Source organism: Solirubrobacter soli DSM 22325 (assembly GCF_000423665.1).
Taxonomy (GTDB): Bacteria; Actinomycetota; Thermoleophilia; order Solirubrobacterales; family Solirubrobacteraceae; genus Solirubrobacter; species Solirubrobacter soli.
Map to the genome: position 1 here is coordinate 396744 of NZ_AUIK01000008.1, position 55855 is coordinate 452598.

55 protein-coding genes, 1 tRNA gene and 1 pseudogene (2 of these 57 only partly in view) are annotated in these 55855 nt (G+C 70.6%); 27 read left to right on the top strand and 30 right to left on the bottom strand.

The genetic code is table 11. The features are described 5' to 3' along the window. The 5 genes from G569_RS45985 to egtD form a co-directional block, all read left to right on the top strand. On the top strand, positions 1 to 1716 hold the 3' portion of the coding sequence (locus tag G569_RS45985; RefSeq protein ID WP_064750267.1) for an alkaline phosphatase family protein. It extends 138 nt beyond the left edge of the window; only the last 1716 of its 1854 coding nucleotides appear in the window; the start codon falls outside the window, past its left edge; the stop codon is at positions 1714 to 1716. Beyond that, a complete protein-coding gene (locus tag G569_RS64460) occupies positions 1716 to 2660 on the top strand; it encodes an EfeM/EfeO family lipoprotein (RefSeq protein WP_028062756.1) in 945 nt (314 codons plus the stop codon). Before G569_RS45985 ends, G569_RS64460 begins: the two co-directional genes overlap by 1 nt. Beyond that, positions 2657 to 3820 (top strand): Dyp-type peroxidase, encoded by a 1164-nt coding sequence (locus G569_RS0106075; RefSeq protein WP_028062757.1) that lies wholly within the window; start codon positions 2657 to 2659, stop codon positions 3818 to 3820. Before G569_RS64460 ends, G569_RS0106075 begins: the two co-directional genes overlap by 4 nt. 72 nt (positions 3821 to 3892) lie before the next feature. Then, positions 3893 to 4951, top strand: a complete 1059-nt coding sequence (locus G569_RS0106080) for an SUMF1/EgtB/PvdO family nonheme iron enzyme (protein WP_211232918.1) — start codon at positions 3893 to 3895, stop codon at positions 4949 to 4951. Continuing rightward, positions 4948 to 5937, top strand: a complete 990-nt coding sequence (egtD, locus tag G569_RS0106085; RefSeq protein ID WP_053225931.1) for an L-histidine N(alpha)-methyltransferase — start codon at positions 4948 to 4950, stop codon at positions 5935 to 5937. Before G569_RS0106080 ends, egtD begins: the two co-directional genes overlap by 4 nt. On the opposite strand, the gene G569_RS0106090 is transcribed toward egtD, so the two are convergent. Beyond that, a complete protein-coding gene (locus G569_RS0106090) occupies positions 5912 to 6271 on the bottom strand; it encodes a hypothetical protein (RefSeq protein ID WP_157591848.1) in 360 nt (119 codons plus the stop codon). The two genes, egtD and G569_RS0106090, sit on opposite strands and share 26 nt — an antisense overlap. 24 nt (positions 6272 to 6295) lie before the next feature. Further along, entirely contained in the window at positions 6296 to 6613 is a 318-nt protein-coding gene (locus tag G569_RS0106095; RefSeq protein ID WP_028062761.1) for a hypothetical protein, read from the bottom strand. Between the two features lie 46 nt (positions 6614 to 6659). On the opposite strand from G569_RS0106095, the gene G569_RS0106100 reads away from it, so the two are divergent. Further along, the gene (locus G569_RS0106100; RefSeq protein ID WP_037494832.1) at positions 6660 to 8921 is read left to right on the top strand and encodes a DEAD/DEAH box helicase; all 2262 of its coding nucleotides are present in this window, start codon (positions 6660 to 6662) and stop codon (positions 8919 to 8921) included. Here the strand turns inward: G569_RS0106100 and G569_RS45990 are convergent. The 3 genes from G569_RS45990 to G569_RS45995 all read right to left on the bottom strand — a co-directional run bounded on the left by G569_RS45990 (position 8851) and on the right by G569_RS45995 (position 12636). After that, complete coding sequence (locus tag G569_RS45990) at positions 8851 to 9495, bottom strand: M15 family metallopeptidase (RefSeq protein ID WP_053225932.1); 645 nt, start codon at positions 9493 to 9495, stop codon at positions 8851 to 8853. The two genes, G569_RS0106100 and G569_RS45990, sit on opposite strands and share 71 nt — an antisense overlap. Positions 9496 to 9654: 159 nt before the next feature. Further along, complete coding sequence (locus tag G569_RS0106110) at positions 9655 to 10512, bottom strand: M23 family metallopeptidase (protein WP_028062763.1); 858 nt, start codon at positions 10510 to 10512, stop codon at positions 9655 to 9657. A 75-nt stretch (positions 10513 to 10587) separates the two neighbouring features. Further along, entirely contained in the window at positions 10588 to 12636 is a 2049-nt protein-coding gene (locus G569_RS45995) for a putative bifunctional diguanylate cyclase/phosphodiesterase (protein WP_053225933.1), read from the bottom strand. A gap of 317 nt (positions 12637 to 12953) precedes the next feature. On the opposite strand from G569_RS45995, the gene G569_RS0106125 reads away from it, so the two are divergent. The 10 genes and pseudogenes from G569_RS0106125 (at position 12954) to G569_RS0106160 (ending at position 22203) form a co-directional block, all read left to right on the top strand. After that, complete coding sequence (locus tag G569_RS0106125) at positions 12954 to 13517, top strand: DUF5317 domain-containing protein (protein ID WP_028062764.1); 564 nt, start codon at positions 12954 to 12956, stop codon at positions 13515 to 13517. Between the two features lie 4 nt (positions 13518 to 13521). Beyond that, complete coding sequence (locus G569_RS0106130; RefSeq protein ID WP_028062765.1) at positions 13522 to 14757, top strand: MFS transporter; 1236 nt, start codon at positions 13522 to 13524, stop codon at positions 14755 to 14757. Positions 14758 to 14767: 10 nt separating this feature from the next. Beyond that, positions 14768 to 14840: transfer RNA gene (locus G569_RS0106135), tRNA-Phe, on the top strand. A gap of 338 nt (positions 14841 to 15178) precedes the next feature. Beyond that, positions 15179 to 15268, top strand: a pseudogene (locus G569_RS66290) (helix-turn-helix domain-containing protein); the annotation flags it as partial. 422 nt (positions 15269 to 15690) lie between these two features. Continuing rightward, positions 15691 to 16164 (top strand): hypothetical protein, encoded by a 474-nt coding sequence (locus G569_RS65175; RefSeq protein WP_028062766.1) that lies wholly within the window; start codon positions 15691 to 15693, stop codon positions 16162 to 16164. Positions 16165 to 16190: 26 nt separating this feature from the next. Then, on the top strand, positions 16191 to 16286 hold the full coding sequence (locus G569_RS65180) for a hypothetical protein (protein ID WP_306764996.1): 96 nt from the start codon (positions 16191 to 16193) through the stop codon (positions 16284 to 16286). 369 nt (positions 16287 to 16655) lie between these two features. Beyond that, entirely contained in the window at positions 16656 to 18128 is a 1473-nt protein-coding gene (locus tag G569_RS0106145; protein WP_084284307.1) for a DUF2252 domain-containing protein, read from the top strand. Positions 18129 to 18184: 56 nt separating this feature from the next. Next, positions 18185 to 19894 (top strand): SulP family inorganic anion transporter, encoded by a 1710-nt coding sequence (locus G569_RS46000; protein ID WP_053225934.1) that lies wholly within the window; start codon positions 18185 to 18187, stop codon positions 19892 to 19894. Positions 19895 to 19927: 33 nt separating this feature from the next. Further along, entirely contained in the window at positions 19928 to 20398 is a 471-nt protein-coding gene (locus G569_RS0106155; RefSeq protein ID WP_157591849.1) for a hypothetical protein, read from the top strand. A 2-nt stretch (positions 20399 to 20400) separates the two neighbouring features. Further along, on the top strand, positions 20401 to 22203 hold the full coding sequence (locus G569_RS0106160) for a S53 family peptidase (RefSeq protein WP_037494834.1): 1803 nt from the start codon (positions 20401 to 20403) through the stop codon (positions 22201 to 22203). Between the two features lie 353 nt (positions 22204 to 22556). Here G569_RS0106160 and G569_RS0106165 read toward each other — a convergent pair whose 3' ends face one another. Together G569_RS0106165 and G569_RS0106170 are read right to left on the bottom strand one after the other, a co-directional pair. Then, complete coding sequence (locus G569_RS0106165) at positions 22557 to 23267, bottom strand: response regulator (RefSeq protein ID WP_028062770.1); 711 nt, start codon at positions 23265 to 23267, stop codon at positions 22557 to 22559. Next, entirely contained in the window at positions 23264 to 24421 is a 1158-nt protein-coding gene (locus tag G569_RS0106170) for a sensor histidine kinase (RefSeq protein ID WP_037494837.1), read from the bottom strand. The genes G569_RS0106165 and G569_RS0106170 overlap by 4 nt, the downstream gene beginning before the upstream one ends. A 133-nt stretch (positions 24422 to 24554) precedes the next feature. Here G569_RS0106170 and G569_RS46005 point away from each other — a divergent pair, with 133 nt between their 5' ends. Continuing rightward, complete coding sequence (locus G569_RS46005) at positions 24555 to 26690, top strand: MMPL family transporter (RefSeq protein ID WP_169542080.1); 2136 nt, start codon at positions 24555 to 24557, stop codon at positions 26688 to 26690. A gap of 83 nt (positions 26691 to 26773) precedes the next feature. Here G569_RS46005 and G569_RS0106180 read toward each other — a convergent pair whose 3' ends face one another. The 3 genes from G569_RS0106180 to G569_RS0106190 all read right to left on the bottom strand — a co-directional run bounded on the left by G569_RS0106180 (position 26774) and on the right by G569_RS0106190 (position 29925). Next, positions 26774 to 27637 carry a formylglycine-generating enzyme family protein gene (locus G569_RS0106180; RefSeq protein ID WP_037494839.1) on the bottom strand — a complete coding sequence of 288 codons (864 nt, stop codon included), beginning with the start codon at positions 27635 to 27637 and terminating at the stop codon, positions 26774 to 26776. 23 nt (positions 27638 to 27660) lie between these two features. Continuing rightward, the gene (locus G569_RS46010; protein WP_037495104.1) at positions 27661 to 29175 is read right to left on the bottom strand and encodes an arylsulfatase; all 1515 of its coding nucleotides are present in this window, start codon (positions 29173 to 29175) and stop codon (positions 27661 to 27663) included. A 207-nt stretch (positions 29176 to 29382) separates the two neighbouring features. Next, positions 29383 to 29925 (bottom strand): hypothetical protein, encoded by a 543-nt coding sequence (locus G569_RS0106190; RefSeq protein ID WP_028062773.1) that lies wholly within the window; start codon positions 29923 to 29925, stop codon positions 29383 to 29385. 114 nt (positions 29926 to 30039) lie between these two features. On the opposite strand from G569_RS0106190, the gene G569_RS0106195 reads away from it, so the two are divergent. The 3 genes from G569_RS0106195 (at position 30040) to G569_RS46015 (ending at position 34484) form a co-directional block, all read left to right on the top strand. After that, complete coding sequence (locus G569_RS0106195; RefSeq protein ID WP_028062774.1) at positions 30040 to 32262, top strand: helix-turn-helix transcriptional regulator; 2223 nt, start codon at positions 30040 to 30042, stop codon at positions 32260 to 32262. A gap of 59 nt (positions 32263 to 32321) precedes the next feature. Further along, positions 32322 to 32663 (top strand): carboxymuconolactone decarboxylase family protein, encoded by a 342-nt coding sequence (locus G569_RS0106200; RefSeq protein WP_157591850.1) that lies wholly within the window; start codon positions 32322 to 32324, stop codon positions 32661 to 32663. Positions 32664 to 32819: 156 nt separating this feature from the next. Further along, complete coding sequence (locus G569_RS46015) at positions 32820 to 34484, top strand: SulP family inorganic anion transporter (RefSeq protein ID WP_064750269.1); 1665 nt, start codon at positions 32820 to 32822, stop codon at positions 34482 to 34484. A 257-nt stretch (positions 34485 to 34741) separates the two neighbouring features. Here the strand turns inward: G569_RS46015 and G569_RS0106215 are convergent, their stop codons facing one another. The 3 genes from G569_RS0106215 to G569_RS0106225 all read right to left on the bottom strand — a co-directional run bounded on the left by G569_RS0106215 (position 34742) and on the right by G569_RS0106225 (position 37736). Continuing rightward, complete coding sequence (locus G569_RS0106215) at positions 34742 to 35188, bottom strand: hypothetical protein (protein ID WP_028062777.1); 447 nt, start codon at positions 35186 to 35188, stop codon at positions 34742 to 34744. A gap of 194 nt (positions 35189 to 35382) precedes the next feature. Further along, positions 35383 to 36045, bottom strand: coding sequence for a response regulator transcription factor (locus G569_RS0106220; protein ID WP_028062778.1), 663 nt, complete (start codon positions 36043 to 36045; stop codon positions 35383 to 35385). Continuing rightward, a complete protein-coding gene (locus G569_RS0106225) occupies positions 36036 to 37736 on the bottom strand; it encodes a histidine kinase (RefSeq protein WP_028062779.1) in 1701 nt (566 codons plus the stop codon). Before G569_RS0106225 ends, G569_RS0106220 begins: the two co-directional genes overlap by 10 nt. 122 nt (positions 37737 to 37858) lie before the next feature. On the opposite strand from G569_RS0106225, the gene G569_RS0106230 reads away from it, so the two are divergent. Further along, a complete protein-coding gene (locus G569_RS0106230; RefSeq protein WP_169542081.1) occupies positions 37859 to 39310 on the top strand; it encodes a TRAP transporter substrate-binding protein in 1452 nt (483 codons plus the stop codon). Here the strand turns inward: G569_RS0106230 and G569_RS57375 are convergent. From G569_RS57375 to G569_RS0106250, 4 genes are all read right to left on the bottom strand, one after another. Further along, positions 39242 to 40852, bottom strand: coding sequence for a sensor histidine kinase (locus tag G569_RS57375; RefSeq protein WP_053225937.1), 1611 nt, complete (start codon positions 40850 to 40852; stop codon positions 39242 to 39244). The two genes, G569_RS0106230 and G569_RS57375, sit on opposite strands and share 69 nt — an antisense overlap. After that, entirely contained in the window at positions 40849 to 41211 is a 363-nt protein-coding gene (locus tag G569_RS0106240) for a response regulator (RefSeq protein ID WP_028062781.1), read from the bottom strand. The genes G569_RS57375 and G569_RS0106240 overlap by 4 nt, the downstream gene beginning before the upstream one ends. A gap of 21 nt (positions 41212 to 41232) precedes the next feature. Next, positions 41233 to 41532, bottom strand: coding sequence for a hypothetical protein (locus G569_RS0106245; protein ID WP_028062782.1), 300 nt, complete (start codon positions 41530 to 41532; stop codon positions 41233 to 41235). A 116-nt stretch (positions 41533 to 41648) separates the two neighbouring features. Continuing rightward, complete coding sequence (locus tag G569_RS0106250; RefSeq protein WP_028062783.1) at positions 41649 to 42023, bottom strand: Na-translocating system protein MpsC family protein; 375 nt, start codon at positions 42021 to 42023, stop codon at positions 41649 to 41651. Between the two features lie 115 nt (positions 42024 to 42138). Between G569_RS0106250 and G569_RS46025 the strand changes: the two genes are divergently transcribed. The 3 genes from G569_RS46025 to G569_RS57380 all read left to right on the top strand — a co-directional run bounded on the left by G569_RS46025 (position 42139) and on the right by G569_RS57380 (position 44404). After that, entirely contained in the window at positions 42139 to 42552 is a 414-nt protein-coding gene (locus tag G569_RS46025) for a Na-translocating system protein MpsC family protein (protein ID WP_037494844.1), read from the top strand. A gap of 67 nt (positions 42553 to 42619) precedes the next feature. After that, positions 42620 to 43927, top strand: coding sequence for a PP2C family protein-serine/threonine phosphatase (locus tag G569_RS0106260; RefSeq protein WP_028062784.1), 1308 nt, complete (start codon positions 42620 to 42622; stop codon positions 43925 to 43927). A gap of 117 nt (positions 43928 to 44044) precedes the next feature. Beyond that, positions 44045 to 44404 carry an STAS domain-containing protein gene (locus tag G569_RS57380; RefSeq protein WP_053225938.1) on the top strand — a complete coding sequence of 120 codons (360 nt, stop codon included), beginning with the start codon at positions 44045 to 44047 and terminating at the stop codon, positions 44402 to 44404. 38 nt (positions 44405 to 44442) lie between these two features. On the opposite strand, the gene G569_RS0106270 is transcribed toward G569_RS57380, so the two are convergent. Then, entirely contained in the window at positions 44443 to 45153 is a 711-nt protein-coding gene (locus tag G569_RS0106270; protein WP_028062785.1) for an SDR family oxidoreductase, read from the bottom strand. A 127-nt stretch (positions 45154 to 45280) separates the two neighbouring features. Between G569_RS0106270 and G569_RS0106275 the strand changes: the two genes are divergently transcribed. Beyond that, the gene (locus tag G569_RS0106275; RefSeq protein WP_028062786.1) at positions 45281 to 46201 is read left to right on the top strand and encodes an AraC family transcriptional regulator; all 921 of its coding nucleotides are present in this window, start codon (positions 45281 to 45283) and stop codon (positions 46199 to 46201) included. Here G569_RS0106275 and G569_RS46035 read toward each other — a convergent pair. From G569_RS46035 to G569_RS0106320, 9 genes are read right to left on the bottom strand one after another with little or no spacing between them, the layout of a single operon-like run. After that, a complete protein-coding gene (locus G569_RS46035) occupies positions 46192 to 47019 on the bottom strand; it encodes an amidohydrolase family protein (RefSeq protein ID WP_169542082.1) in 828 nt (275 codons plus the stop codon). The two genes, G569_RS0106275 and G569_RS46035, sit on opposite strands and share 10 nt — an antisense overlap. A gap of 47 nt (positions 47020 to 47066) precedes the next feature. Next, the gene (locus G569_RS0106285) at positions 47067 to 47576 is read right to left on the bottom strand and encodes a hypothetical protein (RefSeq protein WP_028062787.1); all 510 of its coding nucleotides are present in this window, start codon (positions 47574 to 47576) and stop codon (positions 47067 to 47069) included. Next, entirely contained in the window at positions 47573 to 48091 is a 519-nt protein-coding gene (locus G569_RS46040) for a redoxin domain-containing protein (RefSeq protein ID WP_053225940.1), read from the bottom strand. The genes G569_RS0106285 and G569_RS46040 overlap by 4 nt, the downstream gene beginning before the upstream one ends. Continuing rightward, the gene (locus tag G569_RS0106295; protein ID WP_028062788.1) at positions 48088 to 48327 is read right to left on the bottom strand and encodes an anti-sigma factor family protein; all 240 of its coding nucleotides are present in this window, start codon (positions 48325 to 48327) and stop codon (positions 48088 to 48090) included. The genes G569_RS46040 and G569_RS0106295 overlap by 4 nt, the downstream gene beginning before the upstream one ends. A 12-nt stretch (positions 48328 to 48339) precedes the next feature. Then, positions 48340 to 49101: a flavodoxin family protein gene (locus G569_RS0106300; RefSeq protein ID WP_053225941.1), complete on the bottom strand. Its 762-nt coding sequence runs from the start codon at positions 49099 to 49101 to the stop codon at positions 48340 to 48342. 29 nt (positions 49102 to 49130) lie between these two features. Beyond that, positions 49131 to 49409, bottom strand: a complete 279-nt coding sequence (locus G569_RS0106305; protein WP_028062790.1) for an anti-sigma factor family protein — start codon at positions 49407 to 49409, stop codon at positions 49131 to 49133. Further along, a complete protein-coding gene (locus G569_RS0106310) occupies positions 49406 to 50065 on the bottom strand; it encodes an RNA polymerase sigma factor (protein ID WP_028062791.1) in 660 nt (219 codons plus the stop codon). Before G569_RS0106310 ends, G569_RS0106305 begins: the two co-directional genes overlap by 4 nt. 51 nt (positions 50066 to 50116) lie before the next feature. Continuing rightward, positions 50117 to 50530 (bottom strand): nuclear transport factor 2 family protein, encoded by a 414-nt coding sequence (locus G569_RS0106315; RefSeq protein WP_028062792.1) that lies wholly within the window; start codon positions 50528 to 50530, stop codon positions 50117 to 50119. A 43-nt stretch (positions 50531 to 50573) separates the two neighbouring features. Continuing rightward, positions 50574 to 52097, bottom strand: coding sequence for an HD domain-containing phosphohydrolase (locus G569_RS0106320; RefSeq protein ID WP_028062793.1), 1524 nt, complete (start codon positions 52095 to 52097; stop codon positions 50574 to 50576). Positions 52098 to 52183: 86 nt separating this feature from the next. Here G569_RS0106320 and G569_RS46045 point away from each other — a divergent pair, with 86 nt between their 5' ends. Then, entirely contained in the window at positions 52184 to 52702 is a 519-nt protein-coding gene (locus G569_RS46045) for an RNA polymerase sigma factor (RefSeq protein WP_053225942.1), read from the top strand. Next, entirely contained in the window at positions 52699 to 53913 is a 1215-nt protein-coding gene (locus tag G569_RS0106330; RefSeq protein ID WP_028062794.1) for a hypothetical protein, read from the top strand. Before G569_RS46045 ends, G569_RS0106330 begins: the two co-directional genes overlap by 4 nt. A 1-nt stretch (position 53914) precedes the next feature. Here the strand turns inward: G569_RS0106330 and G569_RS0106335 are convergent, their stop codons facing one another. The 3 genes in view from G569_RS0106335 to G569_RS0106345 are tightly spaced (at most 5 nt apart) and all read right to left on the bottom strand, a layout consistent with a single transcriptional unit that may run on beyond the window. Continuing rightward, positions 53915 to 54673 (bottom strand): MerR family transcriptional regulator, encoded by a 759-nt coding sequence (locus tag G569_RS0106335; protein ID WP_028062795.1) that lies wholly within the window; start codon positions 54671 to 54673, stop codon positions 53915 to 53917. Positions 54674 to 54678: 5 nt separating this feature from the next. After that, complete coding sequence (locus G569_RS0106340; protein WP_028062796.1) at positions 54679 to 55440, bottom strand: ABC transporter permease; 762 nt, start codon at positions 55438 to 55440, stop codon at positions 54679 to 54681. Beyond that, positions 55437 to 55855, bottom strand: the 3' portion of a protein-coding gene (locus tag G569_RS0106345) for an ABC transporter ATP-binding protein (protein WP_028062797.1). Its footprint extends 340 nt past the window's final position; 419 of the gene's 759 nt are visible here — the last part of the coding sequence; the start codon falls outside the window, past its right edge — the gene reads right to left on this strand; the stop codon is at positions 55437 to 55439. The genes G569_RS0106340 and G569_RS0106345 overlap by 4 nt, the downstream gene beginning before the upstream one ends.

The following is a 55855-nucleotide window of genomic DNA, read 5'->3' on the forward strand; positions in this document are numbered from 1 at the left end:
GTGATCTTCGGCGAGAACCAGTCGTTCGACCACTACTTCGGCACCTATCCGAACGCGGCCAACAACGTGCCCGGCGACCCGCTCTTCACCGCTCAGGCGGGCACGCCCGCGGTCAACGGACTGACACCGGCACTGCTCACCAGCAACCCGAACATGTTCAACCCCCGCCGGCTCAAGCGCTCCGAGTCGGTCACCTGCGACCACAACCACAACTACGCCGCGGAGCAGCTCGCGTTCAACGGCGGCCTGATGAACCAGTTCGTCGAGAACACCGGCTCCAGCTGCAACGGGGACCGCGGCATGGTCATGAACTACTACGACGGCAACTCGGTCACCGCGCTGTGGAACTACGCCCAGCACTACGCGATCAGCGACGCGCACTTCGGCTCCACGTTCGGGCCGTCGACGATCGGCGCGCTCAACACGATCGCCGGCACCACCCACGGCGTCAGCCCGGCGGGGCTCGGCGTGCAGGGCACGATGGTCTTGAACTCGCCGCCGTCGACCGACGACTGCTCGGGCAGCGGCGCCACGATGTCCGGGCAGAACATCGGCGACCTGATGAACACGGCCGGTATGACCTGGGGCTGGTTCGCGGGCGGGTTCAGGCCGATCCCGGCCTCCTGTTCGACCAAGCACAAGAACGCCGTGGGAGCCGACGTCCAGGACTACCTCCCGCACCACATGCCGTTCCAGTTCTACGCCTCGACGGCGAACCCGCACCACCTGCCGCCGCTGTCGGTGGCCAACATCGGCCAGACCGACCAGGCCAACCACCAGTACGACCTGACCGACTTCGACGCGGCGCTGGCCGCGGGCAACCTGCCGCAGGTCTCGTTCCTGAAGGCGATCGCGTCCGAGGACGGGCATCCGGGCTACTCCGGCCCGCTCGACGAGCAGCGCTTCATCGTGCGCACCGTCAACGCGATCCAGAGCTCCCCGGAGTGGAACTCGACCGCGATCTTCCTCGCCTATGACGACTCCGACGGCTGGTACGACCACGTGATGCCGACGATCCGCCAGGGGTCCGACACGCCGAGCGACGGGCTCAACGGCCCGAACACGTGCGGGCCGGCGCCGCAACCCGGGGACTACCGCGGGCGCTGCGGCCCCGGACCGCGGCTGCCGCTGGTCCTCATCTCCCCGTACGCCCGCCAGAACTTCGTCGACCACACCGTGACCGAGCAGGCGTCGATCATCCGCTTCATCGAATACAACTGGAGCCTCCCGCGCCTCGGCGACCAGTCCTTCGACGACCGCGCCGGGGAGCTGAACGGCATGTTCGACTTCCTCTCCGGGGCGGTGGCGCCGAAGCTGCTCCTCGACACTGCGACCGGCAACCCGCCGGGAGCGCCGGTCGTGACCGCGACGCCCACCCCGGTGGTGCCGACACCGACACCCACGGCCACCCCGACGCCGACGCCCAAGCCGAAGCTCGCCGTGTCGCTGAGCTGCAAGGTCACCGGCGGCGGGAAGAAGGTCACGATCTCGTGCAAGGCCAGCGGGAAGGACGCCGGCAAGCGGACCGCCGTGCGCTTCCGGATCGTCAAGGGCTCGAAGGTGCTCGCGACCAAGAGCGTCAACCTGTCCAAGAAGCAGGCCAAGGTCGTGATCCGCCCGAAGACGAAGCTCAAGAAGGGCAAATACACGCTGCGGATCACGATCACGCAGACCGGGGGAACGCTGGCGCTGACGAAGACCATACGGCTGAAGTAGTGCGGCGGGCCGCGCTGATCGCCGTCCTCTGCCTCGCCGGATGCGGCGGCGGTCAGGCCACGCCCGAGATCCGCCATCCGATCGCGCCGCCGGCGAGCACGGACGTCCCGGCAGCGCGGGTGTCCGGGACGAACCGGTCGGCGGCGGAGGTCGCCGCCTCGGCGTCCGAGCTCCCGGTCGACGGCGTCCCGCGACCGGAGTTCTCGCCCGTGTCCGAGCGCGCGTTCGACCGCCCGATCGCGCGCTATCGCGTCTACAGCACCCGCCAGGCCGCGGCGATGGACGCTGCAATCCGCGTGCTCCAGCGCAGCCTGCGCGCGGGTGACCGCGCCGCTGCCCGCCGGGCATGGATCTCCGCTTACGACCACTACCTGCGCATCGGCGCCGCGTACGGCGCGCTCGGCGACCTGGACGCGTCGATCGTCGCCGGCCGCGAGCGGCTCGAGCGCGGGCTGTGGACCGGCGAGCGGCTCGCCGCGCTGCGCCCCGCGGCGGCGCGGCTGCGGCAGGACGTGCGCACGCTGCGCGGCACCGTCACGCGGGTCGAGATCACCCCGGTGGACTACACGACGAGAGGTCACGAGATCCTCGAGGACGCCCAGCGGGACATGCTGAGTGGCGTCGCCGCGCCCTACAGCGGAGCGGGCGTGATGGCCACGGCGGCGTCGCTGGCGGCGACCGAGACGGTCGTCGGCACGCTGCGGGCGCTGCTCGCGCAGCGCGGCGCGATCGCCCCGATCGACTCCGGGCTGGTTCGGCTGCGCCGCGAGCTGGCCGCGATCCGACGCGCCCACCGCGGGCGCTGGCCGGACCTCGACGCCCTCTCGCCGAGCGAGCGACAGCGGCTCAACGGCCGGCTCGGCGCCGGCCTCGAAGAGCTCGCGCAGTTGCCGCACGCGCTCGAGACGACGCTCCCACCGAAGATCCCGCCGATCCGGCCGTGAAGGTCAATCGCCGTCGTTTCCTGGCCGGATCCGCGCTGACCGCGGCGGCACTCGCCGCGGGCGAGACGTCCGCGGCCGCGCCCACGAAGCCGCTGACGCAGCGGATCCCGTTCGACGGCCCGCACCAGGCGGGCGTGTTGACCGAGCCGCGCGACGCGGTCGTCCTCGCCGCGCTCGACAGCGTCGCCACCGACCTGGGCGCGTTGTTCGCCGGCCTGCAGCTGCTGAGCGCCCGCGCCCGCGAGCTGACGCAGGGTCAGACGATGCCGGTGCGCGAGCCCGACGACCCGCCGATCGACTCCGGGGCCCTCGGGACGGAGATCGCGCCCGACGCGCTCACGGTGACGATCGGCTTCGGCGCGTCCCTGTACGAGCGCCACGAGCTGAAGCTGCCGGAGAAGCTCGAGCGGATGACACCGTTCGACGGCGACCGGCTCGATCCGGCGCTCACCCATGGCGACGTGCTCCTGCTGATCAGCGCGCACAACATGGACACGGTCTCGCACGCGCTGCGCGAGCTCTTGCGCGTGACGCGCGACCAGCTCGCGTTGCGGTGGTGGATCGACGGGTTCCAGGGCGCGCAGCGCGGGCCGGGCGCGCGCCGCAACCTGTTCGGCTTCCGCGACGGCACGGCGAACCCCGACACGGGCGACGACGCGCTGATGCGCCGGCTCGTCTGGACGCCCGGCGGTGGCACCTACATGGCCGTGCGGCTGATCCGGATGCACCTCGAGTTCTGGGACCGCGTCGGGCTGCGCCACCAGGAGGGGATGATCGGCCGCCGCCGCGACACCGGCGCGCCGCTCGGGGGCAAGCACGAGCTCGACGACCCGCGGCTCGACCTCGACCCGAAGGGCGAGCGGGTCCCGCTGGACGCGCACATCCGGCTCGCGAACCCGCGCACGGCGGAGACCGCCGACCAGCGCCTGCTGCGGCGCTCGTGGAACTTCCAGCGCGGGTTCGACCAGGCGGGCCAGCTCGACCAGGGCCTGATCTTCGTCGCCTACAACCAGGACCCCGCGCGCCAGTTCCTGACGGTCCAGAACCGCCTCGCGGGCGAGCCGATGACCGACTACATCACCCCCGTGGGCGGCGGCTACTTCTACGTACCGCCCGGTGCGCGGGGCCCGGGCGACTGGGTGGGAAGTCGTCTGATTTAGGCCAGTACCAGGCCGCAACCGGCCGTAACGTTCACGGACCCATGACGACAGGCCTGTATGTTCAAGACAGTGGTGGCTGAGCTGCACGCGGTGATGGAGGAGGTGCGCGAGCGGACCTTCCGGCTCGTCTCCCATCTCGACGAAGCGCAGCTCGAGACGGTGCTCTCCCCGATCATGAGCCCGCTCTCGTGGGACCTCGGCCACATGGCCGCCTACGAGGATCTGTGGCTCAACCACCGGCTCGCCGGGCGCCCGCTGCTGCGGGAGGACCTCGCGGCCCTCTATGACGCGTTCGAGACCCCGCGGAAGGTGCGCGGCGACCTGCAGTTCCTGCGCGGCGAGGAACTGCACGAGTACATGGCGGAGGTGCGCGAACGCGCACTGGAGGCGCCCGTCGGCGACGGCGTCCTGCACGAGCTGGTGATCCGCCACGAGCTCCAGCACACCGAGACGATGCTGCAGGCGATGACGCTCGCGGGGATCGCCCCGCCGTCGCTCGACGGTCCGCGACCGGCCGAAGGCAGCTGCCTCGAGATGGTCGAAGTCGCCGAAGGGCCGTTCGAGCTCGGCACCGGGCCGTCCGGCTTCGCCTACGACAACGAACGCCCGCGCCACGCGGCGTCCACCGGTCGCTACACGATCGGCCGCGCGCCGGTCACCAACGCCACCTGGCTCACGTTCACCGAGGGCGGAGGCTACGAGCGCCGCGAATGGTGGTCCGACGAGGGCTGGGCATGGAAGCAGCAGTACGACATCACTCACCACGCGGCCTCGCAGGCCGGGGATCCGGACGCACCCGTCGTCCACGTCTCCTGGTTCGAGGCCGACGCCTTCGCCCGCGCCCACGAGGCGCGGCTCCCGACGGAGATCGAATGGGAGAAGGCGGCGACCTCGGGTCAGCTCGAGGGGGTCGGGGAAGTCTGGGAGTGGACCGAGAGTCACTTCACGGGCTATCCGGGTTTCATCGCCTACCCCTATCGGGAGTATTCGGAAGTGTTCTTCGGCGACCACTATCGGGTGTTGCGCGGCGGCTCGTTCGTCACGCACCCGCGCGTCGCCTCCCCGCAGTTCCGCAACTGGGACCTCCCCGAACGCCGGCAGCTCTTCGCCGGAGTCAGGATCGCGCGATGAATACCGCTCTAGGCGATATCGAGATCGTCTCCCGCCTCGGCGAGGACGAGCGCACACTCGCGTTCGACGCGCTGGACGGGCTGACGAAACCGTTCAAGGAGATCCCGCCGAAGCACTTCTATGACACGGATGGCTCGCGGCTCTTCGAGCAGATCATGGGCCTGCCCGAGTACTACCCGACCCGCACGGAACGCTCGATCCTGACCGCCAACGCCGCCCAGCTGGTGGAGACGACGGGCGCCGCCGAGCTGGTCGAGCTCGGCAGCGGCGTGCCGACCAAGACGCTGCTGCTGCTGGACGCGATGCGCGACGCGGGGACGCTGGACCGCTACGTGCCGTTCGACGTCTCCGAGGTCGTGCTGTGCGAGAGCGCGAAGCTGCTCGTGGAGCGCTACCCGGGAATCCGGGTGTTCGGCGTCGTCGGTGACTTCGAGCGCCACCTCGACGCGCTGCCCGAGCCCGGGGGCCCAAGGGTGATCGTCTTCCTCGGCGGCACGATCGGGAACTTCCTCCCCGGCACGCGGCGCAAGTTCCTGCGCTCGCTGGGGCAGCAACTGCGGCCCGAGGACCGGATCCTGCTCGGGACCGACCTCGTGAAGGACCCGGCGGTGCTCGAGGCCGCCTACAACGACTCGGCGGGCGTCACCGCGGCGTTCAACCGCAACGTTCTGGCGGTGATGAACCGCGAGCTCGGCGCGGACTTCGACCTCGAGTCCTTCGAGCACGTGGCGTTCTACGACCGCGAGCAGGAGTGGATCGAGATGCGGCTGCGGGCGGTGCGCCCGATGGACGTCCACATCGCCAAGCTCGGGCTGGACGTGCACTTCGCGGCGCGCGAGGAGATGCGCACCGAGATCAGCGCCAAGTTCACCCGCGAGCGGCTCGAGGCCGACCTGCGGGCCGCGGGGCTCGTGCTCGATCAGTTCCTGACCGACGACGACGAGCTGTTCGCGCTCTCGCTCATCGGCGCTGGGCCAGTTCGCTGATCACGGCCTCGTAGAGCAGCTCGTCGCTCTCTTCGGCGACGCGGACGGTGGGCCCGCGGACCTCGAGGTCCAGCGGGCTCACCCACACCGCGCCGACCGGCGCGTCCCGCAGCGCCGCGCCCACCCCGATGCACTGCTCGGGGGCGAGCTGCAGCGCGCGCATCACGAACGCGATGCCCTGCAGCTCGCCTTCGAGCTCATAGGTGTCCTCGCCCTTGAGCTCGAAGACGGCGATCTCGGCGCGCGCGCACGCTTCGAAGGCGCGCGCGCTGAGGTGGGAGTCGGTGTCGACCGCGTCCGGGTCGTAGAACACGCAGCGCAGGGACGCGGGCACGCGGGGCATTAAACCCCGCGAGGATCAGCCGAGGCCGATGTCCCCGCCGCCGGTGTCGCCACCGTCGGGGGTGCCGTCGCCTTCGCCACAGGTGCGCAGCGCGGGCGAGTGGTACGCGGCGTTGACGAGGCCCTTGCCCTTGCCGTTGCCGACGCGCATCTGATGGCCGGGGCCGCCGAGCAGACGGGCGGGCGGGTTCGGGTCGACCGGATCGCCACTGACGGTGTAGCCGCCCTTCCATGAGGCCTCGGCCTCATTACAGACGTCGGTGGCGTTGGCGGCCGCCGGGACGAAGGACAGCGTGAAGGTCGCGGCTACGGCCGCAAAGACGAGTTTGCGCATTGTTCGAGAGTCATCGGCACGAGCGGCGGCTCGTAGGATCGAATGTGTGGCCATCGTGCGCGAGATCGAGCCGTGGGATTCGATCCTCCAGGAAGGACGCGACGACGAGCGGCTGGTGCGCCAGGCGATGCAGCACGAGCGGTTCCCGCAGCTGGTCGAGCTTCCCGCCGAGCTCCATCCGGACGTCGCCGCGCGCTTGAGGGCCCGCGGGATCGACTGTCTGTTTTCGCACCAAGCGGAGGCGTTCGAGGCGTGGGTGGACGCGACGACGATCGTCACCACCGGCACCGCGTCCGGCAAGTCGCTGTGCTTCCAGCTGCCCACTTTGGACGTGTTGTCGCGCGACGCCCGCGCCCGCGCGCTCTTCCTCTACCCGTCCAAGGCGCTGGCGCAGGACCAGGCGCGGTCGCTGCACGCGCTGGGCGTCAAGCGCGCGCGGCCGGCGATCTACGACGGCGACACGCCGCGCGAGCAGCGGGCGGACCTGCGGCGGCGCGCCAACGTGGTGCTGACCAACCCGGACATGCTGCACCTCGGGATCCTCCCGAACCACCCGGCCTGGGGCGACTTCTTCAAGAACCTGGCGATCGTGGTGGTCGACGAGGCGCACGTCTACCGCGGCGTGTTCGGCTCGCACGTGGCGAACGTGCTGCGGCGGCTGCGGCGGGTGTGCGAGATCCACGGCACGGCGCCGCGGTTCCTGCTCGCTTCGGCCACGGTGGCCAATCCGGGCGAGCTCGCCTCGCGGCTGACCGGGTTCGACGACGTGCGGGTGATCGACCGCGACGGCTCGGCCGGCACCAAACGGACGATCGCGATGTGGAACCCGCCGGTGACCGACGAGGCCACGCAGGCGCGACGCTCGCCGCTGGCCGAGGCCGCGGACCTGTTGGCGTCGCTGGTCATCGAGGGCGCGCGGACGATCGTGTTCATGAAGTCGCGCAAGGCGGTCGAGCTGATGGCGCGCTTCACGGTCATGGAGCTCGAGCGCGCCGGACATCCCGAGCTGGCGGCGCGGATCGCGCCGTACCGCGCGGGCTACACGCCGCAGCAGCGGCGCGAGCTGGAGGAACGGTTGGTCTCGGGCGACCTGTTGGGGGTCGTCGCCACCGACGCGCTCGAGCTGGGGATCGACATCGGTGCGCTGGACGCCGCGATCTGCGTGACGTTCCCGGGGACGGTCGCTTCGCTGCGGCAGATGTGGGGGCGGGCGGGGCGGCGCGGGCGTGGGCTCGCGGTCTACGTCGCGGGCGAGGATGCGCTCGACCAGTTCTTCTGCCGGCACCCGGACGAGTTCCTCGAGCGGCCGGTCGAGGCGGCGATCCTCGATTTCGAGAACGAGCAGCTCTACACGGCGCACCTGCTCTGCGCCGCGCACGAGGCGCCGCTGGAGCCGGCCGATGCTTCGGTTCTGGGACCGCGCTGGCGGGAGTTCGCGTCGATGCTCGTGGGTGCGGGCGACCTGCGCGAGCGGCCGGACGGCACGTTCGTCCCGCGCCGGCCCGAGGAGTACCCGGCGGGCGAGTTCTCCCTGCGCAGCGCGTCACGCGACGGCGTCGCGATCGTCAACGTGGACGACGGCGAGGTGATCGGCGATGTGGACATCGGTCCGGCGCCGTCGACCGTGCACCAGGGCGCGATCTACCTGCACGGCGGGCGCCAGTTCGAGGTCTCGACGTTCGACTTCGAGCAGCGGCGCGCGCTGGTCCGCCCGTTCGACGGGCACTGGTACACGCAGGTCAAGCGCGAGACCGACACCCACATCGAGCGGGTGCTGGAAGAGCGGGTCGCGTTGGGCGTGCGGCTCTGCTTCGGCACGGTGGTCGTGAGCGAGCAGGTGCTCGCCTACCAGCGGCGGCGGATGGCCGACAACGAGCCGATCGACCTGATCGGTCTCGACCTCCCGCGCACCTCCTTCGCCACGCAGGCGCTCTGGTACGAGCTGGACGACGACGATCTCGGCACGCTGCATGCGGCGGAGCACTCGCAGATCGCCGTGTTGCCGCTGCTGGCGATGTGCGACCGGTGGGACATCGGGGGCCTGTCCACGAACTGGCACCCGCAGACCGGCGGGCCGACGATCTTCATCTACGACGGGCACCCGGGCGGGATCGGCATCACCCGCCGCGGCTACCACGCGTTCGAGCGCCTCGTGTCCAACGCCTATTCGCTGGTCACGGAGTGCCCGTGCGAGTCCGGCTGCCCCTCCTGCGTGCAGTCGCCCAAGTGCGGCAACCTCAACGAGCCGTTGTCGAAAGCCGGCTGCGCGTCGTTGATGGGCTCGATGCTGCGTAGTCCTCGAGCGTGAGGCCGCTCGCGGCGATCTGCCGCGCGAGCGCCTTGCCGATGTAGCGCAGGTGCCACGGCTCGTAGGCGTAGCCGGTGGAGGGCTCGCCGTCGGCGGGGTAGCGGATGATGAAGCCGTAGTCGGGGGCGTGGCGTGCCAGCCAGTCGGCCTCGGGCCTGTCGGCGAAGCAGGCGGTCGCCTGGCATCGGCCGTCGGCGCCGGAGACGTCGATCGCGAGGCCGGTCTCGTGCTCGCTGTGGCGCGGGCGGGCGACGACGCGGTCCGCGGCCTTGCGGCCCCGCTGCGCGACCTGGGCGTCGTACAGGTCGCGCTGCGTCGTCTCCGAGCGGTACCCGGAGACGCCCGCGAGCGGGAGACCGTCGCCGCCCGCCGCCTTGAACAGTCGCCGCAAAGGGCTTGCGACGTCGCTGCGGACCTGCCGCTTCTCGTGGAAGCCGCTGAACGTGAAGCGGATGTGCGGCACCACGAGGCGCCGGGGCCTGAACCCCCGCGGCAACGCGTGCTGCTTGTTCACCACGACCGCGACCGAGTCCGGTCCGCGGTAGTCAGGCTCGTGTGCGACGGGGAGGATCATGCCCGTCAGATGACGCGGCGCCGCCGCCCCGTTACCTAAACCCCACCTAAAGGGTCAGACCCCTTAGGTTCCCCTTAGGTTCCGTCGACCCGCGGACACGGCGCTGGGCCGTGGGCGGACCTAACGGCGAGATAAAGGGTCAGACCCCTTAGGTGGGGTTTAGGTTGCGGCGGCCCAGGCTTGGAGCTCGGGGAGCGGGTCGATCGGGGTCGAGGCCTTGCTCGCCCACCAGCCGTTGATCCAGATCTCGAAGTGCAGGTGCGGGCCGGTCGAGGAGCCGGTGCTGCCGACGAGGCCGACGCGCTGGCCCGCGGTGATCGCGGCGCCCTTGACCACCGCGATCGAGCCCTCCTGGAGGTGCATGAAGACGTAGTGGCGGCCGTCGATGCCGGCGATCACGACGTAGTAGCCCGCGCCGTCCTTCTGGAAGGCTGTCCAGTGGACGGTGCCGGCGATCGGGCTCACGACAGGCGTGCCCTCGGCGGCGGTGATGTCCTGGCCCTGGTGGGTGTGGCCGGGGCGGCCGACGCCGAAGCGGGCGTCCGGGCCGCCGAACGTGTACGGGCCCTGGACGGGGAAGATCTTGTTGGCGGGCGTGGTGACCGCGGCGGGCGCGGCGGGGACGGGCGTCGGGGTGGGCGTGGGCGTCGGTTTCGGAGCGGCGACGGTGAGCGGGGCGCGGTAGTAGCGGGTCACGCCCGCGCCGGTCACGGCCAGCCGCGCCGTGTACGTCCCCGCGGCGACCGCCGCGCGCCAGGATCCGCGCTTGGACCCGCTGTCGCCGACCGCGCCGAGCTTCACCCGCACGGCCGGCTTGCCCGGAGCGATCACGTCCACCCGCACGAGCGCGCCAGGCGTGGCTCGCAGCGCGAACGTCACGCGCGCGCCCGCGGCGACGGAGGCGGGGCTGGCGGTGAAGCGGCTCGCGGTCGGGCCGGCGAGCTGTCCGCCGCTCTGGGCGGCGGCGGTCGCGGGCAGGAGCAGCAGGACGGCGGAGGCGAGTACGACGCGGAGCACGCCCCTAATGTCGGCAAATCGGGAATCCGTGTAAATCGTTGCAGGAGATCCTGCGCCGACCTCGACGGTCGCGATCTAGCGAGCGCCGAGCCCGTGCACGACCCGCAGGGCGGGCGGAGTGATGTCGCGGCCCGTGCCGCGCTCGCGGATCATCCGCGTCGCCGCGTCCGCGGGCAGCGGGCGCGAGAGGTAGTAGCCCTGGGCGAAGTCGCAGCCGAGCGCCTCGAGGTGACGCCAGGCGTCCTCGGATTCGACGCCCTCGGCGACGACCCGCAGGCCGAGGTTGTGGGCGAGGTCGATCGTCGAGCGCACGATCGCCGCGTCCGACGCGTCGACCGCCATCTCCATCACGAACGACTTGTCGATCTTGATGACGTCGACCGGCAGACGCTTGAGGTTGGCGAGGCTGGAGTAGCCGGTGCCGAAGTCGTCGACGCTCAGCGTCAGCCCGATCCGGCTCAGGCGCGTCAACGTGGCCTCCGCGCGGGCGGGGTCGGTCATGAGCATGCTCTCGGTGATCTCGAGCTCGAGCAACTCGGCCTCGACGTCCCACTTGGCCAGCAGACGCGGGATCTCGACCGCCAGCTGCGTGTCCAGGAACGAGCGCGCGGAGAGGTTGACCGCGACCGAGAGCTCCAGCCCGGCGTCCTTCCACGCGCGGACCTGGCAGATCGCGGCATCCAGGACGAACGACGTGAGCGGCGTGATCAGGCCGGTCTGCTCGGCGATCGGGACGAACTCGCTCGGCCCGACGATCCCGAACTCCGGATGGTCCCAGCGCGCGAGCGCCTCGACGCCCATGATCCGGCCCGTCCGCAGGTCCGCCTTGGGCTGGTAGTAGAGCTGGATCTGGCCCTCGTTGATCGCATGGCGCATGCCGCCGGCGAGCGAGAGGCGGCGCGGCGAGTGGCGATCGAGCTCGGGCTCGAAGATGGCGAAGCCGCGACCGGACTGCTTCGCGGAGTACATGGCGATGTCGGCGCGCTGCTGGAGCGTCTCGTTGTCCTCGCCGTGCAGCGGGTGCAGGGCGATGCCGATCGACGCGTCGATCTCGAGCCGCATCCCCTCGAGCACGAAGGGCTCGCGCAGGACGGCGAGCAGGTTCTGCGCGACCGTGGCCGCGTCACCCGCGTTGTCGACCCGCGGGAGCAGGACGCCGAACTCGTCGCCGCCGAGACGGGCGACCGTGTCGGACTCGCGTAGCGCGTCCTGGATCCGGTGCGAGACCTCCTGGAGCAACAGGTCGCCCATGTGATGGCCGAGCGTGTCGTTGATCTCCTTGAAGTGGTCGAGATCCATGATCATGACCACGGCGTCCTCGCCGGTGCGGCGGGACGCGTTGACCGCCTGGTCGATGCGGTCGCGGAAGAGCTCGCGGTTCGGCAGCCCGGTGAGCGCGTCGTGGAGCGCCTGGTGCTGCTTGGCGATGGCGTCGCGCCCGCCGCGGTGCACCGCGTAGAGCGGCAGAAAGAGCAGGGCGATCGCCGGCAGGAAGAAGTCGGCGGCGAGCACGACGACCGGCGCGAGGCCGAGCAGCAGGCCGCCGGTCGCGACCGAGTTGAAGAGGTCGCGCACGAGGTAGCGAAGGACCTTCGTGCGCTGGACGAACGCGATCACCGCGGCGACGATGACCGTGTTGACCACGAAGAACGTGCCGACGGCGAGCATGACGCCGAGCAGGTCGCTCGGCAGCATGTGCGGGACGTCGGCCCGCGGCATGTCGGTCGTCAGCTTCAGGACGAACCCCGAAGCGGCGACCGTGATCGTCAGCTGCGCGATGTTGAAGGCGAACTTCATCGCCTCCTTGCGCCGATGCAGGTCGACGATCACGTTGGCGACCACGAGCGCGATCAGGGCGGCGAGCGGTCCACCGGCCAGCAGCGCGGCGAACATGAAGCACGTCGACGTCGTGATCTCGCCTTCCGCCCCCCGCGTGAACACCTTCAGCGGGAGGAAGTCGCCGATCAACGCGCAGAGCGCGAAGAGCGCGATCTCGGGCGTCAGGACCAGGTGAAACTCGCCCACGCCGTCGAGCACGATGGCGACGCCACACACCGCGCCTAGCACGATGATGGCGGTCACATACGCGATCAGCGGGTCGAGTCGAGCGGCGCGAGCGATCATTTCACTAGGTCTCAGAACAGGACGAGGGTGCCCGTCGGGGCACCCTCGTGACTACCACTTACGGCCGTTGCGAACCTGCATCGGCTAGTTCCACTTGAAGGCGGCGCCGGCCCCCTCGAGGAACACAGCCACGGTCCCCGCGACGAGCGCGAGCCGGTAGAGGCGTGCCTTAGTCATTGCTGTTGACCTCCGTGTCTGGGCTCCCCCCTTGAGAGCCTTTCCACCCCGGTTGTCGGTCGCGGTCCTGAGAACTTTGAGCGATTGGACGTTTGTCGGAGTGCTGTCCTCCGACCGACCGGCCGATTCATAGGGGAGCCATGATCATCGGACTCATCTACCTCGCCATCCTCGCGAGCGTCCCGCTCGCACGCGGGCGGCTGTCCGCGCTCGCCGATCTGCCGCTGCGCAAGCCGGGCCTCGCCGGCGCCGCGATCGGCCTCCAGGTCTTGATCATCTCGGTGATCCCGGGCGGCCACCAGGCCTTCCACACCACCGTCCACATGCTCTCCTACGTGCTGCTCGGCGCGTTCGCCTTCTTCAACCGCCACATCCCGGGCGTGATCATCGCCGGCCTCGGCGGCCTCTCGAACTTCATCGTGATCGCCGCCAACGGCGGCGTCATGCCCACCAACCCGGACACGCTCGCCTCCTTCCAGGGCGCCGACACCAAGGGCCAGTTCACCAACTCCGCGATCGTCGAGCACCCGAAGCTGATGTTCATGGGCGACACGATCGCCACGCCGTCCTCCCTCCCGCTCCACACCGTCTTCAGCCTGGGCGACCTGTTGCTGATGTTCGGCGTCGCCGTGCTGGTCCACACCGCGTGCGGCTCGAAGCTGGTCCCGCGGCGCCTCCGGCGCGCCGCCGTCGTCCCCGCGTAGCGGCGTGCTCCGCAGCGCACTGGCCACCCCGGCGGCGCGGCGCTTCTTCGCCGCGCACGCCCAGTCCTCCTTGGGGACCGGCCTTGCGCTGCTCGCGCTTCCGCTGATCGCTCTGGACCGCTTCGGCTCGCCGATGGCCGTCTCAGCGGTCCTGCTGCCGGATCTTCTGCCCGCGATCGTGCTCGGGCCTTTGGTGGGGGCGCTGGTCGACCGGGTCGGCTGGCGGCGTTGCGCCGTGTTCGCCGAGGTGCTCCGGTGCCTGGGCTTCGTGATCGTGGTCGTGGCCGGATCGCTGCCGGTGATGATGGTCGGCGCGCTGCTGGCCGGGGTCGGCTCCGCCGTGTTCTCCCCGGCCGCCTTGGCGAGCTTGACCCGGTTGGCCGGCGGCGAGCGTCGCGCCGCCGCCTTGGCGGTCTTCGGGGCGCTGGACGACGCGGGCACGACGATCGGGCCCGCCCTCGGCGGCGTGCTGCTCGCGCTGGTCGCGCCGACCGCCCTCCTCGGGCTGAACGCCGTGACCTACGCGGTCTCGGCGCTGATCCTCGTTCGGCTGCCGCTGTCGGGTGACGTTGCCGTCGCTCCCGATCGCCGGCGGGGTCGCCGATCCCTGCTCGCCGACGCCCGCGCGGGGCTGCGCGAGGTCGCGCAGCGGCCCGAGGTTCGGGTCTTGTTGTGGTCCTCGACCGGCGTCGTGCTCTGCATCGGCGTGACCAGCGTCGGCGAGGTCATGCTCGCCCGCGAGGTGCTTCACGTCGGCGGGAGCGGGTTGGCGTTGATGATCAGCGCCGGCGGGGTCGGCATGGTCCTCGGCTCTCTGAGCGCCCGCTTCACCTCGGCCGGCGCCTGGCGCTGGCGCCAGGTCTACCTGGTGGGCGTCTTCGCGATGGCACTCGAGCTGATCGCCTGCAGCCTGCTGGAGTCGCACCTGCTGGTCGTGCTCTCGTTGTTCGTCGGCGGGTTGGGGAACGGCGCCGCCCTGGTCCACGACCGGCTACTGCTCGCCTCCTCCGCGCCCGAGTCGCTGCACGGCCGCCTCTTCTCCCTTCAGCGGATGTGCATCGCCGCCGCCTTCACGGTGTCCTTCGTCGGCGCCGGCGCCCTGATCACCGCCCTGGGCGTCCGCCCCACCCTGCTCGTCGCGGGTGTCGGCCTGGCGCTGGTCACCTGCGCCGCCGCACCCCGCCTGCGCAAGGCCTGGCCCGCGCCCCCGGCCGCCCTTCCCGCCGACGCGCTAGCCTAAGCGCCCGCACGGCGAGATAGCTCAGTTGGTAGAGCACACGACTGAAAATCGTGGTGTCCCCGGTTCGAGTCCGGGTCTCGCCACTCCGAAAACCGCGCAGCAGCGCGGTTTTCTTGTTTCTGGATCAGGTCGTGAAGTCGCTGATTTGGGCAGTGGTTTAGGCAGTGAGTGCCTTCGCTGCCCAATGGAACGACTCGGCTTACGCACGTATGCCCCGCTGTGCCGTGCATTCCAGCGTTCCTCTAACGCAGGACACCACGATTCGTACTCGAGTGACCTTGGTGATGCCCGGAAGCCAATAGTGCACCACTTCTAGGACGCGAAAAGTGCACCACCGCGAAGCGGTGGTGCCGTCTGGCCGTGAGTCTTGGGGTCGCCGTGTCGGCGAGTTCGGGAGGGCGGCGGGGAGGTGCGCAGCGCGATGGAGTGGGCTCGAGGGCGTTTGGCGGCGGACGGTGTCTCGCAGCGCGAGATCGCTGCGCGGTTGGGGATCAATCGGCGCACGGTCAGACGGTTGGTCGAGGCGGATGAGCCGCCGCGGTATTCACGCTCGAGCGCGGGGTCGATCATCGACGCCTTCGATCCGGTGATCCGGCGACTGCTTGGGGAGTGGCCGGAGATCAAGGCGCCGCGGCTGACCGAGATCTTGCGCGTGGACTACGGCTATGTGGGCGGAGTCGATCTGGTTCGCAAGCGACTGGCCGCGTTGCGGCCGCGGCCGGGTGAGCGGCCGGCGCAGAAGACCGGTTACCGGCCGGGGCAGGTGTTGCAGGTCGATTGGGCTGAGATGCCGACTCGGCCGCGGATCGCGGGCCGCGAGCGGCGCGTCTACGCGTTGATCTGCACGCTGCCGTTCTCAGGCGCGTCGACGGCGCACTTCAGCTCCGACATGACCATCGAGTCCTTCCTGGAAGGTGATGTCCGCGCGTTCGCGTGGCTGGGCGGCGTCCCCGCGAATGCGTCTACGACAACCTGCGCTCAGCGGTCGCGCGCCGCGAGCGCGAGCAGGTCACGTGGAACGCCCGGTTCGTTCAGCTGCGCGGGCGCTACGCCTTCCACGCCACCGCCTGCACGCCCGCCACGCCGCGCGAGAAAGGCGCCGTTGAAGGCGCGGTCCGCCATCACGAGACCGTGTTCTGGCCGGCGCGCCGCTTAGCCTCGTTAGGGGAGCTCGACCACGTCTACGCCGACTGGCGCGACCGCATCGCCTTGCCGCGCCGGCACGCGACCGGGCACTACGTCGTCGCTGAACGGCTCGCGGACGAACGAGAGCAACTCAGGGCTCTACCGCCGGTCGCGTTCGACGCCGCCGGGCGCAGGACGTCGGGGGTCCCGTTGGACGCTTATCTCAAGCACGCTGGCAGCTTCTACCGCGCCCCGGGGGCGAAATCCTCGGCGACGCCATAGTCGCCGCCGCGCTCATCGACCGGCTCATCCACCACGCCCACATGATCACGCTCAAGGGCAAGAGCTACCGGCTCCGAGAACGCGGCACCGGCCCCGAACCCCGCCCCCGACCCGCTCGCTGAACACGCACCACGCTTCCTCAGCCTCGCCAGCCCTCCCAGGTGGAGCACTTTCAGATCCTGAAACTGGCGCACTTTTCGCCTCCTGTTGACAGCACGGCTCCGGCGCCCGCCGGCGCGGACCCGGTGACGGACGGCGACAGGGCGTCACGCCCGACCGAAGGCACGCCCCAGTCTCCCGCCGCCCGCCGCGGTGGTCAAGGTCACAAGCAGCGCTCGTCGACGGCGGCGGACGCGGGACTCGTGCTCATTTGCGGGAGTCGTCCCGTTTGGATGATGTGCGCGCGCCGACGGCATGTTGGAGTCGCGAGCGTCGTCTCCGGCGCCGCGCCAAGGCTGCCCGGCGACCAGAAGCCACGGAGGAGGAATCCGATGAGCACCGCCACCGCCAGCCAGAATGGACCCGCGAGCGATGTCACCGAGGTGGGACGAGGCCGCGCACAGGCCGGGCGCGTGGAGCACTTCACGCGGGCGGAGCGAGCGGCACGGGGCAAGGCGGCGCGCGTCGAGGTGCCGCGCTCGTCGCACGCCGGCTGGGAGCCCGCGCCGGGCCGGCGAGATCCGGTCGACGTGCTCGAGGAGCAGGCGCAGACGCGCGTCCCGGAGCTGGTTCCGATCCGCTACGGGCGGATGCTCGTGTCGCCGTTCACGTTCTACCGCGGCGGCGCGGCGCTGATGGCGGCCGATCTCGCGGCCTCGCCGCGGACCGGGCTGCAGGTGCAGCTCTGCGGCGACGCGCACCTGTCGAACTTCGGCGCGTTCGCGGCTCCCGACCGGCGACTGGTGTTCGGCGTCAATGACTTCGACGAGTCGCTGCCCGGACCGTTTGAGTGGGATGTCAAGCGTCTCGCGGCGAGCTTCGCGGTCGCCGGCCGCGATCGCGGATTCGACGCCAAACAGCGCGGCGCGGTCAATCTCGCGGTCGGGCGGTCGTATCGCGAGGCGATCCGCGACTTCGCCCGGATGCGGGCACTCGATCTCTGGTACGCCCGCCTCGACGTCGACGACGCGGCCAAGGAGTGGGTCGCGCGCGCGACCGCCAAGCAGCGCAAGCGCCTGGACCGAAACCTCGCCAAGGCACGCACGAAGGACAGCATGCGAGCGTTCGACCGGCTGACCCGGCTGGTCGACGGCGAACCGCGGATCGTCAGCGATCCGCCGCTGATCGTCCCGATCGAGGAACTTGTCTCCGCTGACGCCAGCGTCCGGCTCGAGGACGAGCTGCGGAGGCTGATCCGTTCGTACCGCCGCACGCTGACGGGCGATCGCCGCCACCTGCTCGAGCGCTTCCGCTACGTGCACGCGGCACGCAAGGTGGTCGGTGTCGGCAGCGTCGGCACGCGCGCCTGGATCGTGCTGCTGCTCGGCAACGACGACGCCGACCCGCTGTTCCTGCAGATCAAAGAGGCCCAGCGCTCGGTGCTCGAGCCCCACCTCGGCAAGAGCGCGTTCACCAACCACGGACAACGGGTCGTCGAGGGCCAGCGGCTGATGCAGGCCGCCAGCGACATCATGCTCGGCTGGCTGCGCACCCCCGGCATCGACGGCGTCCAGCGCGACTTCTACATCCGCCAGCTGTGGGACGGCAAGGGCTCCGCGATCGTCGAGGCGATGGAGCCGGACGCGCTGGCCACGTACGCCAACATCTGTGGCTGGACGCTCGCACGCGCGCACGCCCGCTCCGGCGACTCCGCCGCGATCGCCAGCTACCTCGGCTCCAGCGACAGCTTCGACCGCGCGATGGCGTCGTTCGCCGAGACCTACGCCGACCAGAACGACGCCGACTACGCCGCGCTCCGGCGGGCGGCCGACACCGGCAGGATCGCCGTCGAGACCGGCCTGTAGGGGCGGATGGCGGCCTTGATCGTGCGGCTGCGCAAGATCCGCGGGGGGATCCGGCCGTGATCCCGTCGTGGCTTCGTCGCTACGACCGCGGATGGTTGCCCGCCGACACGATGGCCGGGCTGACGATCTGGGCGCTGATGGTGCCGCAGGCGATGGCCTACGCCGGGATCGCGGGGGTTCCGGTTCAGAACGGTCTGTATGTCATGCCGCTCGCGGTCGTCGGCTACGCGTTGTTCGGCAGTTCGCGCCACCTTTTCGTGGGCCCCAGCGCGACGGTGGCGACGCTGTCCGCCTCCTCCGTGGCCGTCGTCGCCACGGCGAGCACGGGGTCGGGCGAGTACGTCGCCCTGACGTGCGTGCTGACGCTGATGGTGGGCGTGATCTACGTCGCGGGCGGCCTCGCCCGGATGGGCTTCGTCGCGCGCTTCTTCGCGCGGCCGGTGCTGGAGGGCTTCATCGTCGGCCTCGGTCTCTACATCGCGATCGGCCAGGTACCGAAGGTGGTGGGAATCGAGAAGCCGTCGGGCGACACGCTCTCCGTGCTCACGAACACGATCGCCGACTTCGCGAGCTGGGATTGGACCACGGTCGCCGTCGGGCTCGCAGGACTGGTCGCGCTGTTCGCGCTCGCACGCTTCGTGCCGAAGCTCCCCGGTGTGATCGTCGTGGTCGTGCTTGCGATCGTCGCGGTCAAGGCGCTCGACCTGGAGGACCACGGAGTGGCGATCGTCGGCGAGGTACCGACCGGCTTTCATTTCGTCGCGCTCTCGAGCGTCTCGGCGGACGACCTGGTGGGACTGCTTCCCGGCGCCCTCGCGATCGTGATCGTCGGACTCGCTCAGTCGCTCGCGATCGCCAAGAGCTATGCCGCCAAGTACCACTACGCCGTCGACGCGAACCGCGAGATGCTCGGTTACGGCGCCGCGAACATCGGCGCCGGCGCGCTGCAGGGGTACACCGTCACCGGCGGGCTCTCGCCATCGGCGACCGCCGAGCGCGTCGGTGCGAAGTCCCCGGTCGCCTTCCTCGTGACCGCGCTGATGGCGCTCCTGACGATCCTGTTCTTCGCCGGGCTGTTCGCCGACCTGCCAGAGGCGATCCTCGGCGCGATCGTGATCTGGGCGGTGTCGGGGATGATCGACCCGGGCCGGGTCACGCAGTATTGGCGGGCGCAGTCACTCGAGTTCTGGGCCGCGCTCGGCGCCCTGCTCGGCGTGATCCTGATCAACATCCTCCCGGGCGTCGCGATCGGCGTCGCCCTCAGCTTCATCCTGCTGGTCCACACGATCGACCATCCGCACATCGCCTCGCTCGGGCGCAGCAGCGACGGTTCGCGCTTCAGTGACCTCGAGGACGACCCGGAGGCGACGCCGATTCCCGGCGTGCTGATCCATCGCTTCGAGGCGGAGCTGATCTTCGCCAATGCCGACATCTTCCAGGACGACGTGCTCGCCCGAGCTCGCGCGGCCGACCCGCCGCTCCACACGGTCATCCTCGACTTCGAGGCGGTCAGCCAAGTGGACGTGACGGGCGCGCAGATACTCCGGTCGGCGCACGACACCCTCGACACGCTCGGCATCCGGCTGATCGTCGCCCGGGCGAAGAGCACGGTGCGCGACGCGCTGCGTCGCAACGGGATCGTCGACGTCCTCGGCGAAGACAACCTCGCGTCGAACATCGACCGCGCCCTCGATGCCATCCAGGCCGGCACCACATCCGACGGTTCATCCCGAATGGGGGATGCGCACGATCCGGCCGCCTGTTGAAGTCAGGTCATGAGCACGGCTGATCGTCCGCTCGTGAGGCTGGCAAGCTCGCCCGTTCGGAGCGTGTTGGCCGGGGCCGCCGGGACCGCCACGATGACACTGGCGTACGCAGCGGAGCGCCGACTGCGCCGCGGCGCGAAAGGCCCGCTCGACTATGACGACTCGCTCGTGCCCGGGCAGATCGTGGCCCCCGTCATGCATCTGCCACATGTGACGGCCCGAGAGGACCGTGACCTCGGTCTGCTCCTGCGCTGGAGCTACGGCTCGGGGTTCGGCCTGTGGCACGGCGCTCTGCGTCGGATGGTTCCTGAGCCGTGGGCCAGCGTCGGCTTCGGCGCCACGCTCATGACCGCGACGCTGACGCTGTTCCCGATGCTCGGTCGCACCCCGCCCCCATGGCGATGGCCGCTCGACGTGATGGCCACCAGTCTCGGCACGCACGTCGCCTACGTCTCCGCGGCCGCCGCGGTGGACGACGGACTTCGCCGGCTCGCAAACCGGTGACCATGCGCACGCGTACCTGGACAGCCGCCGGAACGACGCTCGCCGTGCTCGCCGGCGCGCCGGCGGCGCTCGCGTCCTCGGTCGACTACGGCAACATCTCGCACAAGGGCTACACGACCGTGGCCGCGGCGTCCACGAGCCTCGAACTGCCGCTGCAGATCGGCTTCATTGCGAACCAGTCGGGGCTGCAGAGCGCCGTCAAGTCGGCGAGCAACCCGTCGTCGTCGTCGTATGGCAAGTACCCGTCGCTCTCGACCGTGCAGAGCAAGTACGGCGCGTCGTCGTCCAAGCGCAACGGGGTCGTGAACGCGTTCAAGTCCAACGGGATCACGGCGACGGTCGACGTGACGCACCTGCGCGCGAGCGCGACGGTCAGCGTCGGCAAGGCCCAGAAGATGTTCGGGACCAAGTGGAAGGTCTACAAGACCGGCTCCGGCGCGAAGGTGGCGCTGCCCGTGGACACCCCGACGCTGCCTTCGGGAATCAAGGGCAACGTCGACACGGTCGCCGGGATGCGCGTGCAGCTCAGCTCGGGCAGCAGCAGGTCCTCCGCCGCCCGGGCCGCCGTGGTGGCTGACGGCGGGACCCCGACGCGCACCGGGACGCCGGCGTTCGGATGCGTGCCGTCGATGTTCCCGTCCGCGCTCGGATCGACGGCCGGGCTGTACCCGAACCAGATACTGACGGCCTACGGCATCGCCCCGCTGCAGGCTGCCGGCCTGAAGGGCCAGGGCACCCGGGTGGCGATCCTCGGCGAGGCGCCCACGCCGGCCGCCGACGTGAACACGTTCCGCTCCTGCTTCGGCGCCGACGGGACGGCGCTGAAGATCCACAACGCGAGCAGCATCAAGCCGATCCTGGAAAGCTCACTCGATGCGATGACCGTCGCGATGGTGGCGCCGGGGCTGTCGCGCTTTGACCTGTGGGTGCACCCGATCAACACGATCGACGACTTCCTGGTTCTCCTGGCCCAGCCGCTGCAGGCGACGACCAACGGCACGCCGCTACCCGACGTCATCTCGGTCTCCTACGGCGAGTGCGAATCGATCGTGCAGCCGTCTACCGCATCGCGGACGCTGGTCGAGCGCCAGCTCACCGCCACCGCCGCGCTCGGCATCACGACCGTCGTCGCCGCCGGCGACAGCGGCTCGTCCGCCTGCGCCCGCGGGGTGCCGACTGACCAGCTCACCTCGTCCGACAAGCAGCCGCAGGTCGACTGGCCGGCGTCGTCGCCCTGGGTGCTGGCGGTGGGCGGTACGAGCCTGACGCTCAACGCGGACAACACGATCGCCTCCTCCGGCGCGTGGAATGACACCGCGTACCCGTCGCCGTTCCACGCGACGGCCGGTGGCGGCGGGGGCTCGAGCGCGTTCGAATCTCGCCCCTGGTGGCAGCCCGCCCAGTCGTTCGCCACCTCGGGCAAGCGCATGGTGCCCGACATCGCCGCGTTCGCCGACGAGAGCCCCGGCTATCCGATCGTCTGCTCGAGCGGCGTGCAGGGCTGCAAGGGATCGGGCCAGAGCATCGCCTTCGTGGGCGGCACGAGCGCCGCAGCGCCGCTCGTGGCCGGGATGATCGCGCTCTGGAACCAGCAGGCGCACAACCAAGGCCTGCCGCGACCCGGGTTCATCGCGCCGCTGCTCACCACGCTCGCGCAGCACAGCCCGCAGACGTTCACCGACATCACACAGGGCACCAACGAGCTCTTCGGCGGCTCATGCTGCCCCACCAGGACCGGCTACGACCTGGCCACCGGCTGGGGCTCACCGGCCGCCGACGCGATCGCGTCGTCGCTCGGCCGCTGAGGGAACGGCCCGCGGATCTGCGATCACGCCGATGGGATGAGATCGGTGCGCTCCCGGTCGGTCATGCTCGTCCGATGGACCCACGACCGCTCCCATGGAGCGGCGGGGACGCTCAACGACATCGTTTAGGCAGCGAACTCGACGCCGCTGCCCAAATCGACGAGGAAACTCCGGTAGTTGCGGGATTTACTCGCTCAGTCGCCCGGCACACGATCAGGCTCATTAGCAGGGATTTTGTGCCTCGGCTTCGACGACTCGGCCGTTCCTGAAAATCGTGGTGTCCCCGGTTCGAGTCCGGGTCTCGCCACTCGGAAACCGCGCCAGGGCGCGGTTTTCTCGTTTCTGGAGCGGCCTCACGCGGGCGGTTCGAGGTGAGTGCCTCGGCTGGTGGAGTGTGATGTCAGGCCGGGGGTGATGAGCCCCCACTCGTAGGCCACGATGACCACCTCGATGCGGTTGCGTGCCCCGAGCTTGGTGAGGATCCGCTGGACGTGCGTCTTGACGGTCGTGCGCTCCAGGACCAGCGTCTCGGCGATCTCGGCGTTGGAGAGTCCTTGGGCGACGAGCTCGAGCACCTCCCGCTCGCGCGCGGTGAGGTCGTCGAGCCGCCGGTCGGCGTCGCGGCTGAGGATCGGGTGCGCCGCGACGCGCTCGATCAGGCGCCGCGTCACCGAGGGCGAGAGGAGCGCGTCGCCGTCGGCGACGGTGTGGATGGCGGCGATCAGCTGCTCGGGCGAGCTGCGCTTGAGGAGGAACCCGCTCGCGCCGGCACGCAGCGCGCCCAGGATGTACTCGTCGATCTCGAACGTGGTCAGGATGATCACCTTCGTCGCCGGTGCCGCGTTGAGCAGCTCGGCGGTCGCGGCGATGCCGTCGAGGTCGGGCATGCGGACGTCCATCAGTACGACGTCGGGGCGGTGGCGCCGCGCGCGCTGCACCGCGAGCCGGCCGTTCTCCGCTTCATCGACGACCTCTATCGAGTCATCGCTGGACAGGATCGCACGCAGTCCGCTGCGCAGGATCTGGTCATCGTCGACGAGTATCACCCGGACGCGCTCGGTCATCGCGATCCTCGATCGTACGGGAGGTGCGCATGCAGCTCGAAGCGTGATCCGTGGCGCCTGGCTTGGAAGGAACCGCCGAGGAGCTTCGTGCGTTCGCGCATGCCGGCGATCCCGCGTCCGCCGCCGGGCCGGGACTCGAAGTGCGTCGTGACGGGGTTGGCGACGGTGAGCTCGAGCGCGTCGGGGCCGAGCTGGATCGCGATCGCGGCCGATCCGGTGCCGTGACGACTGGCGTTGGTGAGCGACTCCTGCGCGATCCGGTAGACGGCGCGCGAGACCGGGGTGGGCGGGCGCCGGTGTGTCTCACCATCGATCGTGAGCTGCACGTCGAGGCCGCCGGCGCGCTGGCGCTCGATGAGGGCGGGGATCTGGTCGATGCCGGGCAACGGGGCGCGGTCCATCTCCCGCTCCTCGCGCAGGAGGCCGACGATGCGGTCGATCTCCTCGATCGTCTCGCGCGCGAGGTCTTCGATGGCTGTGACGGCCTGCGCTGAGCGCTCGCGGTCGCGGTCGCGTAGAACCCGGGCGGCCCCAGCCTGGACCAGGATCGTGTTGAGGGCGTGCCCGGCAGAGTCGTGGAGCTCGCGAGCGATTCGCGCTCGCTCTTCGGCGACCACGAGCTCGCGCTCGCGCCGGGCTTGCTCGAGCTGATCGGCAACATGGGCGCGGAGGAACCGGCGCCGGTCTCCGATCAGCCAGGCGCCGGCCCAAAGGAAGCCCGGCGGGAGGTAGTCGGGCACCTCGTAGGGGGTCACGGCGGCCTCGATCAACACGAGTGCCGCCCAGCCCGCAGCCGCGATCGCGAGCACCGGCCACTGTCGCCCGCGCCTCGGACGAACCGCACACGCGTAGAGCGCGACTGCCGGCGCCGCCGGAGCGCTCACTCCGTACGAGAACGCCGCCAGGGCCAGGCTCGCTGCCAGCGTGATCCCGAGCACCGCGCGCGGGTGCTGATCGCGCCACAGCAACGCGAGCGCGCTCAGCAAGACGAGCGCGACCGCCAGGCCGTCAGGGTTGGCCGTCTCGTCCGCGAAGTCCGGGTCTCCGAACCCACCGCCGAGCAGGAGCTGAAGGACCGAAAACGCCAAGACGCCCAGGATCACCACGGCGTCGACCACTCGGTCGCGAACGCGCGGATCCAGGAGCGTCGACATGGCCAGAGCGTACGGACGCCATCGCGCAGTGAAAACCTCCCGCGGAACGACCCGGGTCCTCCCGCGGGAGGACCCGGAAGACCGTTCCCGCGGCGGTCGCCGTGCGCGGCGCGGCGACTTACCGTCGCCCTCGATGCCCCGTACGAGTCTCGAGGACGATCCAGTGACCAGCTCAAGCAGCAAGGCCGGCGTGCTCGCGCGCTTCGGCGACGCGATGTTCATGCACCGGAGGAAGGTGGTTCTCGCCTGGCTGGCCGTCATCGCCGTGGCGATCGCAGGCGGGATGGGTCTCGCCGGCAAGTACACCGTCGACTACAGCACCCCCGGGTCGGACTCCAAGGCGGCGTCTGACCGGTTGACCGCAGCGTTTGCTGGTCGCTCGGGCGAATCCTTCGACATCGTCTGGACGGCGTCCGACAGCGCGACCGGCCCGGCGGTGACCGAGCGCATCGACCGCCTCCTCCAAGCAGTGGAGACGCTTCCGGGCATCGTCGACGGCACCACGGCAGCTGACGCGGAGGTCTCACGCGACGGCCGGACGGCCATCGTCCGCGTACCGCTCGACCGCATGGCCGCCGAGGTGTCCGAGGAGACCGCCGGGCGCATCGGAGAACTCGTCAGCGAGGCCGGCGGCGACGGGCTGAAGGTGGCTGCCAACGGCCAGATCGAGGGCCTCGACAAGGAGACCGGCGGCGACGGCGAGTTGCTCGGCGTCGGCGTCGCCGCCATCGTGTTGCTCCTGACCTTCGGCGCCGTGGTGGCGGCCGGGCTACCAATCCTGCTGGCAGGGTTCGGCGTCATCGTCTCCGCCTTGCTCGGCAAGGTCTTGGCCGGAGTCATCGACACCGCCGACTGGGCTCAGGACGTATCGATCATGATCGGCCTCGGCGTCGGCATCGACTACGCGCTGCTCATCCTCACTCGCTACCGGGCCGCAGTCCGCGAGGGCCTCACGCGCCGCGACGCGAACGTCCAAGCAATGGCAACCGCCGGGCACTCCGTGGTCGTCGCCGGCCTGAGTGTGGTCATCGCCCTGCTGGGGCTGTTCATCATGCGCCTGCCCTACCTCTACGGTGTGGCGCTCGCCGCCGGCCTCACGGTGCTGGTCGTCCTGGCCGCGACGCTCACGCTGTTGCCCGCCATCGTCGGCTTCCTCGGCAAGCGCGTCGACGCGCTGCGCATCCCGGGTCTCGACCGGCCGCCCAAGGACCCTGACCGGACCCCCTCGGCACGCTGGGCACGAGCGATCGCACGCCGACCCGTCGTCGCCGTGGCGGCAGCGCTGATCGTCCTCGCGGTGCTCGCCGCGCCGCTGACCGGTATGCGCTTCGGCTTCCCCGACACCGGCAACAACCCGGAGAGCTCTATGACCCGGCAGGCCTACGACATGGTCACCCAGGGCTTCGGCGCCGGGGCCAACGCCTCGCTCATCGCCGTCGCCAAGACGCCCTCGACCGGCGCCCGCCACGCCGTCGAGACGCTGCGGACCGAGATCGGGCGCGACCGCAGCGTCGTCGCCGTGGCACCCGCGCAGTACAACGAAGCCCGCGACACGGCGACCATCGCGATCACCCCGCGCGACGGGCCGTCCGCACCGGACACCAAGTCGCTCGTCGAACGCCTGCGCAGCGGCGTGCTCGCCCACAGCGGCGTCGACGTCAAGCTCGGCGGTGACACGGCGAGCACCGTCGACCAGGCCAAGGTGACCGCCGCCCGCCTGCCGCTGTTCATCGGCGCCGTGGTCATCCTGTCGTTCCTCCTGCTGTGGAGGGCGTTCCAGGCGCCGGTGATCGCGCTCAAGGCCGGCGTATTCACGATCCTGTCGATCCTCGCCGCCTACGGCGTCGTCGCCTACGTCGCCGAGGGCAACTGGGCCGGACAGCTGATCGGCATCGACTCAGACCTTCCCGTCCCACCGTTCATCCCCGTGATGATGTTCGCGATCACCTTCGGCCTGGCGATGGACTACGAGGTGTTCATCGTCTCGCGCATCAAGGAAGAGCGCGAACGGCTCGGAGACGCGCGCGAAGCCGTCATCACCGGCCTCGCGCGGACCTCGAAGGTGATCACAGCGGCCGCGCTGATCATGGTGTCGGTGTTCGGGGCGTTCTCCCTGAGCAACGAACTGATCCTCAAGCTCATCGGCGTCGGGCTCGCCGCGGCGATCCTCATCGACGGAATCCTCATCCGCATGGTGCTCCTGCCCGGCGTGATGCACCTTCTCGGCGAACGCGCCTGGTGGAGGCCGCGCGCACGGGTGGCGGCATGATCGAGGCGCACGGCGCCCAATGCGCTCGCGACTCCTCAACGTGGGAGCAGCTGGAGCCCCGCACGGGCGGAGTCGCGAATCGCTCAACCGCGGACGATGGTGCGAAATCCGAGGTGGGAGGTCGACGTGTCGATGGGCTGTGGCATGCGCGCGGCGGGCCGGTAGCGCTGGCAGTAGTTGGGCGCGCAGAGGTGCGAGCCCCCCTTCATCACCTTGCGCGGGATGCAGAGCTCGGGACTCTCGACGGTGCAGCACGCGTGCGAGACCTCGGCCGCGGCGTCGTATGAGTCCGTCGTCCACTCCCAGACGTTGCCGATCATGTCCGACAGCCCGTAGCCGTTGGGCGGGAACGAGCCGACCGGGGCGGTGCCTTCGAAGCCGTCCTGCTTGAGGTTCTCGATCGGGAACTCGCCTTGCCAGGTGTTGGCCATCCAGCGGCCGGCCGGGGTGAACTCCTCGCCCCAGGCGTAGGTGGCGCCATCCAGGCCGCCACGGGCGGCGAACTCCCACTCGGCCTCGGTCGGGAGCTCCTTGCCCGCCCAGTGCGAGTAGGCCTCGACGTCCTCCCACGCCACGTGCACGACCGGGTGGTCCGGCCGCTTCTTGATCGAGCTGCCCGGGCCCTGCGGGTGGCGCCAGTCGGCGCCGGGCACGTAGGTCCACCAGTTGTAGTGGTTGCCGAGATCGACGCGGTGGGGCGGTTTCTGGAACACCGTCGAGGCGGGGATCAGCAGCTCTGGCTTGGCGCCCGGGTAGGCGGCCGGGTCCGGAGCCCGCTCGGCCACCGTCACGTAGCCGGTCTTGCGCACGAAGCGCTCGAACTCGCGGTTGGTGACGGTGTGCCGGTCGATCCAGAACCCGTCGACGGTGACCGGACGGGCGGGGGACTCTTCCGGATAGTGCTCATCGGAGCCCATCCGGAAGGTCCCGCCGGGGATCCACACCATGTCCGGTCCTGCTGTCACCGCTGCTAGTTCCCGTGGCGCTGCGACGCGGCGGCCAGCACCTTCTCGACCAGGCCTTGCGGGTTGAAGTCGGCGGGCGGCTGGCGGGGCGGAAACGCGTCGAACGTGGCGACGTGCTGTTGGACGAGGGCGGCGGCGGGAAGCACGGTCCAGAGCTTCTCACCGGCGTACAGGGGGTAGTAGGGCGCGTCCATGTGCTGCTCGAGCGGATCGATTCGCAGGTTGACCGGCTGCGGCACGGTGGGCTGGACCAGCGACCCGGCGAACCAGTCGTCCTTGGTCTGGAAGTGGACCTTCCAGTTGTTGTACCGGATGGCGAACAGCTGCCCCTCGCCGTAGTAGAAGAACTCGTGGCGCGGTGACTCGTCGCTTTCGCCGGTCAGGTAGCCGAGCTGGTCGTAGCCGTCGAGGTGCACGCGGAAGTGCTTGTCACCGGCTTGGTAGCCGTCGAGCAGCCGTTCCTTGATGTCGGGGACGCCGGCCGCCGCCATGACGGTCGGCACCACGTCCTCGAGCGAGAAGATGCCGTTGAGCACCTGACCGGCGGGGATCTCGGCCGGCCAGCGGATGGCGAACGGCGCGCGGAAGCCGCCCTCCCAGCCCAGGCCCTTCTCCCCGCGAAACGGCGTGGTCCCGCCGTCGGGCCAGGTGAACTTCTCGGCGCCGTTGTCGGTCGCGAAGATCACGACGGTGTTCTCGGCGATGCCGAGGTCGTCGAGCTTGCCGAGCAGTTCGCCCACGACCCAGTCCAGCTCCTGCATCCCGTCGGCGTAGACGCCGAGCCCGGTCTTGTCCTTCCAGCGTTCGGAGAGGCGCGTCCACACGTGCATGCGCGTCGTGTTGTGCCAGAGCAGGAACGGCTTGCCGGCCTGTTGGGCGCGATCGATGAAGTCCAGCGACCGAGCCAGGAGGTCGTCCTCGATCGTCTCCATCCGCTCGCGCGTCAGCGCGCCGGTGTCGGTGATGGTCTGCTTGCCCACGCGACCGAAGCGCTCGTCCTCGGTGGGATCGTCGACGTCGCTCGCCCGGCAGTCCAGCACCCCGCGGGGGGCGAACAGCTGCTGGAAGATCGGCAGATGCTTCGGGTAGTCGGGTTGCTCGGGCTCTTCCTCGGCGTTGAGGTGATAGAGGTTGCCGTAGAACTCGTCGAACCCGTGGACCGTCGGGAGGTACTCGTTGCGGTCGCCGAGGTGGTTCTTGCCGTGCTGGGCGGTCATGTAGCCCTCGGGCTTGAGCAGATCGGCGAGCGTCGGATCCTCGGCAAAGATCCCCTGCTTGGCCCCCGGCATGCCGACCGTCGTCAGGCCGGTGCGAAGCGGGATCTGACCGGTGATGAACGCCGCACGCCCGGCCGTGCAGCTCGCCTGGGCGTAGGCGTCCGTGAACATCGCGCCCTCGGCGGCGACCCGGTCGATGTTCGGCGTCCGGGTGCCCATGATCCCGCGGTGATAGGCGCTGACGTCGAACCAGCCGACGTCGTCGGCGAGGATCAGGAGGACGTTGGGCTTGTCCGTGGCCATCGTTACCCACTTCCGGTTGGTTGTCTTCGGCGCGGCGAGGCGTCCGGGCGCGCAGCCGCGCCCCATCCGGAACGATCACCGGATGGGGGATGGCCGTGATCAGGGTGGTCCGGCGGTCGTCAGCGCCGACGCGCGACGCGTCGTGAGGTGCGGCGGGCGACTCTGCGGGCTGCGAACATCTCTGCTCCTGTCGTCGTGATGGAACTGCTAGGCCGTCTGCCGACGCGTGTCGGCCGCGTGCAATTCCTGCGCTTCCTGGCTGGACAGCAGCCCGATCTCGACGAGGTCGAGCGGGCTGATGAAGCCGTCGCTGATGCGGTACCCGCCGGCGCGGGCGACCGCGTCGCGCAGCGGCACGGCCCACTGGTGCTCGAGCAGGATCAGCGCGGCCGCGGAGTCGTTCGGGATCTCCTCGATGACGTCCCACGCGTCCTCGTCGCTGAACGCGCTGATGCCGTCGGCGGCCGCCTCGGCGCCCGCTTCGGCACCGGCGTACAGGCCCTCTTCGCCTTCGATGCCGAGACCGACGAGGGCACCGACCATGCTGCCGAGCTCGATCGCCTCCTCCTTGGAGAGGTTGCTGAGGTGCATCACCTCGATCTCTCCGTTGGCGTCCTTGTGCACGGCGAGCGCGTCGATCACGCGCACGGTGTCGCTGTCGCGCAAGCGCTCCAGCTCGGCGATGATCTCGCCGTGGAACTCCGGGTGCTCGAAGCCGAGCACGATGAGCTGAACTGGCCCAATGGCCATCGTTCCGCCTCCTCGGTCGCTGAAGTACCGACCCTCACGCACCCGGAACGTCCGCGCATCGCCCCGATGGGATGAAGACTCACAGGGCGAAACGGCTCACAGTCGGGCGAGCCGATGATCGAGCTGCCGTTCGAGCTGTTGGAGTCGAAGTTGCGACCGCCGCGGACCAACGGCCGCGGCGTCAGACGCACGGCGCTGGTCGAGCAACTCAACCGCGCGAGCCATGTGCCGATCGTGATGCTCTGCGCCGGCCCTGGCTACGGGAAGACCACGGCGCTCGCGCAATGGGCGCAGTCGCAAGGAGAGCGGCCGTTTGCGTGGGTCACCGTCGATCAGCACGACAACGACCCCGTCGTCCTGCTCACCTACCTGGCCGTGGCGATCGATCGCGTCGCACCGATCGATCGGGGCGTCTTCGAGGCGCTCGCCTCGCCCGGCACGTCGGTGGAGGCGACGGTCGTTCCCCGGCTGGGAGCCGAGCTGGCCGGCCTGGACCGTACGATCGTGCTCGGGCTCGACGACGTCCAAGCGATCCGCAACCCGCGGTGCATCGACGCGATCGTGGCGCTCGCAGGACACGTGGGCGAAGGCTCGCAGCTGGCGCTCACCACACGCGACGGCTCGGCATTGCCGATGGGACTCCTCCGCGCCCGCGGGCTCAGCCTCGAGCTCGGGCCCGACACCCTCCGCATGGACGTCAGTGAAGCGCGAGACCTGCTGCGCGCATCGGGCTTGGAGCTCTCCGAGACGGACGTCGACGAACTCGTCCGCCGAACGGAAGGCTGGCCGGCCGGCCTGTATCTCGCAGCGCTCTCATCAGGCACCGGGGTCGCGCCGGGAGAGATCGGCTCGCTGACGGGCAACCATCCCTTCATCGCCGATTTCCTGCGCTCGGAGTTCTTCGCGCAGTTGCCCCCGCACGAGCTGCGGTTCCTCACCGCGACGAGCATGCTCGAGCAGCTCTCCGGACCGCTCTGTGATGCCGTCCTCGCGTCGAGTGGTTCAGCCGACATCCTCGACTCGCTCGCGCACTCCAACCGGTTCGTGGTCAGCCTCGACCGCGAGCGCGAGTGGTATCGCTGTCACCCGCTCGTCCGCGACCTGCTGGCCGCGGAGCTCGCACGATCTCGTCCGGAGCTCGTCTCGCCGATGCTCCGTCGCGCGTCGGATTGGTGCGCGGCGAACCGACACGAGATCGACGCCATCCGCTACGCACAGAACGACGGCGACCCCGACCGCGTCGCCGCGCTCATGGAGCGCTGGACCATGCCGGTCTTCCAGAGCGGCCGCACCGCCACCGTCGAGACCTGGTTCGATTGGCTCGACGCCAACGGCGGGGTGGGCGGATATCCCTCGGTCGCCGTCATCGGCGCGATGTTCCACGGGGTGATGGGGGAGCCGACCGCATCGGAGCGATGTGCCGAGCTGGCCGCGCGGGGCACCTACGAGGGCACCCTGCCCGACGGCAGCGCGTCGATCGAGTCCTGGCGCGCGATGCTGCGCGCGTTCCGCGGCTGCGACGGCATCACGGGGATGCATGCCGATGCCGAGCTCGCCGTCGCAACGCTCGCCCCCGCGAGCGTGTGGCACCCGGTCGCGATGGTGCTGCTGGGGTGGGCGACCCTGCTCAGCGGCGCTCCCGTCGAGGCCGATGACGTCTTCGCCGACGTCGTGGATGAAGCCGCGGACCTCGGGGCGCCGGACATGATCGCCATCGCGCTGGCCGAGCGGGCGCTGATCGCGATCGGGCGAGAGGAGTGGGTGCGCGCCGACGAGCTCGCCGAACGGGCGATCACGAGCGCTCGGCACTCGCACCGGGAGAACGCGGCGCTCAACGCCGTCGTCTACGCGGTCGCGGGACGAACCGCGCTGCACCGCGGACGGACGTCGCACGCGTACGACCTCTTGGCGAACGCGCAGCGCCGGCTCCCGCAACTCACCTACGCCCTCCCCGTCCCCGCGGTCCAGACCAGGCTCGAGCTCGCGCACGCGTACCTCACCCTCGCCGACCAGGCGGGCGCGCGGACCATGCTCAGGGAGATCGACGCGATCCTGCGACGCCGGCCGGACCTGGGAAACCTGCCGGCGCAGGCGGCCGAGATCGAGACGACGGTGAGCACCGCCGGCCTCAGCGCGCCCGGATCCTCGACGCTCACAGCGGCGGAGCTGCACGTGCTGCCGCTCCTGACCACCCACCTCACCTTCCCGGAGATCGGCGCGCGGATCCATCTCTCACGCCACACGGTGAAGTCGCACTCGGTGTCGATCTACCGCAAGCTCGGCGTCACGTCTCGCACCGCCGCAATCGAGAAGGCCCGGGACATCGGGCTGCTCTGAACCACGTTCATCCAATCGGGGCGATGCCGACAGCGCCGGCGCACGCTGTCATTCATGCGGTGATCGAATACCAAGAGCGGCTGCGCAGCATGGCGCTCAGCGACGATCAATTCGTTGGGTCGGTGCTCGGGATGGGCCAGGACACGATCGAGATCTCGCGCCTGGACGCCAAGACACACGCCCTGGTCAGGCTCGCCGCGCTGCTGGCCGTCGGCGCCGCCCAAAGCTCGTACAGCGACGGCGTCGAGCGCGCGCTCGCCTCCGGCGCGAGCGTCGACGAGATCGTCGGCCTGCTCATCGCGATCGCCCCATCGGTCGGCCTCGGACGCGTCGTCGCCGCCGCGCCCGAGCTCGGCCTCGCGCTCGGCTACGACGTCGAGGCCGCACTCGAGTCGGCCTAGCCTCCGCCGGGGGGTTGCCGAGCTCACGGGCGGCTCGACGACGACCTGGCTGCCTCGCGGAAATCTGGGGAGGCTGATCGTCGGAAGCGAACGTGGCGTGTTCGGTCATCCGTATCGCATGATGCTCGCTGGTCCCGGTGGGTTGAGACTCCGGTTGTGAGAGGGCTCCCTGTGTGGTTGCGCGGCTATGACCGTGCGTGGCTGCCGGTCGATGTGGTGGCCGGGTTGACGATCTGGGCGTTGATGGTTCCGCAAGCGATGGCGTACGCCGGGATCGCGGGGGTGCCGGTTCAGAACGGCCTCTACGTGATGCCGCTCGCGGTCGTCGGATACGCGCTGTTCGGGAGCTCACGTCACCTCTTCGTCGGCCCCAGTGCGACGGTCGCGACGCTGTCCGCGTCGTCGGTGGCGGTCGTCGCGACGGCGAGCACGGGCTCGGCGGAGTACGTCGCGCTGACCACGGCGCTGACGTTGATGGTGGGCGTGATCTATCTCGCCGGGGGTCTTGCGCGGCTGGGTTTCATCGCCCGCTTCTTCGCGCGGCCGGTGCTCGAGGGCTTCATCGTCGGGCTCGGTCTGTACATCGCGATCGGGCAGTTGCCGAAGGTGGTGGGGATCGCGAAGCCGTCGGGCGACACGCTGTCGGTGCTCGTGAACACGATCGCCGACGTCGGCAGCTGGGAGTGGTCGACGGTCGCCGTCGGGCTGATCGGCCTGGTCGCGCTGTTCGCGCTCGCGCGCTTCGCGCCGAAACTGCCCGGCGTGATCATCGTGGTCGTCCTCGCGGTGCTCGCGGTCAAGGCGCTCGACTTGCAGGACCACGGCGTGGCGATCGTCGGAGACGTGCCGACGGGCTTTCAGTTCGTGTCGTTGTCGAGCGTCTCGGCGAGCGAGCTCGTCGAGATGCTCCCGGGCGCGCTGGCGATCGTGATCGTGGGCCTGGCCCAGTCGCTCGCGATCGCCAAGAGCTACGCCGCGAAGTACCACTACGCCGTCGACGCCAACCGCGAGATGCTGGGCTACGGCGCCGCGAACGTCGGCACCGGCGCGCTGCAGGGCTACACCGTCACTGGCGGGCTCTCACCGTCGGCGACGGCCGAACGCGTCGGCGCGAAGTCCCCGGTCGCGTTCCTCGTGACCGCGCTGATGGCGCTGCTCACGATCCTGTTCCTCGCCGGGTTGTTCGCCGACCTGCCGGAGGCGATCCTCGGCGCGATCGTGATCTGGGCGGTGTCGGGGATGATCAAGTTCGAGCGCGTCCTGCAATACCGGCGCGCCAAGTCGCTCGAGTTCTGGGCGGCACTGGGCGCCCTGCTCGGGGTCGTCGTGATCGACATCCTCCCCGGCGTCGCGATCGGGGTCGCCCTCAGCTTCGTCCTGCTGATCCACGCGATCGACCATCCGCACATCGCCCTGCTGGGGCGCAGCAGCGACGGCTCGCGCTTCGTCGACCTCGATGATGACGCCGACGCGACGGCGATCCCCGGCGTGCTGATCCATCGCTTCGAGGCGGAGCTGATCTTCGCCAACGCGGACCTCTTCCACGACGACGTGCTCGCGCGCGTTCACGCCGCCGAGCCGCGGCCCAGCACGGTCGTTCTCGACTTCGAGGCGGTCGGCCATGTGGACGTGACCGGCGGGGAGGCGTTGCGGTCACTGCACGACAGCCTGGTGACGCTCGGGGTCCGGCTGATCGTCGCGCGCGCCAAGAGCAATGTGCGCGGCGCGCTCCATCGCCACGGGGTCGCGGACGTCATCGGCGAGGAGAACTTCACGCCGACCGTCGAACGCGCCGTCGACCGCACGCTGACCATGCGCTGACATCTCGAGCATCGATGGCCCTCGTGCGCGACGGCCGCGCGCTTGACGCCGCCCTGCGCGCCGTGCGGCGTGGCGTGCTGCTGGACCTCGGCCACGGCTCCGGCGGCTTCTCGTTCCCCGGCGCGGAGCTCACCCCAAGCACGGTTCCGCTGCCCGCCCCCTTGGGCGACGCTGAGCCCCGAAGCAAGGACGCGAGATCCGGCGTTTCTCCGCGGGCGCTCGCGGCCGCAGTTCGGCTCGCTCCCTGAACTGCCGGCTCAAGCGGCGGAGCGCGCCTCGACGGCCCTGACCGTCTTTTCGAACTGGCCGCCGAAGACGCGCTTGCCGACCAGCCCGAGCAGCACGCCGATCACGCGCCCCTTGAGGTTCTTGCCCTCGCGCACGACGACCACGTCGATGCCGGTCGTGCCGTCGGCCCGCCGCTCGAACGTGTAGGTGTGACCGGACGCGCCGCCCCAGGTGTTCGAGTCGGTCGTCGTCATGCGGATGCGGTTCGGGTCCGACCAGTCGTAGTGCAAGCGCTCCCACGCCGGGCCTTTGCCCTCCGTCACATCGGCCCAGTCAGGTCCCTGGTCGTGCACCTTGAGCTGGCTGTCGTCGGTGTTGCCGAAGAGCTCCGAGCGGCCCGGCCCAAAGTCGGTCACCGCGGCGACGAACTGCTCCGGCGTCGCGGTGGTCGTGGTGGTGAAGTGGATCGTTGGCATGCGTACTCCCTGATCGTGTATTGGCAGAGGCCATCGTCGATGTTGCCGGCGATCGACGTCGGCTCCAGCGGCGAATCGGGGCCGGGAAATCGGGATCCCACACGTTGACGTCGCCGTTGGTGTCGAATCGCCCAGCGCCGGTTCCAGAACGCGCGCGCGGGTCCTTGGAGCGACGAGCGGGTGCGGTGCCGCGATCAGGTGGTTCCGGATGCTCCGGAGCGCAGGAACGCGATCACGGCGAGTACCCGGCGATGCCGTTCGCGCGACTCGGGGAGCCCGAGCTTGAGGAAGATCTGCTTGATATGGGCCTCTACCGTGCGCTCCGTGACGAAGATGCGGGCGGCGATGGCGCGGTTGGAGAGTCCCTCGGCGAGCAGCGAGAGCACCTCGCGCTCGCGGTCGGTCAGCTCCGCGAGTGGATCCTCGCGACGGCGTCTCCCGACGAGCCGCGAGACGATCGTCGGATCGATCACCGTCTCGCCTTCGTCGATGCGTCGCAGCGCGTCGACGAGCACGGCGATATCGAAGACGCGGTCCTTGAGCAGGTAACCGATCTTCTCGGGGTGCTCCTCGAGCAGCCGCATCGCGTAGGAGGGCTCGACGTACTGGGAGAGGACGAGCACGCCGACGGCGGGATGCTGCGTCCTGATCCGCTGGGCGGCGACGAGGCCTTCATCGGTGTGTGTCGGCGGCATTTTGATGTCGACGATCGCGACGTCCGGCTTGGTCGCGGCGACCTTGCGCAGGAGGGCGTCGCCGTCTGCGACCTGCTCGACGACTTCGACGCCCGCGTCCTCGAGCAGCCGTACGAGCCCTTCGCGGGTGAGCATCGTGTCCTCGGCGACCACTACGCGCATGGGATCTCGACCCGCAGTCTGCCGTGTTCGAGGCTCGTCCCTCCGCCCAGCGCGCCGACGCGGTCTGCGGCCTGCACGCTCAGCGGTGCCTCGACCGGGCCGAGGTCGACCACGAGCATGCCCCCGTCGCGGTACACGTCGACCTCGACGTACTCGCCCGCAGCACCGGCGATCGCCTCCGCGACGACGATGTAGGCGGCCCGCTCGATCGCTTCAGCGAAGCGCTCGCCGGGCAACTCGCGGATCTCGACGGGAAGTGGGGCGTCGTCGGCGAGGGTCTCGAGCGCCGGGCCGAGCCCAGCCTCGGTGAGGATCGCGGGATAGATGCCATGCGCGAGCTCGCGCAGCTCGGTGAGCGCCGCTTGTACCCGGTCACACGACGTCGCGAGCACGGCCGCGGCGTCCGCGTCGCCGCCGGCCTCGGCGGCCGCACGGGCCAGCCGCAGCTCGAAGGAGACGGCAAGCAGGCGTTGCTGCGCCCCGTCATGGAGGTCGCGTTCGATACGCCGGCGCGCCGTGTCGCCCGCCTCGACGATGCGCGCGCGTGACGCGCGAAGGTCCTCGAGCTGGGCGAGGACGCCGGCTCGCAGCCGTTCGTTGTCCACCGCCAGTCGCGCGGCGGTTCCGACCCGGCGCTCGAGCTCGCTCGCTCCCGTGAGCGCCGCGTCGTGGACGACGATGGCGATCGGCTCGCCGTTGCGGACGATCGCCGTCTTGGCCCGCCGGTGTTCGCGCTCGAGGTCGACCGGATGTCCTTCGGCGTCGACGAAGCGCTGCGGACCGGGCTGCGGGTAGGCGACTTCGAGCCGCGGATCGCCGAGCGCGCTCGCGAGCGCCGCCCGCAGCGAGCCGGGCTCGGGCGTCTCGCCGAGGTCGGCCGCGAGCCGTGAGATGGCGGCCCGTGTCGCCCTGGCTCGCGCGACCGTCCAGGCCACGCCCGCCGCCAGCGCGATGTACGCCGCAGCTCGCGCCTCGAAGACCTCGTGGAAGGCACCGCGCCGCGGGTCCTCGAGCGGATCGCCCAGGAGGACGATCAGGTGCGCGGTCTCAGCCGCGGCGACGAGCGCCGCGGGGGCGAGCACGCTCCATGTGGCCGCCCGCGCAGGCCCGCTCGCCCGCCACAGCAGCCAGCACGCGCAGAGGGCAACCAGCGGCCACGCCGCGAGCGAGAACCGCAGCCAGACGTCCTCGAGCAATCGCGCGAGCCCTGCGTCGGCGTGGACGAGGAAGTCGTTGACGGTGCAGTTGCTCCAGCAGTTGGGATCGAGGAACGGATCGCGCACCACGGCAACCCCGACGCTGAAAGCGGCGGTAGTCGCGTAGGCGACCAGGACGGCCGCGCGCGCCGCGCGGCTCGCCATCACGCCCGCGAGCACGAGCTGCACGACCAGCGGAAGGAGGAACGGCGCCACGACCATCGCGACGCTGCGGGCGAAGGCCGGCCCGGTAACCCAGCCGACCCAGTCCGCGGCGAGCCAGACGACGCCGATCAGCGTCGTCAGCGCGCCGATCGGTCGCCGCTCGCGCGCGAGCAGGCCGGCGGCAATCAGGCCGAGCCCGGCGGTGAGATCGAGCGCCGACGCGCCCACCGACAGCGAGGCGTGGGTCGTCGCCACGTTGATACCCAACGCGATCGGCACCGATGCGGCACCGAACGCGATCGCCACCGCCGGCAGCAGGAGCGGGCGCACGCGAGAAGTCTCCCAGCCGCGCGCCCCACGCGAACTGTTGCCAGCACGAACGCGGTAGGAGAGACTGCTCGTGCCTGCCACGATGTGGTCGTGTCGGCCACGGCGTAGCGTCGGGCATCGACATGCGCGTCCCAATACGCCATCTGGCCGTCTTCGCGAGTGCACTCGCCGTGGGAGGGTGCGGCTTCGGCGGCGGTGGGGGGACCAAGGCGGGCGGCCCGAGTGGGCCCGTCACCTTGCAGATGGCGTCGACCGACGACGTGAATAGCCCTACCGCCGACTACGCCCGCTACTTCGCAGCGCGCGTCCGAGAACTGTCCGACGGCCGTGTGCGCATCAAGCTCAGGCCCGACGCCGGCAAGGTGGGCGCCGACTATTACACCCACCTCGCCGGGTCGGTCACAAGCGGCAGGTTCGAACTCGGGATCATCCCGTCGCACACGTGGGATCTGCTCGGCGTCACGAGCCTGCGCGCCCTCAACGCGCCGTTTCTGATCACGAATCAGGCGTTGCTGGCTGACGTGATCTCCGGCGGGTTGGCAACGACGATGCTGTCCGGACTCGAGCGCGCGGACCTCGTGGGACTGGCCCTGCTGCCCGGGCCACTGGTGCACCCGTTCGGATACGACCGGCCGCTCCTCGACGTCGAGGACTACCGGGGCCAGGTCCTGTGGGCGGACGAGTCGCGGACGACCGAGGCGCTGCTGCGCGCGCTCGGAGCGCGTTCGGTCCGCGGGCAGCCTGTCGATCGCGAGTTGCAGGGAGGCTTGGCCTTTCCCTTTGCCTCGATGGCGGAGGCGAAGGGCGCGGCGAACGTCACGCTGTATCCGACTCTCGAGTCGCTCGTGATCGGCGCGCGCGCATACAAGCGTCTCGACAAACACCAGCGGGCGATCCTCATGCAGGCGGCCGCGGAGACGCGCGCGCTCGCGATCAGGACGATCCCGAGCGACGCCGCGGCGGCGCGCGAGTTCTGCGCCAACGCCCCCGGGACGACCCGGGGCCTGGTATTGGCGAGCTCGGCGCAGCTGGCGGCACTCGAAGCCGCGGCGGCCCCCGTTTATGCAGAGCTCGAGCGCGACCCGCTCACCCGGTCCGTGATCGCCGGGATCCGGGCACGCGAACGGGCGCTTCCGGCGGCGGAGCCGCCGCGTTCATGCCCCGGCGAGGCTGCGACCCCGATCACCGGCAAGGCGAGCTCGGCGCTCGACGGCGTCTACCGCTTCGAGCTCACCGACCCACAGATCCGCACCGAGGCGTCCGACCCCGAATTCGTCAAGGAGTTTCACGGCGTCTACACCTACACGTTGTCCGGCGGCAAGTACTGCTACGAGCAGAAGATGCCGGACGGGCGGACCTACCCGAACCCGAATTTCACCCCTGGCGAATGCGGGATCTATCGGCTCAGCGGGGATCGCATGATGATGTCGACGCGCACCGGCGAGCCGGTGACGTTGCGCTGGAGCAGGTCCGCGGGCGGCGACCTGCGCCTGAAGGTGATCAGCTCAGGCTCGTGGGGGCCTGCGCTCGCGAACCTCCTCGTTGCCGCTTCGTGGAAGCGGATCGGCGGCTAGCGGGATCTCGGCGATCAGCTCTGTGCCCTCGCCGGGTGGGCTGGCCAACTGCAGGGTGCCGCCGAGCGTCTCGACGCGATCGGCGAGCCCCTGCAGGCCCGTACCGCGGGCGAAGTCCGCGCCGCCGATCCCATCATCGGCGACCCGCAGACACAGCCCGCCGTCGGTGGCTTGGACGCTGAGCCGTACTCGCGACGCGCTCGCGTACTTGACGACGTTGGCCAGCGCCTCGGCGCAGATGAAGTAGATCGTGACCTCGACCTCGTCCGGCAGCCGCCGCACGCGCACATCGAGCTCGACGGGCACCGGCGACCGCTCCGCCAGCGAGGCGAGCGCTCCTGAAAGCCCGGCTTCGACCAGCTCGTGGGGATGCAGCCCGCGCGCGAGCTCGTGCAGGTCGTCGAGCGTGCGTACCAGCTGAGCACGGGCCCGGTCGAGGTGCGCCCCGCCGGCGTCACCCGAGACACCGGCGAGCAGGCTGCCCACCTCGGCCAGCCGCTGCTCGGGTCCGCGCCGCAGCCGTGCCTCGAGCGCGCGACGCTCGCGGTCGGCGGCGACGAGCAGGCGCCGGCGCGAAGCCATCACTTCGCCTGCCCGGACGCGCCGCTCGGCCTGCAGCGCAACGTTGGACGCGGTGAGTCGCGCTGCCGATGCCACGGCCTCGACCAGCGCCGGATCGGCGAGCACGGCCGCGTCGTGCACGAGCATCGCGAACGGCAAGCCATCCCGCTCCACGGGTGTAGCCAAGCGGCCCGAAGCCGGCTCCGGCACGGCGAGCCGCTCGCCCGTCTCGTTCAGGTAGCCGCCGGCGTCCGGCGACCAGTAGCCGACCTCCAGGGTCGGGTCGCCGAGCGCACGCGCCAGCCGGCCGCCGAGCAAGCCCGAACGCGTCTCGCCGAGCTCGACGACGAGATCGGCGACCGCGGTCGACTTGGGCCCCCTGAGTGGGAGGTACAGGCCGATGGCGATGGCGAGGAGGACGAGCTCGTAGGCGAGCAGGGCCGGGTCTTTGACGTCGCCTGCCGGGAAGACGAGACGCGCCGCCGCGCTGACAACCAGCACCGCGGCGAAGGCGACGGCCGCCGCCCGCGCCGCGATCCGCTCGCGCCTCGCCCGCCCGGCCGCCCCGCGTCCCACGAGGGCGACGAGCGCGATGGCAAGGATCACGGACGCGGCATCGCTGCTCCAGATCGGCGTCGCGATGGCAGCGGCATAGCCGGCGGCGATCGCCACGCCATCGATCCGCGAGCGCGGCCGCGCTCGCGGATACGCGATCAGGAGGTGCACGAGCGGGCCGCGGTGCAGGTACACCAGATCCGTGGAGTAGGTGCCCAGAAACCAGGTGACGCCCGTCGCCGCGAGCAACGCCCCGGCGCCGCGCCTGCGCTCCCACGCGAGCAGGCCGCAAGCGATGAACGTCAGACCGACGGCGAGGTCCGGCACCCAGCGTCCCGGCTGGTCCCAGGAGTAGGCGGCCGCTTCGGCGACGAGGCCCAGTGCGGCAGCGCCGGACCAGACGAGAAGGCCGGCGCGCGCGCTCAATCGAGCAGCTCGGCGAGCGCCGCGCCCGAGAGCTCGCTCTTCGCGATGAACCCGCGTGCGGGGGCCCGCGTCAGGCGCGGCCCGTACACCGCCGCGCGGCGGCTCGAGATCAGCACGACCGCGGGCGGGTCCGGTCGCGCGGCAACCCGTTGTGCGACATCGATCCCATCGAGTCCGGGCAGCTGGACATCCACCAGCACGACCGCCGGCCGAAGGGCGCTGATGGCCTCGATCGCCGCCATCCCGTCCGCCGCCTCGCCGACGACCGCGAACCCCTCCGCCTCGAGCAATGCCCGAGCGGCGGCCCGGAACTCGTCATGGTCGTCGACGATCAGCACGGTCGGGCGCACTGGCGCCATCGTCGCATGCGACGAGACGTCTCAGTCACCAGAAGACTCTGCGAGCTGCCGGCTGGCCACGCGTCGCAACGGCAGATCGTCGCCCGCTCGGAATGCGTGCGCGGCCTGCGTGAGCTCGAGGCGTCGCAGCTCGGCCGTGCTGAGACGCACCCGCCGTGTGGTCCCGTCGACGTCGCGTTCGGTCCAGGTGAGCGGTTCGCGGCCGAGCTGTTGCTCGAGCCACGTGAGATCGCCGACGCGATTGCGCTCGGCGATGGAGGGAGCTGCGGCGGCGCCGGACAAGACCACGGCCACCGCGCCCAGAGCGATCATGCGGTTCATGCTCAGGACGCTAGATCCGCGGCCGCGTGACCGAAACGGGGCTGGCAACGGTCTCGTCTTGTGGGTGGCCACAATTGGCGATGACGATCGTGCGTCCGGCCGCCGCTGCGGCTTCGTCAGATACCGCGAGGCGCGTCCTCGAAGAAGAACAACTCGATCTCCAGATCGGGTCCGACGTGGTGGCTGGAGATGAAGTGCGCGACGCGCCGGCCGCTCGCGGATTCGACGGCGGCGACGAAGCGGTGCTGCATCGCGATCTGGAAGGCGCTGCGATTCTCGGTGACGCTCGGCGAGCGCTGCAGTTCGATCAGTGTCTTCTCGACGTCGGTATAGACGTTGCCGAGCACGCAGGCGATCAGATCCTCGCCCATGAACTGGCTCTTGGCCGATCCGGGCGGCCGGTGGTAGTAGCGCTCGTGCAGCGCGACCATCGCATCCGTGATCGCGGCCAGGACTGCATCGTCGTCGAGCGATTCCGGTGGGGTCGCCATATGGCGCTCCCTCTCTCGCTCTCCGTTGGATCAGTGCGCGCGCGAGGCGAAGGGCGAGACCCGACGGGCGATCTTGTCCTTCACTCTAGCCCTGCCGCTCCATTACCCTCGGCTCATGCAGGACGATGCACGCAGCCTGCAAGGTGCGCACGGCGACATCCTGACCGCGGTCTCCGACGGCATCGTCGGATTGCTGAAGGAGTTCTACGGCCGCGGCCCGACGCAGGCCAAGACCTACTACCACGACGATCTGGTCGTCTGCCTGCTGCGGGGCGGATTCACCCGCGTCGAGCAGACGTTGCTCGACGGCGGTCGCGGCGAGGCCGTGATCGAGCAGCGAATGGTGTTCCAGCAGGTGATGCGCGATCGCTTCACAGCCGTCATCGAGCACGCCACCGGGCGGCCGGTGATCGGCTTCATGAGCGGCAACCAGCAAAGCCCGGACATGATCTGCGAGGTCTTCGTGCTCAGCCCGACCGACCTGCTGGCCGAGCACGAGACGTTGGAGGCAGGGCACACCGCAGCCTGAGCGCCGACGTGCCAGAACCAGGACGGTCGGTCTTCCTGGTGGCCATGTGCTGGGTAAGGCTGCCGAGGTGCAACGTGCAACGATCGATCGGATCAGCGAACCGCGACGCCTGCGCGCGGTCCGGGCCAGCGGCCTGCTGGACACCGGTCCCGAGGAAGCGTTCGACCGGCTCGCGCAACTGGCGGCGACGCTGCTGGACGCGCCGCACGCGTTCATCACGCTCGTCGATGACCGGCGGTCGTTCTGGAAGAGCGCGATCGGCGTCGACGCCAGTGACCCGGTGGAGCGTCAGAACGCGGTCGAGGAGTCCTTCTGCCAGTACGTGATCGAGAGCGAGCGCGCATTGCTGGTCGGCGACACCGCGAGCGACCCGCTGACGCGGGCGAACCCGTCGATCGAGAAGCTGGGCGTCGTCGCCTGGGCCGGCGTTCCGCTGCGCGGCCCCGAAGGCGAGGTGCTCGGCAGCTTCTGCGTGCTCGACCGGACCACGCGGTCATGGTCGGCCCGCGACCATGAGGTCCTCGAGACGCTGTCGGAGTCCGCGACGCGCGAGATCGCACTGCGGGCCGCGCTCGCCGCCGAGCGCGAGACGCGCCGCGAAGCGGATCTCGTCGCCGCCGGAGTCGAGGAACTGGCGCGCACGCTGCAGGAGAGTCTGCTGCCGCCCCTCCTGCCCGACACGCCCGGGCTGGAGATCGCGGCGCGCTACCACCCGGCCGGCGCCGGGGTGGAGGTCGTCGGCGACTTCTACGACGTCTTCCAATCCGGCCGCGAGGCGTGGAACATCGTGATCGGCGACGTCACCGGCAAAGGCGTCAACGCCGCGCGCATGACCGCCTTGGCGCACTACACCCTGCGCGCAGCCGCGATGCGAACCGACCGTCCCAGCGCGGTTCTGGAGACGCTCAACCGCGCAATGCTCGAGCAGGCCCCGCCCGAGGACCCACGCTTCCTCACCGCGCTGTACCTGTCGTTCACCCCCACCGCGTCATCGGTGTCGTTGACGATGTGCAGCGCGGGCCACGACCCGCCGTTGCTCAAGCGCGCCGGTGGAGGCGAGACCACGTTCATCGAACTCCGCGGAACGCTGCTCGGCGCCGTGCCCGATCCTCGGCTCGACGACGTGGAGATCGAGCTCGCCGCCGGCGATCAGCTGCTGCTCTACACCGACGGCGCCACCGACGTCCGTCGGCGCGACGAGCGCTTCGGCTCCGCGCGCCTGCACGATGTCGTCGCCGCCTCAGCGGCCGCCACCGCCGACGATCTTGCCGACGCGGTCGAACGCGCGGTCCTGGAGTTCAACGAGGGCGCTCTGCCCGACGACACCGCGATCCTCGCCCTGGTGGCCAATCCATCGCGGCCCGTTTTCTGGTGACCACTCGCGTGCGAGCCTGCGGGAGAGTACGGTGTCCGTGGAGGGCACGCGTCGAGCTCAGCGGACCACCGCGAGGGAGCGATCCCTGACTTCCTTCATCTCAAACGAGGAAGTCGCATGGTCGAGCAAGCCGCCCATCTCTCCTGGCCGGCGGACGCCGGGTTCAGCGTCAACGCCGTCTACACCGCCGACGAGGTCCGCATCGTGCCCTGCGGCGAGCTGGACATCGCGGCGCGACCGCAGCTCGAGGCCCTCCTCGGCGAGCTGGCATTCCCGTCGCTGAGCCGCGTCGTGGTCGACCTGCGCACCCTCGAGTTCATCGACTCGACCGGCGTCTCGCTCGTGCTCGAACTCGCCAAAGCCGCGCGAGAACACAACACCGACCTCCTGTTCCTTCGCGGCTCTCACGCCGTCCAGCGTGTCCTCGCCATCAGCGGGATCGAACACACGCTCACGTTCGTCGAACAACTCGATTGACCCACCGGTCCGGCGCCGGCGAGTCGCGCGAGCTTCGCTCAGCTGCCGGCGAACGCGCGCTCAAAGGACTTCGGGTTCGACCACCACGTCTCGGCCATCGCCCGCGCGTTGGGATCGGGGAAGATGTCCTCCTCGTCGGCGGCGAGGCCGTCGAGCAGGCCCTCGGCCACGGTGGCGGGTGGTGACTTGGGAGCGTCGATCCCGGCGAGCATGTCGGTGTCGATGCCGGCGGGATAGACGCCGTGGACGCTGATGCCCTGCGCGCGCAGCACGGGGCGGAGCGCCTGGGTGAGCGAGTGCGCGGCGGCCTTGGAGGCCGAGTAACCGGCCATCGGCGGCGTGCTCGCGAGCGACAGCAGCGAGAGCACGTTCACGATCGCGCCGCCGCCGTTGCGCTCGAGCACGGGCACGAACGCGCGGATGACGTCCAGCGTTCCGCCGTAGTTGACGTCCATCTCGTGCCGCAGCGCGGCGCGATCGGCCTCGAGCGCGCCCGCGAACGCGGCCGTGCCCGCGTTGTTGATGATGATCCTGGCGTCGCTCGCGGCACGCGCGGCGACAGTGATCGTGGTCCGGTCGTCGAGCGCCAGGGCGAGAGGCACGACGCGCGGGTCGGGGTGGGCGAGCGAGCCGTTGCGCGTCGTGGCGTAGACCTTGGCCGCTCCGCGCTCGAGCAGGGCCTCGACGAGGCTGCGGCCGAGTCCGCGGCTCGCCCCGGTGACGACGACGATCTGTCCTGCGATCTCCATGGGAGCTCCTTCTTAGGTCGATGACATCCGGAACGCTACGGCCGCTCGGAGATCCGTCCAATGCTCGATCCGCTCGTATTCTTGCCCGTTCGTCTCTCGACTTGCGACGGTCGGTTATTCTCCAATCGTGGACCCCCTCGCCGACGTCCTCGACCTGAGCCGCGTCCGCGGCGCGGTTCTCGCGAACGTGCGAGCCAGGGCGCCTTGGGGCTTGCGTCTGCCGCAGTCGCCCGGCGCCTCGTTTCATGCGCTCACCTCAGGCACCGCCTGGCTGCGCGTCGAAGGCGAGGAGCCGCGACAGCTGATGCCCGGCGATCTCGTCCTGCTGCCCACCGGGATCCCACACGAGCTCTCGTCGACGCCGACCGCCCGCTGCCGCCCGTTCGACCGCGCGATGAAGACCGAGCTCATGACCCCGGAGGGCGACCTCATCCTCGACGGCCCGGGCGCGACGACGACCTTCGTCTGCGCCGGATACGACTACGACCACGAGGTCGCCCAGCCGCTCCTGTCGCTGCTTCCCGCTGTCCTGCACCTCCCGGCCGACCCCGCCGGCGGCGCGAAGGTCGCGGGCGTCGTCGCGCTCCTCGCCGCCGAGCTCGGTCTCCGCGACGCGGGTGCCCGCGCCGCCGTCGCACGGCTGATCGACCTGCTGCTCATCCACGTCGTGCGGGCCTGGAGCGCCGGCGAGGAGCACGCGTCGTGGCTGCGGGCGCTGCACGATCCGCTCATCGCCCGCGCCCTCGGGCTGCTGCACGACCGCCCGGCCGAGCCGTGGACGATCGAGCGCCTCGCCGCCGAGGTCCATGTCTCGCGCGCCACGCTCGCGCGCCGCTTCAGCGAATGCGTCGGCGAGCCGCCGCTCACCTACCTCACGCGTTGGCGGATGGATCTCGCCGCGCGGCGCCTGCGCGAGACCGACGAGCCGGTCGAGTCGGTCGCCGCCGCCGTCGGATACACGTCCGAGTACGCCTTCAACCGCGCGTTCCGCCGCCACCGCGGGCAGCCGCCGGGCCGGTATCGCCGTGTCCTCGAAGGTCAGGCATAGGCCGTCGCGCCGCCGAGCAGGGCGGAGCCGTTACGGGCGAAGGTCGTCGCGGCGGGATCGACCGCGTCGACGTACGGCCAGTCGCTGCCGAAGACGACGTGGGCGGGATCGGCGTACCCCTCGGCGGCCTGGAGCGCGACGGGGTGCGTCGCGAGGGCGGTGTCGTAGTACAGGCGGCGAAGGAACGCGTGGGCGTTCTCGCCGAGCGATGCCAGCCGTTGGGCGAGGAACGGGATCGCGCCGCCGAGGTGGGCGACCTGCAGCCGGATGCGCGGCCAGCGTTCGGGGGCGCCGGCCGAGATCAGCGTCGCGATCGCGCGCGTGGTCTCGAACGGGAACTCGTAGACCCAGACCGGGTGCTCGACGGCGGGCGGCGTGTACGGCGGCGGCGCCGGATGCACGAGGACGTACGCCGCCCGCGCATCGAGCTCGTCGAACAGCGGCTCCCACGCAGGCTCGCCGAGGTAGCGGCCGAGCAGGTTGCTGAGCAGCACGACGCCGTCGAGCGCGAGGACGTCGAGTGCGTGCTCGAGCTCGGCGAGCGCGCGATCGACGTCGGGCAGCGGCAGCACCGCCAGCCCGGCGAAGCGGGGGCCAGCCATCGAGGCGGTCGCCTCGTTGACCGAGCGCGCGAGCTCGTCGGCGAGTCCCTGATCGCCGAACGCGACCCCGGGTGGCGAGAGCGACAGCACGGCCCGGTCGATCTCGCTGACGTCCATGAAGCCGAGCGCTCGCTCGGTCGACCACGCCGGGAGGGGGAAGTCGAGCAGCGAGCGCGCCTCGAGCTCACGGCGGTACGCGTCGGGGGTGAAATGCATGTGGGCGTCGATCCGCATTCCCGCCAGTCCGCGTCACGGTCGGTTCGTTACGACGCCGCGTAGCGGTCCCAGGGCCATGGCTGCTCGCTCCCGTAGCGCTCGATCGTCGGTCCGCACGGGAGTGGGGCGCGCCCGATCAGACCCGCCTCGAGGCGGAGGATCCGCGCCGGGAAGATCCGCGCGAAGGGATCGTCTTCAAGCTCCGAGACGTTCCGCCGGGCCGTGAGGGCTCCCTCGAAGTGCGACGCGTCGGTCAGGAACGTCGTCACGGCATCCGGCGGCAGACCGGCGAGCACGCGACGGCGGGCGGACTGCACGGCGGGATCGTCGAACGGAAGGCGCACCCCGCGCGGTGGGCGGGCGAGCGAGATCCAGGTGGCGTCGCCGCCGGAGTCGACGACGCGGTCGTCGATCCGTACCGCCCCGCGCGTCGGTCTCGCCCGTTGGCGCCAAGCGGCCAGCCAACCGGCGGGGGTGCCGTCGAGCGTGAAGGCCGCGGCGACGGCGGTCGCCCGTTCGGGGGCGGAGTCGACGAGGTCCAGCCAACACCAGCTCATGCCGTGGGCGCCTCCCAGTCGGTGCGCGTCGCGGCCGCGATCGCGCGCAGGTCGTGGCGCAACTCATCCATCGTCGGACGTCCCCAATACCAGTAGCCGTCGTAGGCGGCCTGGATGCGCAGATCCGGGAAGAGCGTGAACACCGTCGGCGCGTACGGGTCGTGGACGGTGTCGGTCGTCTCGCGCAGGCCGAGTTCGCGCTGCACCGTCCGTTCGGGGTCCGAGAGGAAGGTCCAGAGCGCGCCGATCCCGGCCCGGAACGCGGCGTTGACATCGGGGCGATCGACGCTGATCGAGATCATCCGCGAGTAGGCGACCTCGACATCGTCCTGCAGGTCTAGGAGGCGCCGGAGGTACGCCTGCTCCTTCGGGCACCACCAGCCGCGGTAGAAGTGGAGGATCGTCGGGTCGCCGGCGATCAGCTCCGAGAGTTGCCGCCGGTTGCTCGCGTGGTCGGTGAGGGTGAAGTCCGGGAAGGTGGTGCCCGGCGCCAGACGTTGGAGTGCGGTGTTCACGTGTCGTCGTCCTTCGTGTGCCAGTCATGGAACGCGTCGAGCAGGCTCGCGACCTCGGGTCGCCGCTCGAGCGCGGCGACGTCGTTGGCGAGACGGAGCGTCACGCGCATCTGCGCGACGTAGTGCTCACAGCCCGGGCAGACCGCGAGGTGGGCCTCGAACCGCTCCCGATCAGCATCATCGAGGGAGCCGTCGAAGTAGTCGGTGACGAGCTCAACGAGCTCCTGGCACGTCATGCCGGCGCCTCGTCATCGGCGGTACTCCGGGTTGGGATGGTCGGGGTGTGACAGGTCCCAGTCGTGCGTGGAGTTGCCGTACGCGGGCACGCCGCCGGCGTCCTTGAGCATGCGCGCGTAGTGCAGGATGTTCCACGTCATGAAGACGGTGTTGCGGGTGGTCCAGGCGTTCTCGGGACCGCCGCTGCCGGGGTCGGAGTAGGAGTCGCCGGGGCCCGCCTCGCCGTTCCAGTAGGCGTCGGACTGCGGGGGGATCGTGAGCCCGATGTGCTGCAGCGCGTAGAGGACCTGGGCGCTGACGTGCTTGCCGCCGTCCTCGTTGCCGGTCGTCACGACGCCGCCGACCTTGCCGTAGTAGGACCACTGGCCGGCACCGTTGACCTCACCGGAGTACGCGTACAGGCGCTCGATGATCGTGCGCGTCTGAGAGCTCTGGTCGCCGAGCCAGATCGGCCCGGCGATGAGGATGATGTCGGCCGGCTCGACGAGCTCGCGGTAGATGCGCGGGAAGTCGTCGCGCTCGTAGCCCTGGGTGGTCATGTCGGGCCACACACCGGGCGGGATCACGTGATCGACGATGCGGATGGCGTCGACCTGGACGCCGACGCGTTCGAGGATCCCCCGCGAGACGGCCAGCAGGCCGTCGGTCTGGCTCGGCTCGGGTGAGCGCTTGAGCGTGCCGTTGAACACTACGGCGCGCAGGTCGTCGTAGCTGGTCGTCGCGGCATCGGCCTGGCGGTCGATGAACTCCTGGATGGCGGCAGGGATCGGCATGCCAACCAGTCCCGCCGATGCGGCGAGCGTTACGGCTCGTCGGCGCGCTCGGCCTGGTAGGCGCGGAAGACCGTCATCAGGTCCTCGACACCGGCCTCCGGCACGTCGTCGAGCTTCAACGACCCGGTGAGGCGCCTGGTCTCGCGCATCTGCTCGAGGTAGGCGACGCACGGGTCGCAAAGGCTGAGGTGGTGCTCCAAGGCACGCCGCCGGCGCGCGGGAAGCACCCCCTCGAGGTAGTCGGTCACGAGCTCGACGAACTCGATGCACGGAACCTGGCGCGGCGCGCGCCGCAGAGAGAACGTCACGCGGAAGTCACCTCGTCGCCAAGGTAGCGCTCGAGCGCCGCGCGGACCTTCGAGCGGGCGCGATGCAGCAACACGCGCTGATTGCCGTGCGAGAGCCCGAGCAGCTCGCAGACCTCGTCGGAGTCCCACCCGTCGACGTCGCGCAGGCGGATCACCGCGCGCTGGGCCGGCGGCAACCCTTCGATGGCCGCGTCGACCCGTTCCAGCGTCTCGCGTGACAGCAGCCGCTCCTGAGGCAGCGTCTCCCAGCGTGGCGGCGGCGCGGCCCACCCACCGGGGTACTGATCCTCAGGGCCGCGGAACCGGTCAGGATCGACCGCGGGCTCGTCGCCGCCGATGTCGGCCGCGACGAGAGCGGAGAACGGCACGGTCCGCGCCTCACGCTCGCCGCGGCTCTTCGCACGGTTGCTGAGGATCCGGAACAGCCACGTCTTCAGCGTCGAGCGTTCCTCGAACCGCTCGAGTCCCTTGATGACGGCCAGCCACGTCTCCTGAACGACCTCCTCCGCCGCCTGGCGGTCCCGCACGTGCAGGCGCGCGACTCGCAGCATCGTCGCGCTGTAGCGCTCCACGAGCGTCCGGAACGCGAGCTCCTCGCCGCATCGCAGGCGGGCGAGCAGTTCAGCGTCCGGATCGACTGAGACCGGCGTGGACACGGCAAGCGTGACGCTATACCGGTCCGCGCCGGCGCGCCACCGACGGCGCGCTCAGGCCCAGAACGCCGTGACCTCCCCCGGGTCCCCGATGTACTGGTCGAAGCTGCGGATGCGGTCGCCGTCGATGACGCACAGGAGCATCTGCTGATCGTCGAACGCGCGCCCGTCCGGGCGCCGGCCGCTGACGCGCATGACGGCGGCGACGCGACCCTCACCGTCGGCCATGAGCGTCTCCGGGACGGCCCGCAGCGTGCCGGCCGTCAACTGGCCCGACTCGCCCAGGAACGCCATGATCCCGTCGCGCCCGTGGTGGACGCCGCCGAGTCGATCGTCGTTGCGGTGATTCCAGGTCGCGTCCGGCGCGAGGCGCTCGGCGAACGTGGCGAGGTCGCCGCGGGCGAACGCGTCGAAGAGCGCTCCGACGACGGCGAGATCCGCGGTTGCGGAGGACGTGGTGGTGGTCATGCGGCAACCGTAAGTCGCGCTTGCGGCCCGGGCTATCGACTGTTCAGTCGATCTTCGGACCGATCAGCCCGTGGCGCATCGCGAACATCGCCAGCGCGGCCCGGGTCCTGACTTCGCATTTCGCGTAGATGTGGACCGTGTGCGTGTGGACCGTCGAGGGCGAGATGATGAGCTCCGCGGCGATCTGGCGCTTCGTCGCCCCGGCGACGAGCCGGCGCAGGACGTCCAACTCGCGTTCGGTGAGCTCGGCCGGCAGCGGCGGCAACGCGGGCGGAGGCTGGCCGGCAGCCTCGAGGACGGCGCGGATCGCGTCGCGGTCGAGTGGCAGCCCGGAAAGCACCCGCGAGGCGTCCGTCGCGTTGAGTGCGGGGCGGTGTGGGCGCGGCTCGCGGAGCGCGTGCAGGACGTCAGCCGCAGCGAGCACGCACGCCGCGGGATCGAGCTCGGACGCGTGCACGCCCGCCGGGTAGCCGGACCCGTCGGGGCGCTCGTGGTGCCGGCTCGCGACAGCCCCGAACGGCGCGAGCACCGGTGAGCGGGCGAGGACGCGTCCGGTCTGGTACGGGTGCAGGCGCACCAGTTCCCATTCCTCCGGTCGCAGCGGCCCGGGCCGTTCCCACACCCCGGTCGGGACGGCCACGCGGCCGAGATCGTGGAGCAGGCCGGCCCGATAGACGAGGGACGCCTCGACCGACCCGACACACGCCGCCGCGGCTCGCGCGAGCGTTGCCACACCGCGCGAGTGGCCGTGGAGCCACGGCGTCTTCAGATCGGCGGCGTCGCCGAAGGCGGCGAGGGCGTCATCGAACCCGGCGGCGTCGCGAAACTGCCGCCGTGGCGCCGGCTCGGCGTCCACGACGGCCGACCAGACGTCATCCGGGCTGGACATCCGCAGCAGCTCGCCGGGTGCCTCGAGGAACACGGCTGCGATCGAGGGGTCCAACGCTCGCCCCGACCACCGCGCGACCATGCTCGTCGCGGCCGCCTCGCCGCCGACGGCGTCGAACATGACCGCCGCGTAGCCGACGCCGGCGAACCGTGCCGGTTGTGCGATCTCCGCACCGGCTCGTCCCGTCGGCACGCCGCGCCCGTCGAAGCGCTCGAATCCATCGAGAACGGCACAGGCCACGGCCTCCCCCAGCCGCAGGCGGCGCGTCAGGTCGGCACCGACCTCGCAGTCCGCCCGCGCGCCCTCGGCCATCAGCTTCGGCACCGCGGGGGCGCGAGCGACCATCCGCAGACGACCCGCTCCGGTCGCGAGACTCGCCAGGAGCCGCAGCGCCTCCACCGGCCGCGACGAATCGATGAGATCCCCGCGAGCGCGAACCACGATGTCGTCGCCGCCCAGCGTCGCCGCGAGCTCGTGGGACGTCGCGGCGCAGCCGGCGAAGCGCAGCAGCGCCGTGTAGTAGACGTCCTGCCGATCGGCGTCGTCCAGGCCCGCCCGCCGCGCCAACTCCGTTGCCAGCAGGCACGCGCGCATCGCCTCGCCGGGCGGGTGCCCACGGGTCAGATCGCTCGTCACGGACAGCGCGGCCACGACGCCGCCGATGCCGACGGGCTGCATCACGCGCCAAGCCTAAATCCACGAGACGTGCGGACGCGGCCTTGAGTGTGTAAGTACCGGGGTACGATCGGACACCACCCTCATAGATGAGGACGGTCGAGGACCTCTACCGCGCGCATGCCAGACATGTCCTGGCCTACGCGCTACGCCGTACCGACGCGGCGACGGCGGACGACGTCGTCTCGGAGGTGTTCCTGATCGTGGAACGACGGCTGGAGGACGTCCCCGCCGATGCGCGACCCTGGCTGTACGGCGTGGCGCGGAGGGTGCTCGCCAACCAGCGCCGGGCAGCCGGACGCCGGAGCGCCCTGCACGACGCGCTCGGCGTGCTGGTCCGTGACCGCGCGCCGGCGGCGCCTCCGGCCTTTCCGGCCGACGTGCCGCTCCTCGAAGCCCTGGCGGCGTTGCGTGCCGACGACCGCGAAGTGCTGATGCTGACCGCGTGGGAAGGGCTCGACGCGGCCGCTGCCGCCGCGGTCCTCGGCTGCTCCACGGCCGCCGTGCACACCCGCCTGCATCGCGCGCGTGGACGGCTGCAAGTCGCCCTGGACCGCCTGGGCGGCCGGACACCAGTGACCACGACGGCCGCGAGGACGACGAGATGATCGACCTGCTCGACGAGCTGCGCGACGCCAACCCGATCGACCCGGACCGGGTGGAGGTCGCGCCGTACAGCTCGTCCCGCTCGCCGCGGCCTCGACCGCGGCGGGCCTGGCGCCTCGTCGTCGTCGCCGCTCCCATTGCGGTCGCGCTCGTCGCGGCGCTCGCGCTGATCCCGGGCCGTGCGACGAAGCCGGGCGGGCCGACGCTGGCCGCACGGGCCTACGCGGCGGTCACCAAGCCGGGCGTCGTGCACTGGCGCACCGCGCTGCGAACCCACGTGAACGGCCAGGGCCACACGCAGACGATCACCGAGGGCTGGTCGCACAACGGCGTCACCCACATCCTCATGTGGGAGCTTCACAACCACAAGCCTCGCCTCGTCATGGACACGCGCAGCGCCGGCGGGCGCACCGCGACGTGGACGGCCAACAGCGACACGATCCTGCGCGGCAAGGCCGTTCCGACCGGCAGCGACCCGAACACCCTGGGCGATCCGATGGCGATCTTCCGCCGGGCCTACAGGGCCGGCAAGCTCGCGCCGCTCGCGCCGAACCGCCTCAAGGTCGACCTGCCCGGCCGCTCCGACAACGAGGGCGACTTCACCGCCTACTACGACATGGACCCCAAGACCGCGTTGCCGCTCCGCTACGTCCTGGCCGGACGGGACGGAGACACGACGACGGTCCAGATCCGGGTCTACGAGACGCTCCCCTTCACCGACGCCACGAGGGCCAAGCTCCGGATGCTCGACCACCCGGCGCCGGCGTCGGCCACCACGAGCGCCGAGGAGCACTTCGCCGTCCTGCGCCACGGTCCGCGCCCCACCGGCGACCTGGCGGCGGCGGTCGAGCAACTGGCCGAGCGTCAGCGCTTCGACGCGAGCGCGGCCCGTCAGGTCGCACCCGGTTACGCGCTCGTGCCCTCCAAGGACGGGGTCTGCCTCGTCTCCGTCAACGCCGGCGGCGCGGGCGCCGGCTGCGTCGGGCTGACCTACGCGCTCAGACGCGGGATCGGCGCCGGTGTCCCCAACCCGCGTCCGGTCCCGACGAGGAAGGGCCAGCCCCGGATGGAGGCCGGAATCCGTCTCGTCGTGCCCGACGGCGTCGTCGCGGTCAAGACGCGCTTCCACGGCAAGTGGACCCGTCGTCCCGTCCGCGACAACTACCTGCGCATCCCCCGCTTCTCGGGACAGTACGTCTTCGTGAGAGGCTGAACTAGGGCAAGCGTTCGATTCGGGTCCAGCCCTTCCAGCCCCGCTCCTCCAGGATCTCGAGGAGCCGCTCGGCGAGCGGTGAGGACTCGACCGCGGTGGCGTCCAGCAGGTCGACGAACGAGTCCTCGAACGGGTCCGTGCCCACCTGGCCCGCGTCCATCGCCCGGATCATGAGGCGCTCGAGGATGTCGGCGATCTCCGAGATCCGGGGGTCGTCGGCCGGCCAGTCGATCGCTTCGCTGAGCAGGCGGTAGAGCTCGACCATGTCCGGGTCGTCGAGCTCTTTGTGCTTGGAGGCGATCACCGACTCGATCTGGTCCGGCACCTGGGCGGCGATCATGATCCAGCTGTCCCGCTCGAGCTCGATGTAGCGCTCGTCGACGCCCAGACCGCGGAGGCGGTCGAGGTAGTCCACGACGCCCTGCGGGAGCGCCAGGTGCTCGCCGGCGGCGAGCCTGGCGATCCGCCGGCGGTTGCCCTGCAGACCGCGGATCTCGGCGCGCAGCTGTTTGTCGATGTCGTCGATGCTGCGCGCGAACTCGTCGGGCCCGGCGTCGAGGAGCTCCTGTACGCGGGCCAGCGGGACGCCGGCGTCGGCCAGGGTGCGGATCCGGATCAGCCGCACGACCGCGGCGGCGTCGTAGTTCCGATAGCCGGAGTGGTCGCGCTCGGGCTCCGCCAGCAGCCCGATCTGGTGGTAGTGGCGGACCGCCCGGACGGTGACCCCGGCGTACGCCGCCAGACGGCTGATCGTGAGCATGGCCGTCAGGCGATCTTCCGGCGATAGGTGAGCATCGCGAAGCCGTAGGCGACGAGGAGGACACCGGCGCACCAGCCGAGGGCGACCCAGATGTCGCTGCCGACCGGCTGGCCGGCGAACAGGCTGCGCATCGCGTCCACGATCGACGTGACCGGCTGGTTCTCGGCGAACGCGCGCACCGCTGCGGGCATCGACTGGGTGGGGACGAAGGCCGAGCTGATGAACGGCAGGAAGATGAGCGGGTAGGCGAACGCGCCCGCGCCCTCCACGGTCTTCGCGGTGAGCCCGGGAATCACCGCGAGCCAGGTCAGCGCGAGCGTGAACAGGCCCAGGATGCCGCCGATCGCCAGCCAGGCGGTCACGCTCGCTCCGGAGCGGAAGCCCATGACGAGGGCGACGAGCACGACCACGACGATCGAGATGAAGTTGGCGACCAGCGAGGTCAGGACGTGCGCCCACAGCACGCCGGAGCGCGCGATCGGCATCGACTGGAAGCGCTCGAACAGCCCTCCCTGCATGTCCGTGCAGAGCCTCACGGCGGTGTAGGCGATGCCCGACGCGATCGTGATGAGCAGGATGCCGGGCAGCATGTACTCCACGTACGAGTCCGAGCCGGTGGCGATCGCGCCGCCGAACACGTAGACGAACAACAGCATGATCGCGATCGGCGTGACGACGGTCGTGATGATCGTGTCGACGCTGCGCGTGATGTGCTTCAACGACCGTCCGGTCAGGGCGGCCGTGTCGGAGAAGAAGTGCGTCGTCATCGGTCGTCACCCACGAGCGCGAGGAAGACGTCCTGGAGGGTCGGCTGCTTCTCGACGTACTCGACCTGCGCGGGCGGGAGCAGCTGCTTGAGCTCGGCGAGGGTGCCGTCCACGATGATGCGGCCCTGGTGAAGGATCGCGATCCGGTCGGCCAACTGCTCGGCCTCGTCCAGGTACTGCGTCGTGAGCAGCACCGTCGTCCCGCCGGCGGCGAGCTCCTTGACCGCCTCCCACACCTCGATGCGGCCTTGGGGGTCGAGCCCGGTCGTCGGCTCGTCGAGGAAGATGACCGGCGGGTTCCCGATGAGGCTCATCGCGATGTCCAGCCGGCGCCGCATGCCACCGGAGTAGGTCGCCACTCTCCTCCCCCCGGCGTCGGTCAACGCGAACCGCTCCAGCAGCTCGTCAGCGATCC

What these genes read in the sequence shown, in the direction of transcription:
- G569_RS0106165 (WP_028062770.1), bottom strand. Translation starts at nt 23,267, where the DNA reads ATGACCGAGCGCGTCCGGGTGATACTCGTCGACGATGACCAGATCCTG.
- G569_RS0106335 (WP_028062795.1), bottom strand. Translation starts at nt 54,673, where the DNA reads ATGCTCACGATCAGCCGTCTGGCGGCGTACGCCGGGGTCACCGTCCGG.
- G569_RS57380 (WP_053225938.1), top strand. Translation starts at nt 44,045, where the DNA reads ATGGTCGAGCAAGCCGCCCATCTCTCCTGGCCGGCGGACGCCGGGTTC.
- G569_RS0106195 (WP_028062774.1), top strand. Translation starts at nt 30,040, where the DNA reads ATGATCGAGCTGCCGTTCGAGCTGTTGGAGTCGAAGTTGCGACCGCCG.
- G569_RS0106270 (WP_028062785.1), bottom strand. Translation starts at nt 45,153, where the DNA reads ATGGAGATCGCAGGACAGATCGTCGTCGTCACCGGGGCGAGCCGCGGA.
- G569_RS0106170 (WP_037494837.1), bottom strand. Translation starts at nt 24,421, where the DNA reads ATGTCGACGCTCCTGGATCCGCGCGTTCGCGACCGAGTGGTCGACGCC.
- G569_RS45995 (WP_053225933.1), bottom strand. Translation starts at nt 12,636, where the DNA reads ATGATCGCTCGCGCCGCTCGACTCGACCCGCTGATCGCGTATGTGACC.
- G569_RS0106145 (WP_084284307.1), top strand. Translation starts at nt 16,656, where the DNA reads ATGAGCACCGCCACCGCCAGCCAGAATGGACCCGCGAGCGATGTCACC.
- G569_RS0106340 (WP_028062796.1), bottom strand. Translation starts at nt 55,440, where the DNA reads ATGACGACGCACTTCTTCTCCGACACGGCCGCCCTGACCGGACGGTCG.
- G569_RS0106125 (WP_028062764.1), top strand. Translation starts at nt 12,954, where the DNA reads ATGATCATCGGACTCATCTACCTCGCCATCCTCGCGAGCGTCCCGCTC.
- G569_RS46045 (WP_053225942.1), top strand. Translation starts at nt 52,184, where the DNA reads ATGAGGACGGTCGAGGACCTCTACCGCGCGCATGCCAGACATGTCCTG.
- G569_RS0106095 (WP_028062761.1), bottom strand. Translation starts at nt 6,613, where the DNA reads ATGCGCAAACTCGTCTTTGCGGCCGTAGCCGCGACCTTCACGCTGTCC.
- G569_RS0106230 (WP_169542081.1), top strand. Translation starts at nt 37,859, where the DNA reads ATGCGCGTCCCAATACGCCATCTGGCCGTCTTCGCGAGTGCACTCGCC.
- G569_RS0106180 (WP_037494839.1), bottom strand. Translation starts at nt 27,637, where the DNA reads ATGGTGTGGATCCCCGGCGGGACCTTCCGGATGGGCTCCGATGAGCAC.
- G569_RS46005 (WP_169542080.1), top strand. Translation starts at nt 24,555, where the DNA reads ATGCCCCGTACGAGTCTCGAGGACGATCCAGTGACCAGCTCAAGCAGC.
- G569_RS0106190 (WP_028062773.1), bottom strand. Translation starts at nt 29,925, where the DNA reads ATGGCCATTGGGCCAGTTCAGCTCATCGTGCTCGGCTTCGAGCACCCG.
- G569_RS0106160 (WP_037494834.1), top strand. Translation starts at nt 20,401, where the DNA reads ATGCGCACGCGTACCTGGACAGCCGCCGGAACGACGCTCGCCGTGCTC.
- G569_RS0106245 (WP_028062782.1), bottom strand. Translation starts at nt 41,532, where the DNA reads ATGAACCGCATGATCGCTCTGGGCGCGGTGGCCGTGGTCTTGTCCGGC.
- G569_RS0106250 (WP_028062783.1), bottom strand. Translation starts at nt 42,023, where the DNA reads ATGGCGACCCCACCGGAATCGCTCGACGACGATGCAGTCCTGGCCGCG.
- G569_RS46035 (WP_169542082.1), bottom strand. Translation starts at nt 47,019, where the DNA reads ATGCATTTCACCCCCGACGCGTACCGCCGTGAGCTCGAGGCGCGCTCG.
- G569_RS0106215 (WP_028062777.1), bottom strand. Translation starts at nt 35,188, where the DNA reads ATGCCAACGATCCACTTCACCACCACGACCACCGCGACGCCGGAGCAG.
- G569_RS0106300 (WP_053225941.1), bottom strand. Translation starts at nt 49,101, where the DNA reads ATGCCGATCCCTGCCGCCATCCAGGAGTTCATCGACCGCCAGGCCGAT.
- G569_RS0106320 (WP_028062793.1), bottom strand. Translation starts at nt 52,097, where the DNA reads ATGCAGCCCGTCGGCATCGGCGGCGTCGTGGCCGCGCTGTCCGTGACG.
- G569_RS45990 (WP_053225932.1), bottom strand. Translation starts at nt 9,495, where the DNA reads ATGATCCTCCCCGTCGCACACGAGCCTGACTACCGCGGACCGGACTCG.
- G569_RS0106285 (WP_028062787.1), bottom strand. Translation starts at nt 47,576, where the DNA reads ATGAGCTGGTGTTGGCTGGACCTCGTCGACTCCGCCCCCGAACGGGCG.
- G569_RS0106240 (WP_028062781.1), bottom strand. Translation starts at nt 41,211, where the DNA reads ATGGCGCCAGTGCGCCCGACCGTGCTGATCGTCGACGACCATGACGAG.
- G569_RS0106330 (WP_028062794.1), top strand. Translation starts at nt 52,699, where the DNA reads ATGATCGACCTGCTCGACGAGCTGCGCGACGCCAACCCGATCGACCCG.
- G569_RS46010 (WP_037495104.1), bottom strand. Translation starts at nt 29,175, where the DNA reads ATGGCCACGGACAAGCCCAACGTCCTCCTGATCCTCGCCGACGACGTC.
- G569_RS0106220 (WP_028062778.1), bottom strand. Translation starts at nt 36,045, where the DNA reads ATGCGCGTAGTGGTCGCCGAGGACACGATGCTCACCCGCGAAGGGCTC.
- G569_RS0106295 (WP_028062788.1), bottom strand. Translation starts at nt 48,327, where the DNA reads ATGACGTGCCAGGAGCTCGTTGAGCTCGTCACCGACTACTTCGACGGC.
- G569_RS0106315 (WP_028062792.1), bottom strand. Translation starts at nt 50,530, where the DNA reads ATGACCACCACCACGTCCTCCGCAACCGCGGATCTCGCCGTCGTCGGA.
- egtD (WP_053225931.1), top strand. Translation starts at nt 4,948, where the DNA reads ATGAATACCGCTCTAGGCGATATCGAGATCGTCTCCCGCCTCGGCGAG.
- G569_RS46025 (WP_037494844.1), top strand. Translation starts at nt 42,139, where the DNA reads ATGCAGGACGATGCACGCAGCCTGCAAGGTGCGCACGGCGACATCCTG.